This is a genomic window from Methylobacterium sp. 174MFSha1.1 (assembly GCF_900116815.1).
Classification (GTDB): Bacteria; Pseudomonadota; Alphaproteobacteria; order Rhizobiales; family Beijerinckiaceae; genus Methylobacterium.
The window spans coordinates 1-57,066 of record NZ_FPCB01000040.1 but is presented as its reverse complement, the minus strand read 5'-3'; the positions used below and the strand labels follow the sequence as shown (position 1 = coordinate 57,066).

Below are 57,066 nucleotides of genomic sequence, written 5' to 3'. Positions count from 1 at the left end.
GTGGTCCGCACCCTGCTGTTCCAGCCGTTCAACATTCCGTCCGGCTCGCTGATCCCGACCCTGCTGATCGGCGACTACCTCTTCGTCTCGAAGTACTCGCTCGGCTATTCCAAGTACTCGCTGCCCTTGAGCGAGTATCTGCCGTTCGAGGCCAAAGGTCGGATCTGGGGCGCTTCGCCGAAGCAGGGCGACATCGTGGTGTTCAAGCTGCCGAAGGACAACGCCACCGACTACATCAAGCGGGTGATCGGCCTGCCGGGCGACAAGATCCAGGTGATCGAGGGCGTGCTCAACATCAACGGCCGGCCGGTGAAGCGCGAGCGCATCGCCGATTACTCGACCACCGACGCCTTCGGCCAGCCGACCCTGGTGCCGCAATACCGCGAGACCCTGCCCAGCGGCGTCACCCACGAGATCATCGAGCGCGACGGCGACCGCGGCCTGTGGGACAACACCCAGGTCTACACCGTGCCGCCGAACCACTTCTTCATGATGGGCGACAACCGCGACAACTCCACCGATTCGCGCGACCTCGGCAATGTCGGCTACGTGCCGTACGAGAACCTGATCGGCCGCGCCGAGGTGATCTTCTTCTCGATCGACGAGGGCGCTGCCGCCTGGCAGATCTGGAACTGGCCGTGGACGGTGCGCTGGAACCGCCTGTTCAAGCCGATCCACTGACGGGAGACCGGGAGTTGAGCGAGCTCGACGCCGCCACGCCGCAGGCCGACCCGCCCGCCCCGGGCGAGGCCCCCCCGCGGCGCAAGCGCGGGATGCGGCGCCGGCCCGACCTGTCGGTGCTGGAGGAGCGCATCGGCCACCGCTTCGCCGACCGCGACCTCCTGGTGCGGGCGCTCACCCATGTCAGCGCCACCAACGGCCGCGGCAGCTACCAGCGCCTGGAATTCTTGGGGGACCGGGTGCTCGGCCTGGCGGTCGCCGACGGGCTCTACAACGCGCTGCCCGGCGCCGACGAGGGCGACCTGTCGCGGCGCCTGTCGAGCCTGGTGCGGCGCGAGAGCTGCGCCATGGTGGCCAATGCCTGGGAGGTCGGGCCCCATCTCAACCTCGGCGGCGGCGAGGTCCATGGCGGCGGGCGCCGCAACTCGGCGATCCTCGCCGATGTCTGCGAGGCGATCCTCGGGGCGGTCTTCCTCGATGCCGGCTACGGCGCCGCCAAGGCGGTGATCGACCGCGCCTTCGAGGCCGACCGCCAGACCGAGGGGACGCGCAGCCGCGACCCGAAATCCGCGTTGCAGGAATGGGCGCAGGCACAAGGGTGGCCGACGCCGGTCTACGTGGTGGTGGAGCGGGCCGGGCCCGACCACGCCCCGCAATTTCGTATCGAGGCCCGGGTCTCCGGCGTCGCGCCCGGCATCGGCATCGGCGGCTCGAAGCGCCTGGCCGAACAGACCGCCGCGCGCGCGCTGCTGGAGCGCGAGGGGCTGTGGACCGGGGACGAGCCCGGGGAGCAGGCAGAATGACGGACGACACCACTCCAGACACCGAAGGCACGAGCCCGCCGCAGGAGACCCGCGCCGGCTTCGTCGCCCTGATCGGCGTGCCGAATGCCGGCAAGTCGACCCTGCTCAACAGTCTCGTCGGCACCAAGGTGTCGATCGTCTCGCGCAAGGTGCAGACCACCCGGGCGCTGATCCGCGGCATCGCCATGGAGGGCGCGGCGCAGATCGTGCTCGTCGACACCCCCGGCATCTTCGCGCCCAAGCGCCGCCTCGACCGCGCGATGGTGACCTCCGCCTGGAGCGGCGCGGCCGATGCCGACGCGGTCTGCCTCCTGATCGATGCGCGCAAGGGCGTGGACGAGGAGGTCGACGCCATCCTCACCCGGATGCCGGACTTGAAGCGCCCGAAATACCTGGTGCTCAACAAGATCGACCTGATCGCCCGCGAGAAGCTGCTGGCGCTCGCCGCCTCGCTCGACGAGCGGGTCAAGTTCGAGCGCATCTTCATGATCTCGGCGCTCACCGGCGACGGGGTCGACGACCTGCGCCGCGAGCTCGCGACCCGGATGCCGCCGAGCCCCTGGCTCTATCCCGAGGACCAGGTCTCCGACGCGCCGCTGCGGATGCTCGCCGCCGAGATCACGCGGGAAAAAATCTACGACCGGCTGCACGAGGAGCTGCCCTATTCCTCGACCGTCGAGACCGACCAGTGGCAGGTCCGGCCCGACGGCTCGGTGCGGATCGAGCAGACCATCTTCGTCGAGCGCGAGAGCCAGCGGAAGATCGTGCTGGGGAAGGGCGGCCAGACCATCAAGGCCATCGGCCAGGCCGCGCGGATCGACATCGCCGAGGCGGCGGAGGCGAAGGTCCACCTGTTCCTGTTCGTGAAGGTGCGGGAGAACTGGGCCGACGATCCGGAGCGCTACCGCGAGATGGGCCTGGAATTCCCGCGCGGCTGACCCTCGTGACCGATTCGATCTCCCCCCGTCCGGGCGTCTACGGACACCCGCCCGCCGACCTCGTCGAGGTGGCGGAGAACGCGCTGCAGCTCTCGCCGCTGGTACCCGGCGGCACCGCCCTGGACGAACTGGCCCCGGGCTCGCTCCCCGGCCTGACCATGCTGGCCCCGCCCGGTACCCTGGAGCGCCGCCACGTGCTGGCCCTGGGGCTCCGGGCGCTCGCGCCCGGGGCACCGCTGACCGTGCTCGCTCCGAAGGACCGGGGCGGCTCGCGGCTCGGCCGCGAACTCTCGGGCTTCGGCTGCCGCCTCGACGAGAGCGCCAAGAGCCACCACCGCATCGTCCGCACCTTGCGGCCCGACGCGCCGACCGGGCTCGACGAGGCGATCGGCGAGGGCGCCCCGCGGCGTCTCGACGAGATCGGCCTGTGGACGCAGCCGGGCATCTTCTCGTGGAACCGGATCGATCCCGGCACCGCCCTGCTGATCGAGACCCTGCCCGCCCTGTCCGGACGCGGCGCCGATCTCGGCTGCGGCCTCGGCATCCTCGCCCACGCCGTCCTCGCCTCGCCCAAGGTGACCGCCCTCGCCCTGGTCGACAACGATCGCCGGGCCGTCGAGGCGGCGCGGCGCAACGTCGACGATCCGCGCGTGACGGTGACCTGGACTGACGCCCGCGCCGCCGACGCCGTGCCCGAGCGGCTCGACTTCGTGGTGATGAACCCGCCCTTCCACGACGGCGGCGCCGAGGACCGGGCGCTCGGCCAGGCCTTCATCCGCCGGGCCGCGGCGGCGTTGCGGCCGGGCGGGACTTTGTGGCTCACCGCCAACACCCATCTGCCGTACGAGGCGACCCTGGGAGAGGTGTTTCGCGAGGTGACGCAGCGCGCCGCCGCGCAGGGCTACAAGATCCACGAGGCGCGCAAATGAGTTGCGCGCAAATGAGCAGCCTGCGATGACCGGCAAGGCGAAGGTGGTGTCGGTCCGGCTCGACCGGCTGCTCGCCAATCTCGGCTACGGCTCGCGGCGCGAGATCCAGATGCTCGCCCGCGCCGGCAAGGTGGTGCTCGACGGCGCTCCCTTGCACGACGCCGACCGGCGCATAGCCCTCGATCCGGATCTGCCGGCCCGCCTCACGGTCACCGGTAAGCCTCTCGACCCGTTGCCCGGGGTCGCGCTGATGCTGCACAAGCCGCTGGGCGTCACCTGCTCGCACAAGGAGGCCGGCCCGCTGGTCTACGGGCTGCTGCCGCCGCGCTGGCGCCAGCGCGAGCCGGCCCTCTCCACGATCGGCCGCCTCGACAAGGAGACCTCCGGCCTCCTGCTCCTCACCGACGACGGGGCGCTGCTGCACCGGGTCATCTCGCCGAAGGCCAGCGTCTCGAAGCGCTACCAGGTGACGCTGGACCGCCCCTTGCGCGGCGACGAGGGCGCGATCTTCGCCTCCGGCACGCTGATGCTGGACGGCGAGGAGAAGCCGCTGCTGCCGGTGACCCTGGAGGTGCACGAGCCGACGCGCGCCGCCGTGACCCTGACGGAGGGGCGCTACCACCAGGTCCGGCGGATGTTCGCGGCAATCGGCAACCACGTCACAGCGTTGCACCGGGACCGGATCGGCGCGCTGGACCTGCCGGCGGACCTGGAGCCCGGGCAGTACCGGGTGATGGGGGAGGGGGATCTGGCGCGGGTGTTCGGGTCTGGCTCTTCAGATCCCTAGGCTCAAGTCCCTGCGGCCATCGAGAACAGTAACGATTTCGATAATGTCGATGGGTCCGTCATCGGTATCCGGTACGATCTCGTAGAGAATAATGTAGGGCGGTTCAACAAGGACCCGCGCTGCTGATCGTATGTCAGAGCGTCTTGGGCCCATCCGTGGATGGTCTCGCAGCTTTTCGGCGTGCTGCTCGATGCGGTCGTAGATGCGCTCGGCTGCAGTCTGGTTGTGCACGCCGATTGTCAGATAGATATCGAGAAGGGCTTCGCGCGCCCTTCTCGACCATGAGAGTTTAGCTGCCACGATCGTTGCGCAAGGCAGCGAGGCGTTGGCGCGCTTCCTGTCTCAAGGCTTTGAAATCGACCTCGCCGGCTGATCCGCTGGCCTTGCCTTCATCCCACGCCTGCTGCAAACGCGCGATGTCCTGCGCGCGCATCTGCCGCCGATCCGACCACAGCCGCACGGCATCGCGCACAGCCTCACTCGTTGACGCATATTCTCCCGCCGCTACGGCGTCTCGGATCTGCGCCGCCATCGGCTCCGGAAAAACGACCGTCATGCGCTCGATCTGCGCCACGGCAGCACCCTCCACCGCACGATTCGACGGCGTATGAACATAGCATACTTATTCATACCGGGCGAGGCGTTTCCATGCTGCTATGGGCAGATCCTGCAACCAATGCTGCGCCTGACTCCACCGCTCAACCTTAGGCGACAGTGAGTTCAGGCCGGTCTCGCGGCCGCCTCTAGGCCCGCATCCGGGCATCCGCCGCGCTCTCGCGAACGACGATTCATGACCGCATCTCGGTGCAACCATGCATGATGGCGGTTTGTGCGCTGCCGCACGACATCCGAGCGGTCAAGCTCGCGACATCTGCGGTGATCGTTGTGTCGCCGCTTGTGTTCGTCCATCGATACGTCATCGCTCCCGAGCCGAGGAAGACGATGTCGACCGGCACCGCGGCCTTCTGGATCATCATCGCGGCCGTCAGCGCCTCGTTCGGGGCCCTGCACGGCCTGCTGTTCAGCGACGGGCCGAATGTCCCGGGCATGCTGTACGGGACGTGCATCGGCCTGTTCACCATCGCGTACGAGCGCGGCGTCTTCCTCGGCGGCTACAGCGAGCGCCTGCGGCGGCTGCCCACCCTGGCCTATTTCGCCGCTGCCGAGATCAGCCTGGTGCTGGTCATCGTCGTCGGCATGGTGCTGACGGGACTGGCGCTCTGGACGCTCGGCATCGTGGACAAGCCCCTGATGGGGGCGATCACCCCGAAGCTCTCGACCATTCCGTTCGCGCTGGTGATGGCGGCGATCATCGTCTCGGTCCTGCGCGTGCGCGACCTGATCGGGGCTGCGACCTTCGTGAACCTCATCCTCGGGCGCTACCACCGCCCGGTCCGGGAGGAGCGCATCTTCCTGTTCCTCGATCTCGCCGGCTCGACGGCCTACGCGGAGCGGCACGGCGACATCGCCGCGCAGGAATTGCTGACGGCGGTGTTCTCCGCCATCGCCGAACCGGTGCGCCGCTACCGCGGCCAGGTCGACGACTATATCGGCGATCAGGTCATCGTCTCCTGGCCGCTCGCGCGCGGCGTCGCGCAGGCGCGGTGCGTCGCCTGCGTCTTCGCGATCCGCCGCGCCCTCGATGCCGACCGGGACGGCTGGCTCGCCCGCTTCGGCCTGGTGCCCGAATTGCGCGCGGCCCTGCACGGCGGCAGCGTGGTGACGGCGGAGGTCGGCGTCGACCGGCACAAGATCGCGTATTTCGGCGACGTCATGAACGCGACCGCGCGCCTGGAAGGCCTGTGCCGGGAGACCCGGAGGGACGTGCTGATCTCGGAGGCGGTCCTCGACCAGCTGCCGCTCCTGCCCGAGGGCATCACCGTCGAGGCCCTCGGATCATATCAATTGCGGGGGCGGAGCGAGACGATGGCGGTGCACGCGCTCGCCGACCGGCGCAGGCCGCGGATCGTCGGCGCGCCTGCGGAGGTCGAGGCCGATCGCGGGGCAGGGCGGCTTTACGCGGCCCTGCGCGGCTGAGACCCGGCGGCCGGACGGCGAAACGCTCACCCCAGGGTCGTCAGATCCTGGAACCAGTGCTGCGCCTGGGTGTACCCCTTCACCTTGGCCGAGAGCGCGTGCGGGTTGGTGTCGTGCACGACCCAGACCTGCACCGCGTCGTCGACCACGATCTCGTGGATGCGCGCCAGCATCCGGTCCTGCTCGGCCGGATCGAAGCTCGCCCGCACCGCGTCGCAGAGCTTGTCCACCTCCGGGTTGCGGTAGTGGCTCCAGTTCACGCCGGTGGGCGCGACCTGCTTCGAATCGTAGAAGCGCAGGATGGCGTAGAGCGGGTCCGAGGTGACGTAGGCGATGTTGCCCCCGGTGATGCCCTTCATCGACGGGTCGGCGGCGCCCTGGCGCCAGGCGGTGTAGGCCACCTCCAGCTCGACGGCCTGGAACTCGAGCGCGATGCCGATCTCGGCCCACGATTGCTGCACGAACTCGTTGATCGGCAGCGACAGCATCTGGCCCGAGCCGCCGGTCGGGATGATGAACTTCGTGCGCAGCGGGTTCCGGACCGAGTAGCCCGCCTCCGTCACGAGCTTGCGCGCCGCGTCGACGTCGTACTTGATCTGGAAGGAAGGCTTGCCGAACCACGGGCTCGACGGCTGTACCTGACCCACGGCCGGGGTCGCGAGGCCGCCCATCAGCGCGGCCACGCCCTCGCGATCGATGGCGAGGTTGGCGGCCTTGCGCAGGCGCAGGTCGCGCCACGGGCTGCCCTCCAGCATCGACAGGTGGTAGTTCCAGACATGCGGCGTGTCGTTGCCGGTCACCCGCATGCCGGCGCCCTTCAGCCGCGGCACCGCGTCGGGGGCGGGCAGCTCGATCAGGTCGGCATTGCCCGACAGGAGAGCGTTCGCCCGCGACAGGTCCTCCGGCATGCAGGCGAGCGTGAGCTTCGCCAGCCGCGGCATGCGCTTGGGGTTCCAGTAGGTCGCGTTCGGGATGAGCTCCAGGCGGACCCGCGGGACCAGGACGGCGAGGCGGTAGGGCCCGGTGCCCGAGGGCTGGAAGGCGAACTTGGTCCAGTCGCGCCCGACCGCCTCGTACTGCGCCGGCGACGAGATCAGGAACCACAGCATCTGGTAGGGAAACAGCGCGTCGACCGCCTTGGTGGTGACCTGCACCGTCATGGCGTCGAGCTTCCTGTAGGACGCCACCGAAGGCAGGCGCGGGCGCACCTGCGAGGCCTGGCGCTGGTCGTAATGCGGGGCCTTGGCGTCGAGCACCTTGTCGAAGTTCCAGATCACCGCGTCGGCGTCGAGGCCTGAGCCGTCGTGGAACTTGACCCCCTCGCGCAGGCGGAAGACCCAGTTGCGGCGGTCCGCGGCGTCGCTCTCCCACGAGGTGGCGAGGCCCGGCACCAGCTTGCCCGGCCGGTCGGCGACGTCGAGCTCCCAGGCGACCAGCGGATCGTAGAGGGTGAGCCCGGTGAACTGGTAGCCGCCCGCACCCCGGTCGGGCTGGCCGGTGGTGAGCGGCAGGTCGAACAGCGAGATGCCGTAGGTCAGGCTGCCGGACGCCGTCCCTCCCGCCGAAGTCCCCTGGGCCAGGACGGCGCCGGTGGGTCCCAGCGCCGCGAGGGCCGAGGCGCCGGCGATCAGCTGGCGGCGCGAGAGGGAGGCGTGACGCATCGAAGAGAACCCCGGCTGGCGCGCGGCCGGTCCGGCCGCGTTACGCGCCTGACGTCTGCAAGGAGCGTGCAAGCGGAGCAGGGGAGCTGCCGGCCTCCTTCGAACCGCTCGCATAAAGACATCTTTATATCTTGATTGCCTCCCGGCAGGACGGCTGGTATAGGCGCAGCCGAAGCGGCCGACACGGGAGACCGACCATGCCGAGCAACACCGATTACATCGTCAAGGACATCGCGCTGGCCGATTTCGGCCGCAAGGAAATCGCGATCGCCGAGACCGAGATGCCCGGCCTGATGGCCGTGCGCGAGGAATACGCCGCGAGCCAGCCGCTGAAGGGCGCCAAGATCGCCGGCTCGCTGCACATGACGATCCAGACCGCGGTGCTGATCGAGACCCTGAAGGCTCTCGGCGCCGATCTCCGCTGGGTCTCGTGCAACATCTACTCGACCCAGGACCACGCCGCCGCCGCGATCGCCGCCGCCGGCATCCCGGTCTTCGCCATCAAGGGCGAGACCCTGAAGGATTACTGGGACTACACCGCCAAGCTGTTCGAGTGGCATGACGGCGGCATGCCGAACATGATCCTCGACGACGGCGGCGACGCCACGATGTTCGTGCATCTCGGCCTGCGCGCCGAGCAGGGCGACACCGCCTTCCTCGACAAGCCGGGCTCGGAGGAGGAAGAGATCTTCTTCGCGCTCCTGAAGCGCATGCTGGCCGAGAAGCCGAAGGGCTGGTTCGCGGGCCTCGCCGAGTCGATCAAGGGCGTCTCGGAGGAGACGACCACCGGCGTGCACCGCCTGTACCTGCTCGCCAAGGAGGGCAAGCTCCTCTTCCCGGCGATCAACGTCAACGACGCGGTGACGAAGTCGAAGTTCGACAACCTCTACGGCTGCCGCGAGTCGCTGGTCGACGGCATCCGCCGCGGCACCGACGTGATGATGGCCGGCAAGGTCGCGATGGTCGCGGGCTTCGGCGACGTCGGCAAGGGCTCGGCCGCCTCGCTCCGCAACGCAGGCTGCCGCGTGCTGGTCTCGGAGGTCGACCCGATCTGCGCGCTCCAGGCCGCGATGGAAGGCTACGAGGTCACCACCATGGAGGATGCCGCGCCGCGCGCCGACATCTTCGTGACCGCGACCGGCAACAAGGACGTCATCACCCTCGACCACATGCGGGCGATGAAGGACCGGGCGATCGTCTGCAACATCGGCCACTTCGACAACGAGATCCAGGTCGCGGGTCTCAAGAACCTCAAGTGGCAGAACATCAAGCCGCAGGTCGACGAGATCGAGTTCGCCGACGGCCACCGCATCATCCTCCTGTCGGAGGGCCGCCTGGTGAACCTCGGCAACGCCATGGGCCACCCGTCCTTCGTGATGTCGGCCTCGTTCACCAACCAGACGCTGGCCCAGATCGAGCTCTGGACCAACCCGGGCAAGTACGAGAAGAACGTGTTCACCCTGCCCAAGGCCCTCGACGAGAAGGTCGCGGCGCTGCATCTCGAGAAGATCGGCGTCAAGCTGACCAAGCTGCGCGAGGACCAGGCCGCCTATATCGGCGTCAAGCAGAGCGGCCCGTTCAAGCCCGACCACTACCGTTACTGATATCGCGACCGTCGCGAAGTGATGAATTGGGGAGCCCGGCCGTCAGGCCGGGCTCTTCTTTTTGCGTGTACGATGTGCCGCAGCGGTTGCGCGATCGAAGAGGGAACCCGGGTTCCGCCTTTGTTCTGCCCAAGGTGTGGCATTTCTGTGCTCTTGACGCTGCTCCGTGCAGCACGGCCTGGCTTCCCCCCAATTCACCCCTTCCGGGCCGATTCCGCGCCGCGCTAAACTCCGGGCGAATCTCTGGGGAGGGGAGCCGGTCCGCATGACGGGCACGGCTTCCGGCGTTCATCGTGGCGTAGCGTTCAGGTCGTGTGGCGTACCGGTCCGGTCGAGGGCCGGTGCGCCGGTTCGCGTGGAGACGGACGGATCATGGGGGTTGGACGTACGCCGCGACGGCTCGGCGGCCGCGCGGGCGCCGGCGTATTGGGCGGCGCACTCGGTCTCGCGGCCGCCGCCCAGGCGGCGGAGACCGCCCCGGGGCTGCACGCGCACAACGCCGTCGGCTTCGCGGTGCTGATCGGCCTGACGATCTTCGCCACGATCCTGTCGCTGCTCTACCTGCGCGAGCGCGCCCGCTGGGCCCGGCGCGAGCACACCCTGAACGCGGAACTCGCCGAGTTGCGCGGCGCCCACGACCGGGCCGACCTCCTTCTCGGCTCCGAGCCGCAGATCGTCGTGACCTGGGACGCCCGCGGCGAGCCGCTGGTCGAGGGTGATGTCGGCATCACGGCGGACGGGTCGCGGCCGGGCTCGGTCCGCCGGGTGCTCGCCTTCGGGGCCTGGCTCGTGCCCGCCGACGCCGCGGCTTTGGACGCCGCGGTCGAGAGCCTGCGCGGCCGCGGCGAGCGCTTCCGCCGCACCGTGCGCACGCTCCAGGGCCGCACCGTCGAGGCGCAGGGCCAGGCGGTGGGCGGCCAGGCGCTCCTGCGCCTGCGCGAGCTCACCGGCGAGCGCCAGGAGCTGGTCGAGCTGCGCGCCACCCTCGACGAGACCCGCCACGGCCTCTCGGCCCTGTCCGGCCTCCTCGACGCGATCCCGCAGCCGGTCTGGCACCGCGGCCCCGACGGGCGGCTGGCCTGGGCGAACGCCGCCTACGCCGCCGCGGCGGAGGCCGGCGACGCCGCCCGCGCGGTGCGCGAGGGCGCCGAACTCCTCGAGCGCACCGCCCGCGAGGAGGCCGAGCGCCGCCGCTCCCGGGGGGGCGCGGGCCCCTTGCGGGTCTCCGCCGTGGTGGCGGGCGCGCGCCGCACCCTCGACGTCACCGAGGTCGCGACCGAGGCCGGGACCGTGGGCATCGCGGTCGACGTCTCGGAGCTCGAGAGCGTGCGCGCCGACCTGCAGCGCCAGATGGACGCCAACGTCCGCACCCTCGATCAATTGCCCACCGCCGTCGCGATGTTCGACGCGCGCCAGCAGCTGATCTTCCACAACGCCGCCTACCGTCAGCTCTGGGACCTCGATCCCGCCTTCCTGGAGGGCCGCCCCCTCGACGGCGAGATCCTCGACGCCCTGCGCAACGCCCGCAAGCTGCCCGAGCAGGCGGATTTCCGCAGCTGGAAGGCCGGGGTGCTCGCCGCCTACCGGGCGGCCGAGGCGCAGGAGACCTGGTGGCACCTGCCCGACGGGCGGACCCTGCGCGTTCTCGCGGACCCGAACCCGCAGGGCGGGCTGACCTACCTGTTCGAGGACGTGTCCGAGCGGGTCCACCTCGAATCGCGCTACAACGTGCTGATGCAGGTGCAGAGCGAGACGCTCGACACCCTGCGCGAGCCGGTGGCGGTGTTCGGCACCGACGGGCGGCTGAAATTCGCCAACCGCGCCTTCGCGCAGGTCTGGCGCATCGGCCCCGAGATGCTGGAGGTCCAGCCCCACATCGACCAGGTGATCGCGGTCTGCCGCACCCTGAGCCCGGCCGAGGAGCCGTGGACCCAGATCCGCGAGGCGGTGACCGGCGTGGTCGATGCCCGCCGCGGCCTCGCCTGCCGGCTGGCGCTGGCCGACGGCACGATGCTCGACTGCGCCGCCGAGCCGCTGCCGGACGGCGCGACGCTGCTCACCCACATTGACGTGACGGCGAGCGTCAACGTCGAGCGGGCGCTGACCGACAAGAACGAGGCGCTGGAGCGCACCACCCGCCTGCGCGACGAGTTCGTGCACCACGTCTCCTACGAGCTGCGCTCGCCGCTCACCAACATCATTGGCTTCACCGAGCTCCTCGGCGACGAGACCGTCGGCGCCCTCAACCCACGCCAGCGCGAATATGCCGACCACATCATGCGCTCCTCGGCGGCGCTCCTCGTCATCATCAACGACATCCTCGACCTCGCCTCGATCGATGCCGGCTCGATGGAACTGACGCGCGAGCGGGTCGACGTGCAGACCACGATCGCGGCGGCGGTGCGCGGCATCGGCGACCGGCTGGCCGAGGCCGACATCGCCCTCGTCCTCGACGTGCCGCCGGACATCGGCAGCTTCGTCGCCGACGGCAAGCGCATCCGCCAGATCCTGTTCAACCTGCTCTCGAACGCGGTCGGCTTCTCCGCCCCGGGCCAGCAGGTCCGGGTCTGCGCCCGCAAGAACGGCGAGAGCCTGGTGCTGGAGGTCGTCGACCACGGCCGCGGCATGCCGCCCGAGGTAATGGAGCGGGTGTTCGAGCGCTTCGAGAGCCATACGCTCGGCACCCGTCACCGCGGCGTGGGCCTCGGCTTGTCGATCGTGCGCTCCTTCGTCGAGCTGCATGGCGGGCGCATCGACATCGCGTCGTCCCCCGGCGCGGGCACCCGGGTCGCCTGCACCTTCCCGGTCGGCGACGACGAGGCCCATCTGGCGGCGGCCGAGTAGCCGGCAGGGCGGCCGCCGCGGGGACAGCGATTCGTGCCGGCGGGTGACGGGGTCGGGAAATTCCGGCACCGTGGCCGCGTTGTCGTCCGTGGGTCCTTGCGGGCCGGTCATCCCGGTCCGGGGGTCGCACGGCCCCGGGACCGCGGGAAACGCGACGATTCGAACGGTTAAGGTTCATGGGCTATGACCGGGACTCGACGCCCGTGACGGGCCCGTGAGCGAGGATGGCGGAGTGGACCAGGAGGGCATGGCCGAGCGCACACCCTGGGAGATCGTGCTGCCGGACGAGAGCGCGACCGAGGATCTCGGCCGCTTCCTCGCCGAGATCCTGCGGCCCGGCGACCTGGTGGCGCTCTCCGGCGGGCTCGGCGGCGGCAAGTCGACGCTGGCGCGCTCCATCATCCGCGAGATCGTCGGCGATCCCGAGCTCGAAGTGCCGAGCCCGACCTTCACGCTCCTCCAGCCCTACGAGGGGCGGGGCGGGCAGGCGGTCGTCCACGCCGACCTCTACCGCCTGCGCGGGCCCGACGAACTGGTCGAGCTCGGCTTCGACGAGATGACCGAGCGGGCGATCGCGCTGGTCGAGTGGCCCGACCGGCTGCCGCCGCGCCACGGCCCGACTCTCGCCATCGACCTCTCCCTCAAGCCCGAATTCGGCGACGACGCCCGCCTCGCCCGCCTGATCGGCGGCGGCGGCCTCGGCGGCCGGCTGATGCGGGCCCGGGCGCTGCGCGTGCTGCTCGACCGCTCCGGCTGGGGCGAGGCCGAGCGGGCCCACATGCAGGGCGACGCGTCGAGCCGCTCCTACGAGCGCCTGACCAACCCGGATGGCGCAAAAGCGGTGCTGATGATCTCGCCGGCCAAGGCCGACGGGCCGCCGGTGCGGGACGGCAAGCCCTACAGCGCCATCGTCCACCTCGCCGAGAGCGTGCACGCCTTCGTGGCGATGGATCGCGGCCTGCGGGCCTTGGGGCTCAGCGCCCCGAAGATCCTCGGCGAGGACCTGGAGGCGGGGCTCCTGATCCTCGAGGACCTCGGCACCGAGCCGGTCGTCGACCAGAACGGGCCTCGGCCCGAGCGCTACGCCGAGGCGGTGAAGGTGCTGGCGCGCCTGCACGGCACGACCCTGCCTGGCGTTCTGCCGGTGGCGGAAGGGCGCGACCACGTGCTGCCGCCCTACGACCGCGAGGCGCTGCTGTTCGAGGCCGAGCTCCTGCCCGAATGGTACGCGCCCTTCGTCGCCAACACCCCGCTGGCGCCCGACGCCAAGGCCGCCTTCGTCGCGGCCTGGAGCGAGGCGCTGGAAGGCCTGGAGGGCGAAGCCCGGACCTGGACCCTGCGCGACTACCACTCGCCCAACCTGATCTGGCTGCCCGAGCGCGACGGGATCGAGCGGATCGGCCTGATCGACTTCCAGGACGCGGTCCTCGGCCATCCGGCCTATGACGTCGCCTCGCTCCTGCAGGACGCGCGGGTCGATGCCAGCGCCGAGTTCGAGCTGCGCCTGCTCGGCCTCTACGCCCGCGAGCGCCGATTGCGCGATTCCGAGTTCGACATGCAGGGCTTCGCCCGCGCCTACGCGGTGCTGGGCGCCCAGCGGGCGACCAAGATCCTCGGCATCTTCGCCCGCCTCGACCGGCGCGACGGCAAGCCGGGCTACCTCGCCCACCTGCCGCGCATCGAGGGCTACCTCGCCCGCAACCTCGCCCATCCGGCGCTCGCCGGGGTGCGGGCCTGGTACGCCGCGCACCTGCCGCGCCTCTGCCCCGAACCGTGACGAACCACCGCCCGCGATGACCGACACACCTGCTCCCGCCGTGACGCGCGCCTTCGTGCTGGCCGCGGGCCTCGGCAAGCGCATGCGCCCGATCACCGTCACCACCCCGAAGCCCCTGGTCGAGGTCGCCGGCAAGTCGCTGGTCGACTACGCCCTCGACCGGATCGCCGAGGCCGGCATCCCGGAGGCGGTGGTCAACGTGCACTACCTCGCCGACCTGATGGAGGCGCATCTGGTGCGCCGCCGCGCGGGGCCGGCCATCACCATCTCGGACGAGCGCGACAAGCTGCTCGAGACCGGCGGCGGGGTGAAGAAGGCGCTCCCGCTTCTCGGCCCGGCGCCGTTCATGGTGCTGAACTCCGATTCGTTCTGGCTCGAAGGGCCGCAGCCGAACCTGCGCCGCCTCGTCGCCGCCTGGGACCCAGAGCGGATGGACATGCTCCTCCTCCTGGCGTCGGCCGCGACCAGCCTCGGCTATGACGGCCCGGGCGACTTCCACATGGACAAGGAGGGCCGCCTGACCCGCCGGGCCGAGCGCGAGGTCTCGCCCTTCGTCTATGCGGGCGTCGCGATCGTGAAGCCCGCGCTGTTCGCCGACACGCCGGAGGGCTCGTTCTCCCTCAACCTCCTGTTCGACCGCACCATCGCGGCCGAGCGCCTGTTCGGGCTGCGGCTCGACGGGCAGTGGCTCCATGTCGGCACGCCGGAGGCCCTGCGCGAGGCCGAGGAGCGGGTCCGGGCGAGCGCGACGCAGCCGTAGGCGGTGTTCGCCGGACGGGGTCCGGTCCTCATGGGGCGCGGGCCTCTCCTATTCCTGCCCGCGCAGGGCTGTCCGGGAAAATGAGTGGCGCATGCCTTTTCCCTCCCCCCTCTGCGGGGGAGGGTGCCCGGCGGAGCCGGGCGGGAGAGGGGCAGCGCGACGCTGCTCCAGGTGGCGCGCGTCATGAAGCGCGCGACTTCTCCGGAAGCGTCGCCCCCTCTCCCGGCCCCCATCCGGGGGCCACCCTCCCCCGCAGAGGGGGGAGGTGAAAAACCTGCGCACTTTCGTTTCCCCGGGAGGACATGACGCCCGCGGTGAGAGGAGAAGGAAGCCCGCGCCTCGCTAGGCGACGTGGACAGCAACGGGAGACACTTGATCCCGCCACCGCTCCATCGAAAAGAATCCACGGACCTCGCATGACCCCCGACTTCCCGATCCGTCCGATCCAAGATCTTCCCGCCGTTCTGACCCTCAACACCGCCCACGCCGCCGAAACCTCCCACCTCGACGAGGCGGCCCTCCGCGCCCTCCTCGACCAGGCCTTCCTCGCCACCGCCGTCACCGGCCCCGAGGGCCTCGCCGCCTTCCTGATCGCCCTCGACCAGAACGCTCACTACGCCAGCCCCAATTTCCGCTGGTTCCGGGCCCGCTACCCGCGCTTCGTCTACGTCGACCGGATCGTCACCGCGCCGGCTCAGCGCGGCCGCGGGCTGGCGCGTGCCCTCTACGAGGACCTGTTCGCCCGCGCCGGGGCCGCCGGCCACGGGCGGATCGCCTGCGAGGTCAACCGCGTGCCACCCAACCCCGGCTCCGACGCCTTCCACGCCGCCCTCGGTTTCACGGAGGTCGGCTCGGCCGCGATCCACGATGGGGCGAAGACCGTGCGCTACCTCCTGCGCGAGACCGCCCGGTGAGCGAGGGTCACGTCTTCACCATCGCGCCGGGCTCGCGCTTCCTCGACACCCTGGCCGAGGGGCTGCTCTCCGGCCGGCTCGTCGGCGACCTCGCAGCCGGGCCGTTCGGGCTCGCCGCCGTCACCCTCTACCTCCCGACCCGCCGCGCCGCCCGGGCGCTCGCCGCGATCCTGGCCAGGGAATGCGGCCCGGCGGCGCTCCTGCCGCGCATGGTGCCCCTCGGCGAGGCCGACGAGGCCGAGCTCGACCTCCTCGCCGCGCCTCCGGGGGAGCGCCGCGACGAGATCCTGCGCCCGCCGATCCCGTCGCTGGAGCGCCGGCTGATCCTGGCGCGCCTCGTCCAGGCCTGGGCCGGCACCGTCGACCGCCAGCTCCTGCCGCTCGGCGACGAGGTGCCGTTCCGGGTGCCGTCCTCGCCCGCCGACGCGGTCGGCCTCGCCGCCGACCTCGAAGGGCTGATGGACTCCCTCACCGTCGAGGGCCTGCCCTGGAACGACATCGCCGGCGCCGTCGCGGCCGAGCATTCGCGGTACTTCTCCCTCACCCTCGATTTCGTGCGCATCGCCGCCGAGCACTGGCCGAACATCCTGGCCGATCGCGGCGTCAGCGACCCGACCCAGCGCGGCCGCGCCCTGGTGCTGGCGGAGGCCGCGCGGCTCACCCGCGAGCGCCCGGCCGATCCGGTGATCGTCGCCGGCTCGACCGGCTCGGTCCCGGCCACCGCCCGGCTCATCGCCGCCATCGCCGGGCTGCCCCGCGGCGCCGTGGTGCTGCCGGGCCTCGACCGCGACCTCGACGAGGCCGGCTGGACCGCCATCGACCCGGCCGGCGACGGCGAGGCGGCGGCGCATGCCCATCCGCAGGCGGTGCTCCACCGCCTCCTGGGCAGGGACGGCCTCGCCCTCGACCGGGCGGCGGTGATCCCGCTCGGTACCCCGGATCCGGCCGCCGCCGCTCGCGCTGGGCTGCTGTCCCAGGCCCTGCGACCGGCCGAGACCACCGATGCCTGGGCCGACCTCGATCCGGCCCATCGTGAACGGCTCGCCCGCGAGGGCGCCGCCGGGATCCGGGTGGTCGAGGCCGCCGACGAGCGCGAGGAGGCCCTCGCCATCGCGGTCGCCTTGCGCGAGGCGCTGGACGAGCCCGACCGCACCGCCGCCCTCATCACCCCGGACCGCGCCCTGGCGCTCCGGGTCGCCGCCGAGCTCAAGCGCTGGGGCATCGTCGCCGACGATTCGGCCGGCGAGCCGCTGGCGCGCAGCCCCGCCGGGCGCCTCGCGCGGCTCGCCGCCGACGTCGCGGCGCTCGACGCCAAGCCCGAGCGGGTGCTGGCGCTCCTCGCCCACCCGCTGGTGCGCCTCGGCCTGACCCGCGCTGAGGTCGAGCGGGCGGCGAGCGCGCTCGAGATCGGCGTCTTGCGCGGCCCGGCCCCGGCCAAGGGCTTTTCGGGCATCGAGGAGGCGCTCCGCCTCGCCCGGACCGAGGAGCGGCCGCACGATCCCCGCCCGCGCCGGCGCCTGAGCGCCGAGGAGTGGGAGGCGGCCGACGCGCTGCTGCTGCGCCTCTCGGTCGCCTTCCGGGATTTCTTCGCCGACGAGGACGACGCCCCCGACGACCTGATCGCCATCGCGCAGCGCCACCGCGCCACCTGCGATCTGCTCATGGAAGGCCCCGAAGACGAGGAGGACGACGAGGCCGACGCCTCGGTCGCGGTGCTCGATGCCCTGTTCGACGACATGGAGCTGGCCGAGCCCGGTCTGCTGGCCGGCCGCTTCTCCGATTATCCCGCCTTCTTCACGGCGCTCGCCCGCGAGCGGGTGGTGTCGCGGCGCAACGCCAGCCCGCATCCGCGGCTGCGCATCCTCGGCCTCCTCGAGGCGCGGCTCCTCTCCGTCGACCGCGTGGTGCTCGGCGGCCTCGACGAGGGCGTGTGGCCGCCCAAGGCCGAGACCGACGCCTTCCTCAACCGGCCGATGCGCCACCGCGTCGGCCTGCCCTCGCCGGAGAAGCGCCTCGGCCAGACCGCGCACGACTTCGTCCAGGCCCTCGGCTGCCCCGACGCGGTCGTCACCCGGGCGCACAAGCGCGAGGGCGCGCCGACCGTGCCGTCGCGCTTCCTCCAGCGCCTGCGCGCCTTCGCGGGCGAGGCGGCCTGGGCCGGCCTCGTGCGGGGAGGGCAGCGCTTCCGGGCGCTCGCCGCCGCACTCGATGCCGGCACGGAGCCGCTGCCGCCGCGCCTGCGCCGGCCTGCGCCCCGGCCCGATCCGGCCCTGTTTCCGCGCACGCTCAGCGTAACCGAGATCGAGACCCTGGTGCGCGATCCCTACGGGATCTTCGCCCGCCACGTGCTCGGCCTCGACGCGCTCGAACCGGTGGCGGTCCAGCCGAGCGCCAGCGACCGCGGCACCATCGTGCACAGCGTGCTCGGCGGCTTCGCCGAGAAATACCCGGAGGCGCTGCCCACCCCCGACCAGGCCGAACAGGTCCTCTACGCGCTCGCCGCCAACGCCTTCGCGCCGATCTCGGACGCCTATCCGGAGCTCTACGCCGAGTGGTGGCCGCGCTTCGTGCGCCTCGCCGACGCGTTCCTCGCCTGGGAGGCCGAGCGCCGTCCCGGCCTCCGGCGCGTGGACGCGGAATCCGGCGGGCGCTGGACGCTCGAGATCCCGGGCGGCCACGTCCTCACCCTGCGCGCCCGGGCCGACCGGATCGAGACCCGTCGCGACGGCGGCCACACCATCATCGACTTCAAGACCGGCCAGCCGCCGAGCGCCCGCGAGGTCTTCGCCGGCTTCTCGCCCCAGCTGACCCTGGAGGCCGCGATGCTGCGGGCCGGCGCCTTCCGGGGCCTCGATCCGGCGCGCGACACGCCCGACCTGCTCTACATCCGCGCCGGCGGCGGCAAGACGCCCCTCGATCCCGTGCCGCTCAAGGCCCCGCGGGGCGACGGGCGCACCCTTCCCGAGCTGGTCGACGCCCATGTCGCGGGCCTGCGCCGGCTCGTCGGCGCCTTCATGGCCGGCGAGGCCGCCTACCTGTCGCGGCCCTACCCGAAATACGCCAAGGCCTATTCCGACTACGACCACCTGGCGCGGGTCCGGGAATGGTCGCTGGTCGAGGGGGAGGAGTGAGGGAGACCCGGTCCGCTCGTCGGAGGGTCGCGGTCTTGGCGCGTCGCGCGACCGGCGCTCCGGCCTTTCCCTAGGGTCACGGCATGGTCCGTAACCGGACGTTAAGGTTACCAAGGCATGATCCTGCCAGCGGCGCGGCAAATTTTGCCGATCGACAAGCCGAGGGGCGGCCCAGATGCGTTTCGCGAGCTTTGGTTTTCTCGTCGGCAGTGTTCTGGTCAGCCTGAGCGTTGCGGCGACGACGACCGTCCGGGCCGCGGATCTCGATTTCGGAGCCTTGCGCGGCGGCGAATTCGAACCGGCCGCCGCGCCGGTCGTGGATGTCTGGGACGGCATCTATGTCGGCGGCCACGGCGGCTGGTCGAGCGCGAGCTTCGGTTTCGGCAACGTCTTCCAGTCGACGGTCGCCCAGGCCCTGCGCGCCACCGCGATCGAATCCACCCTCAGCGCCTCGACCTTGCTGCACGCGCGGGACGTGCGGCGGGACGGGACGACCTTCGGCGCCTATGCGGGCGTGAACTACCAGTTCGACGAGACCGTGGTCGGCGTCGAGGTCGACTACACCCATTCCGGCCTGCGGGGTCGCAGCAGCGACGCCATCGGCCGCGAGATCGTCGACAGCAAAGGCTATCTCAGAGGAGCGGACCTTTCCGGCGACGCGACGACGCAGATCAAGGACTACGCCACGATCCGGGCTCGCGTCGGCTACACCGTCGCCGGCTTCATGCCGTTCGTCACCGGCGGCTTCGCCATCGGACGGGCCCAGATTGCCGAGACGGTGGCGGTGCGCGGCTACGAGTACGACCAGTCGGCCTATCGCAGCAACCAGGCGCTCACTCCCCCCGCCAAATCGGTCTATGTCGGCAATTCGGGCTACGCGAACTTCCGTCAGGACGATCCCGGCGGCAGCGTGCTCGCCCCGCCTGACATCTTCACGCCGTCGAAGGAGAAGATCGTCGGCGGCATCGCGGCCGGCGCGGGCCTGGAATACGCCATCACTCCGAACCTGCTGTTGCGGGCGGAGTACCAGTACATCCTGTTCAACGACTTCGACGGCCACAAGCTGAACGTCAACACCGTGCGGGGCGGCGCGGCGGTGAAGTTCTGACCGGTCGGGCTTGCGGGCGGCACCGACGCGCATCACCTTCAGTTGCCGCCCGGAAAGAGGCGGAGCAGGTGGGAGGTTCCGGATGCAGCGTCTGGCCGGCAAGGTCGCCCTGGTCACGGGCGGCGCGCGGGGCATCGGCCTCGCGATCGCGCGGCGCTTCGCCCGCGAGGGTGCGGCGGCGGTGATCCTCGCCGATCGCGACGAGGCGGAGGCCGCGCGCGTCGCGCCGGAGAACCCGGCCTTCCATCCCTGCTCCCTCGACGTGACCAGCGACGAGGAATGGGCCAGGGCCGTCGACCGCACGGTCGGCCGCCACGGCGGCCTCGACGTGCTGGTCAACAATGCGGGGATCGCAGTCGTCGGCACGATCGAGTCGCTCACCCTGGAGGACTGGCACCGCGTCCAGGCGGTCAATGTCGACGGCACCTTCCTCGGCTGCCGCCACGCCGTGCGGGCGATGAAGCCGCCGGCCGGCCGCGGCGGGGCGATCATCAACCTCTCGTCGGTCTCGGGCATCGTCGGCGGGCACAACCTCGCGGCCTACAACGCCTCGAAGGGGGCGGTGCGCCTCCTCACCAAGTCGGTCGCGCTGCACTGTGCCCGGCAGGGCTATGGTGTGCGCTGCAACTCGATCCATCCGGGCTTCACCGAGACCGACATGCTGCGCGATCTCGCCGCCGGCAGCCGCTACAGCCCGGAGGAATTGCGCCAGCGCCTGCAGGCCTCGGTGCCGCTCGGCCGCAACGCCGCCGCCGAGGAGATCGCGGGCCTTGCCACCTATCTCGCTTCGGACGAGGCCGGCTTCGTCACCGGGGCCGAGATGGTGATCGACGGCGGCGTCACGGCGCAATAACGGCCGTTTCCCAAAAAGTCCGATCCCAGCGGCAGGCCGGCCCCTCTACAGATCGGCGATTCGCCGCTATTTGTATGCGCCGCAGCAAAATCGACCGGAGACCTGACCGATGTCCGCCCAGGCCGCCCCCGCCCCGACCGATCTCGTCACCCTGGCGCAGGACGCCGGCCTCGCCGCCAAGGCGCTCGCGGCGGATGCGGCGCGCCGCGTGCGCGCCGGCCTGCTCGGGCCCGACGGCCGCCTCTCGGCCGAGCGCCTGGAGGCCGAGCAGCACGCCGCCCACGGCCTCGCCTGGCTCTCGACCTACGCCGAGGCGATCACCCAGCTCGGCAACTACGCCGCCCACCTCGCCGGCCAGGGCCGCCTCGGCGAGACCGAGACGCTCCTCGTGCGCATCGGCCTCGGCGAGTACCTGGAGCAGCTCTTCGGCGGCATCCCGATGAGCCAGGGCGAGATGGTGCGCCCGACCTCGTCGCTCGGCCTCAAGGCCCAGGAAGTCGCGCGTCACCGCTCGGAGTCGGTCGAGACCCTGATCGCGGAGGGCAACACCGCCCAGAACCGTGCCGCCCTGGTGCGGCTGATCCGCGAGGGCCAGGGCTCCGCCACGGTGGGCGAGACCGGCCTCGACGAGGACATGGAGGCGATCCGCACCGAGATGCGCCGCTTCGGCCAGGCCGAGGTCGCGCCCCATGCCCATGAGTGGCACCAGCAGAATGCCTACATCCCGCTCGAGATCATCGGCCAGATGGCCGAGCTCGGCGTGTTCGGTCTGACCATCCCGGAAGAGTATGGCGGCATGGGCCTGCCGAAGATCTCGATGTGCGTGGTCTCGGAGGAATTGTCGCGGGCCTATATCGGCGTCGGGTCCCTCGGCACCCGCTCGGAGATCGCCGCCGAGCTGATTCTGGGCGGCGGCACCGAGGAGCAGAAGCAGCGCTTCCTGCCGAAGATCGCCTCCGGCGACATCCTGCCGACCGCGGTCTTCACCGAGCCGAATACCGGCTCCGACCTCGCCTCCCTGCGCACCAAGGCGGTGAAGGAGGGCGACACCTGGCGCATCACCGGCAACAAGACCTGGATCACCCATCCGGTCCGCGCCGACCTGATGACCGTGCTGGTGCGCACCAAGCCCGAGGAGCCGGGCCACAAGGGCCTGTCGCTGCTGCTGGGCGAAAAGCCCCGCGGCACCGACGCGGATCCGTTCCCGGTCGAGGGTCTGTCGGGCGGCGAGATCGAGGTGCTCGGCTATCGCGGCATGAAGGAGTACGAGCTCGCCTTCGACGGGTTCGCGGTGCCGGAGGGCAACCTGCTCGGCGGGGTCGAGGGCAAGGGCTTCGCCCAGCTGATGCAGACCTTCGAATCGGCCCGCATCCAGACCGCAGCCCGCGCCGTCGGCGTCGCCCAGTCGGCCCTCGATGTCGGCCTGCGCTACGCCGAGGAGCGGGTGCAGTTCGGCAAGCCCCTGGTCTCGTTCCCGCGGGTCGCCGACAAGCTCGCCATGATGGCGGTCGAGATCGCCATCGCCCGCCAGCTCACCTACTTCGCCGCGCACCAGAAGGACGAGGGCAAGCGCTGCGACCTCGAGGCAGGCATGGCCAAGCTGCTGGCCGCCCGCGTCGCCTGGGCGGCGGCCGACAACGCCTTGCAGATCCACGGCGGCAACGGCTTCGCGCTGGAATACCCGGTGAGCCGCCTGCTCTGCGACGCCCGCATCCTGTCGATCTTCGAGGGTGCGGCCGAGATCCAGGCCCAGGTCATCGCCCGGCGCCTGCTCGAAGTGCAGTGAGCGGCGGGCTCTCGCTGAGAGAGATCCTGGAAAAGATGGGGCGCAGGATCCCCTCTCCCGTTTGAGAGAGGGGTAGGGGTGAGGGTGGCGCGCTTCAGGATAATTCGCTGAGCGTTGAGCTGCGCAGCTCAACGGGCGGTCACCTATTCTGAATCCTAGCCACCCTCACCCCCGACCCCTCTCCCACACGGGAGAGGGGAGACGCGCTTTATCCTTTCTGGACAGATAAAGCAGACCCTGTTCTACTTCGTAATCTTCACCGAGACAGGGTCGCTCGTCGGAAACGTTTCCTCCAGCGCCTCATCGAGGCGCTCGCTGAGCTTGCTCTGCTGATTCTCCGGCCGCGCCTTGTCCTCCGGCGAGGCGCTGTCGCGGCGGAAACCGGCCTGGTCCTGGTTCGGGGTCTTGGTCTCGTTGCCCATGGGGCCTTCCTCCAGCATGGCGTCCCGGCCAAGGGACGGACTGCCCGGCTAACGCGCAGGCCCCCGGCGTGTTGCGTCCGCCCGGTCGTTTAACCGGGCGGTGGCGCTACGCTGCTTAAGATCGCGGCACGAGAGGGTCCCTCCCATGCACGCCGCCATCCTGACGAATTTTGCCACGCCGAAGGGCGGTGCCGAGAAGGTCGCGATCGAATCCGCCCGCGGCCTCGCCGAGGCCGGCGTCGCCGTGACGCTGATCCACGGGGCCGACGGGCCGGCCGACCCGATGCTCGATCATCCGGGCATCCGGCGGGTGGGCCTGGGCCTCACCGACGTGTGGGAGCGGCCGGCCTGGCGCGGCGCGGTCGAGGGGATCTGGAACCGCGAGGCGGCCCGGCGCCTCGGCGCGGCGTTGGCGGCCCTGCCGGCGCGGCCCGACGTGCTGCACCTGCACCAATGGACCCGCGCGCTCTCGCCGGCGATCTTTCCGGTGCTCGCCCGCACCGGGATCCCGGTGGCGGTCACGCTGCACGATTACTTCCTGGTCTGCCCGAACGGCGTCTACTACCGCTTCGACAAGGCGGAGCCCTGCGGCCTGCGCCCGTTCTCGCCCGCCTGCCTCGCGGCGCCGTGCGATCCGCAATCGCGCGTCCACAAGGCGGTGCGGGTGGCCCGCGCCCTGGCGCAGGTGGCGGCGATCGCGCGGTGCTTCCCGGCCCTCGACCTCGTCCACGTCTCCGACGGCAGCCGGGCGCGGCTCGAACCGATGATGCGGGGCGCCCCGTTCCGCCACCACCGGATCGACAACCCGGTCCGGGTGGCGCGCGCCGCCCCGGCCGATCCGGCGGCCGGCGACGCGATCGCCTTCATCGGCCGCTTCACCCGCGAGAAGGGCGCCGACCTTGTCGCCCACGCGGCGCACCAGGCGGGCCTGCCGTCGCTGTTCATCGGCGACGGGCCGCTCGCCGACGAGCTGCGCGCGGTGCCGGGGGCCGAGGTGATCGGCTGGCGCGCGCCCGCCGAGGTCGAGGCGCTGCTGCGCGCCCGGGCTCGCGCCGTGGCGGCGCCGGCGCGCTGGCTCGAGACCGGGCCGCTGACGATCTACGAGGCGCTCGCCGCCGGCATCCCGGCGGTCGCCTCCGACCGGGCCGGCGCCGGCGAGAAGATCCGGGACGGCGAGACCGGCTTCGTCGTCGCACCCGAGGTCGCGGCGCTCGCCGAGGTGTTCGGCCGGCTGCGGGACGATGCGCTGGTGCGCCGCCTCGGCGAAGCGGCCCATGCGCGCTATTGGGACGCGCCGATGACGCTCGCCGCCCATGCGGGCGCACTGCGCAACCTCTATGAGGGGATGAAAGGTGCGGCCGAGGCGCCCTCTTTTCAGCGCAAAGCTGTCATGTGAGAGAGCAGCCAGACACGTAAGGAGCCGAATGCCGATGCGCCGCCCGACGACCTCCCTGCTGCTCGCCGCGCTCTGTCTCGGGGTCGCCCGACCGGCGGCCGCGCAGGCCGAGTCGGTGCCGCCGTTCCGCGCCCTGCAGGAGAACCGACAAGACAATCGAGCCGTCCCCGACTCGAAGGCGCAGGTGCAGCTCTCCTTCGCGCCGCTCGTCAAGCGCGCGGCGCCCTCGGTGGTCAACGTCTACGGCACCCATGTCGAGAAGCGCGCCGCCAATCGCGGCGCCATGGACGAGTTCCTGCGCCGCTTCTTCGGCGATGCCGGGCCGAACCTGCCGCAGGAGCGGGCGCAGCGCTCGCTCGGCTCGGGCGTGATCGTCGATGCCTCGGGGCTGATCGTCACCAACAACCACGTCATCGAGAACATGAACGAGGTGAAGGTGGCGCTGAACGACCGGCGCGAGTTCGAGGCGCAGATCCTGCTGCGCGACCCCCGCACCGACCTCGCCATCCTGAAGATCAAGAGCCCGGGCGGCGGCCTCGTGCCGATGGAGATCGGCGATTCCGAGCACCTGCAGGTCGGCGACTTCGTGATCGCGATCGGCAACCCGTTCGGCGTCGGCCAGACGGTGACGCAGGGCATCGTCTCGGCGCTCGCCCGCACCCAGGTCGGCTCGGCCGACTACCAGTTCTTCATCCAGACCGACGCGGCGATCAACCCGGGCAATTCCGGCGGCGCGCTCGTCGACCTCAACGGCGGCCTCGTCGGCATCAACACGGCGATCTACTCGCAATCCGGCGGCAGCCACGGCATCGGCTTCGCCATCCCCGCCAGCATGGTCAAGGCGGTGGTGGAGACCGCCAAGGGCGGCGCCAAGACGGTGCGCCGGCCCTGGCTCGGCGCCCGGCTCCAGCACGTGACGCCGGACATCGCCGACAGCGTCGGCCTCGACCACCCGACCGGGGTGCTGGTGGCCTCGATGCAGGCGAAGAGCCCGGCCGAGGAGGCCGGCCTCAAGCGCGGCGACGTGATCCTGGCGGTGGACGGCCAGTCGGTCGACGATCCGGAGGCCTTCGGCTACCGCTTCGCGCTCAAGGGCATCAAGGGCGAGACCAAGCTCACCGTCCTGCGCGGCGCCACCCGCACCACGGTGCCGGTGCGCCTCGGCCCCGCGCCGGAGACGCGGCCCCGCGACACCCTGAAGGTCAAGACCCGCTCGCCCTTCCTCGGCGCCACGGCGGTCAACCTGTCGCCCGCGGTGGCCGAGGATCTGCAGCTCGACCTGCCGGCGCAGTCGCAGGGCGACGGCGTCATCATCGCCGAGGTCGAGAGCGGGACCTTCGCCAACCAGGCCGGCCTGCAGAAGGGCGACCTCGTGGTGGCGGTGAACGGCGCCCCGGTCGCCACGACCAAGGACCTGGAGCGCATGACCCGCACCCCGGCCCCGATGTGGGAGGTGACGATCAGCCGGGGCGGGCAGCAGCTGACCTCGGTGTTCAGGGGGTAGGGGGCTGCCGGTGCTGCGGTGGCATCAAGCCGGGAGGTCGCAGCTTCATTGTTATGACATCCTCCACGTCATCCCGGGGCCGCGCAGCGGAACCCGGGATCCATAACCGCTGACGCTGCAGAATAGAGCGGAACGCCGTTCGCCATTTTCGTGAACCTCAGCGGTTATGGATCCCGGGTTCTCGCCTTCGGCGAGCTCCGGGATGACGTCGAGAGATGTAGATGGGAGGCGCGAACTCTGCTTTCGCTCCGGCGGTCCGCTTACGACCGCACTTCCCGCTTCGCGACGAAATTGATCTCGTCCACCAGCACATCCTTGACGACATCGCCCCCTAAGCGCTCGTTCACCTTCGCCCGCACCTCGGCCAGCCGCTTGGTGATGTCGTATTTCGCCAGTTTTCGAAAATCGAGGGCCGTGTCGCCGTAGATCTGGCGGAAGGCCTCGTCGACCACGAAGGCGTTGGGTGGCACCGGCAGGGTGTGCATCAGCTTGGCGTCCGCCGTGAAGACCAGCACGGCGATGACGTAGCCCTGCACCCGCCCGTCGGCGATCATCGGGATGTTGATCGGCGCGAGCTTCTGGTACTGCAGGCCCTCCAGGTACGGCTCGGTCTTCTTCGAGAAGATGCCGCCGCCGAAGGTCACCGCGCCGTAGCAGGAGGCGATGGTGACGGCGCAGATCCACAGGCCGGTGATCAGGATCTTCATGGCCGGGGGCTCGTCCGCGCCGAGTAGGTGCCGTCGGAGTCGGCGGCCAGCGCGACCTGCGTCAGGGTTTCGTCGATCTCCTCCAGTGCCCGCAGGTGCAGGGCGACGACCTGCTGGTTGCGGGCGAGCTTGTCGCGCAGGCGCGCCAGGTGGATCGCCACGGTGGCGTCGAGCGCCGCGACGTCGAGGCCGCGGGTGAGGCGGGTGAGTTCGAGGAGGCCCTGGCTCTTGCGGCGGTTGAGGTCGCCGAGGTCGGCGGGGGCATGCGCCTCCAGCGCCTCGGTCTCCTCCTCGACGACGGCTTCGAGGCGCTTGATGCAGGCGAGCAGCATGGCGGTCACACCTTGGCCGCGGGATTGGCGGCGTCGGCCGGCGCGGCGGCCTGGGTGCCCGGATGGGCGGCGTTGAGCATCTTGGCGATGCCGATGCCGCCGGCCTTGGCGATCTGGGTGCCGATCTGCTCGGCCAGCATCGATTTCCAGATGCCGCCGGCATTGCCCTTGCCGTACACGGTCTCGGACTTCTCCGGCATCATCGCCTCGACGAATTGCTGCAGGACCAGCCCCTCGAACTTCTTGTAGGGGTCGCTGCCGGCGCCGGTCAGCGCGGTCTGGTTCTGCATGGTCAGGAGTGTGCCGCGGGCATCGAGCGGCATGTGCGTCGAGAGCCCGACGTCGCGGGCCGCGTCGGCGAAGGCGGTGGCACCGGCGCTGCCCGGCTGCGACAGCTTGGCGGCGGCCTCCTGGTAGCGCGACGGATCGGCGGCCCGGGCCACGTCGAGCACGATGTCGGAGGGCGGTGAGATGCTCATCGGCAGCCGGGTCCGGATGGAAGGGTCAACGCGGTCTTAACGGGCCTGGCTTACGGGAGGCTTGCGTCGGGACGGGCGGGGCGCGCGGACGCTCGGGCCACTTGGCCGTCGAGGCGCTCCAGGTCGTCGCGCTTGTCCGCCTCGCGGCGGTGGTCGTCGGCCCGGCGCTCGGCGAGCGCCTCGGCCCGCTTCTGGGCGAGGCCGCGCTCGCGGACGGCGTCGGCCTGCGCGGCGGCCTGCGCCTCGGCCGCGGTGGCCTGCGCGGCGAGCCCGCGCAGCCGCCGGGCGGTCGCCTCCAGCAGCATCGGGCCGTGATCGGAGGAGGCGAGGGCCGCGAGCAGCCGCGCCCGGTCGGCCTCGATCTCCGCCGCGCGCTCGCGGGTGGCGGCAAGCTCGATCTCCGCCGCGCGGCGCATCTGCTCCTGCACGGTGACGAGGCGCTGCGCGCGCTTCAGCCGGTCGCCGGTCGTCCTCATCCGCGCACCAGCCAGGCCGCGTAGCCGAGGAGGAACTGCGTCATGAACTCGCCCGCGAGATAGTAGAGCATGAGGAGACCGCCGAACATCACGAACGGCGTGGCGACGAAGTAGACCGGAATCGTCGGCGTGAGCTTGTTGACGAAGCCCGCCGCCAGGTTGACCAGAATCGCGTAGATGATGAAGGGCGCGGTGATGCGAAGCCCCAGCATGAAGGCGCTGGCGACCTGGTCGACGATCCGGGTCAGCATCAGCTGGCTGCCCAGCCCCTCGCCGGGCGGGATGCGGGCATAGGATTCGACGAGGCCGCGAAACAGCTCCCAGTGCAGGTCGGCGGCGAAGAGGAACGCGGTCGCGGTGAGCAGGATCAGCCCCTCGACCGCCGGCACCGGGTCGGTGCCCTCGACCGGCGAGCCCGGCATGCCGCCGAAGCCGACCATGGTCGAGGTCGCGTTCATCACCGTCTCCAGCACCAGGATGAAGATGCGGCCGAGGAAGCCGATCATCAGCCCGGTCAGGGTCTCGCTGACGATCCAGGCGAGCGTCTGCATCGGGGCCTGGCCGGAGAGCCGCGGCTCGAATTGCGGCACGATCAGGGGGGCGATGGCCAACGAGACGGCGCCGGCGATGAGGAGCCGCACCTGCTGCGGCACCCGCGGGCTCGAGAAACCCGGCACGACGAGCAGGCAGCCGCCGACGCGGCAGAAGATCAGGAAGACGGCGAGGAAGCTGTCCGGCCCGATCTTCGTCACGAGACGGTGCCCAGGGACTTGATCTCGACGCCGCGGGCGATCTCGAGATGCGAGAGCACCGGCAGGGTCGGGAAGATCCGCTCGATGATCATCCGCACGTAGGGCCGGGCGTCCGGCGCGGTGACGAGGGCGAAGCCGTGCACCTCGCGCATCCGGGAGCGGATCGCCTCCGAGGCCTCGGTGCCGAACTGCTCGACGAGGCGCGGGTCGATATCGAACTCCACCACCTCGCCCTTGGCGTCGCGCTTCAGGCTCTGGTGGAACGACAGGTCCCAGCTGGCGCCGAGGCGCAGGACGCTGAGCACGCCGTTCTCGGCGAGGTCGCCGCAGATCTGCTGTGCCATGCGCATCCGCACATGCTCGGCGATCTGCTCGGACCGGCGCGCATGCGGGGTGATCTCGGCGATGGCCTCCAGGATCAGGTGCAGGTTGCGGATCGACACCCGCTCGGCGAGCAGCAGCTTCAGCACCGCCTGCAAGCCCGAGTAGGAGATCTGCGACGGGCAGATCTCGTCGAGCAGGCGCTTGTACTCGGGGTCGAGCCGGTCGAGCAGGCCGCGCATGTCCTTGTAGGAGAGAAATTGCGGCAGGTTGTTGCGGATCACCTCGGAGAGGTGGGTCAGCAGCACCGAGGCGCCGTCGATCGGCTCGAAGCCGCCGCGGCGGACCTCGCCGGCATAGGAATCCATCACCCACAGCGCCCTGAGGCCGAAGGCGGGCTCGCGCACCTCGTCGCTCGGCACGTCGGGCTTCGGCCCGTCGCCGACCACCACCAGCATCTCGCCGGGACGGATCTCCTGGGAGGCCGCCACGGTGCCGTGGATCAGGATCTGGTAGGTCTTCGGCGGCAGGGCGAGGTTGTCCGAGACCTTGATGTCCGGCACGACGAAGCCGTACTGGCGGGCGAACTTGCGCCGCATCTTGGCGACCCGGTGGCCGAGCTCGGCCTGCGAGCCCTGGATCTGCGAGGCGGCCTGGCGGCCGAGGCAGAGCTCGATCTCCGGGGTCTTGAGCGACTCCTTGACCGAATCCTTCTCCTTGGCTTCCGCCTGCTTCACCATTTCCTCGGCCTTGGCCTTGGCCTCGGCCGCCTTGGCCTGGGCCTGGAGCCGGCGCGGGATGGTGCGGGCGACGAAGAACAGGAGGCCGCTGAGCGCCGTGAAGGGCAGGAAGGGCAGGCCCGGCACAAGGGCGAACACCCCCATCATCGCCGCCGCGACGAGGAGCGCCCGCGGATAGGCGCCGAGCTGCCCGATCACCGCCTGCTCGGCGGTGCCCTGCGTGCCGCCCTTCGAGACCAACAGGCCGGCGGCCAGCGACACGATCAGCGCCGGGATCTGCGAGACGAGGCCGTCGCCGACCGAGAGCTTGGTGAAGATGTCGGCGGCGGTGCCGAGCGGCAGGCCGTGCCGCGTCGTCCCGATGATGATGCCGCCGAAGACGTTGACCGCGATGATGATGAGCGAGGCCACCGCCTCGCCGCGCACGAACTTGGAGGCACCGTCCATCGAGCCGAAGAAGGCGCTCTCTTCCTCCAGCTCGCGGCGCCGGCGCTGCGCCTCCTTGTCGTCGATCAGGCCGGCATTGAGATCGGCGTCGATCGCCATCTGCTTGCCGGGGATCGCGTCGAGGGTGAAGCGGGCGCCCACTTCCGCGATGCGGGTCGCGCCCTTGGTGATGACGAGGAAGTTGACCGTGATCAGGATCAGGAAGACCACGATCCCGATCACGAAGTCGCCGCTCATCACGAACTGCGAGAAGCCCTGGATGACGTGGCCGGCGGCGTCCACGCCCTTCTGGCCGTTGGCCAGGATCAATCGCGTCGTCGCGATGCCGAGCGCCAGCCGCAGGAGCGTGGCGATCAGCAGGACGGTCGGGAAGGACGAGAATTCGAGCGGCTTCTGGATCCAGAGCGCCACCATCAGGATCAGCACCGACAGGGCGATCGAGAAGGCGAGCCCGACATCGATGAGCACCGCCGGCACCGGCAGGAACAGCACCGCCAGGATCGCCACGATGCCGGCCGCGAAGCCGAAATCCCGCCGCGACTTGCGCTCGACCGCCACTGCCGCGCCCACCGCCATGATCCCACCACCCTCCGCGGATTGTCGCGGACGGGTGTGCCACGGCTAGCTTGCGCGGGGGTTGGGGGCCCTCAGAAGCCCGTCGCGATCCGCCCGTAGGCGGCCTCCGCGAAGGCGTGGATCTGCCCGCCGACGAAGGTGCCGGTGACGAGGAGGACGAGCAGGATCACCACGATCTTCGGCACGAAGGTCAGGGTGACCTCCTGGATCTGGGTGAGCGCCTGCAGCAGCGCCACCGCGATGCCGACCAGCATCGCGGCCCCGACCGCCGGACCCGCGGCGACGATCACCGTCCAGATCGCGGCGCGGACGAGCTCGAGGGCGTCGACCTCGCTCATGAGAACCTCCGGGGCTGCCGGCCTATTGTATCACGACGCCGGAGGTGAGCAGCACGTCCTGGCCGCTGGTCAGCCGCGCCAGCGCCCCGTCGGCCGTCACCCGCACGGACTGGACGGTCCCGGTCTGGGTGCCGTCGGCCGAGGTGAGGGTGCGGCCGATCACCGTGTCGGCCTGGTCGAGGAAGCTCGAGGCGAGGAGCGAATCGAGCTTCGTGTTGGTCTTCGTCGCCTGCTCGACCTGCGAGAAGGTCGCGAGCTGGCCGACATACTCGGTCGAATCCATCGGCTTCGTCGGATCCTGGTTCTTGAGCTGCGCCATCAGCAGCGTCAGGAAGGTGTCCGAGTTCATCTTGGCGGCGAACGAGCTGCCGGCCTTGGCGGCGGCCGCGGTCGTGGAGGTGCCCGAGCCCGAGGTGGCGCTGGTGGTGGTGTCGACGGTCATTCAGGCCTCCGGCTCTCGGGCGGGCAGGGCGGGGGACGCGGCGCGGCGGCTCACCGCCGGGGACCGCGCGGTGGCGCGCTCGCGGGGCCGCTCGGGCACGCGGGTGCGGCGGGCCAAAGCGGTCAGGCCCGGGCCGGGCACCGGGGCGGCGGGCGCCTCCCCGGCGCTCATCAGCGCGGCTTCGAGCGGGTAGAGCCCGCGGATCAGCTTCAGCGCCTCGAACAGGCGGCCGCCCTCGATCAGCGCGTGGGCGGCGGCGAGGCCGTCGCGCAGGGCCGCCTCGCCGGTCGCCGCCAGCAGGCCGTCGCGCAGGCCGTCGTAGAGCGCGCGCGCCGCCTCGGCCTGGCCGGGATCGATCAGCATGGTCTGGGCGGCGAAGTAGAGCTGGCGCAGGGGCGTCGTCGCGTCCTCGGCCTGCAGCACGTGGCTCTCGAGCAGGAAGGTCGCGTCGTTCAGGAGCTCGACCGCGACCTTCCGGTCGACCCGCAGCACGGCGCCGTTGATGTAGATCCGCTCTCCGGCGCGCAGCGACAGGCGCATGGCGCGGCTCACCGGAGCCCGTCGCGGATCGAGGTGTTCACCTCGATCAGCGCGGCGAGGCTGCGCTCGGGCGAGCTCAGCACGGCGCCCGCCTCCTGCATGGTCCAGGCGCCGATCGACACGAGGTCGTCGCGCAGGGCGGGGGGCAGGGCGTTGTCGGGCCCCAGCAGGTCGGCGATCAGGACGTTCCACAGATCCTGCACGTAGCCGATCGCGGCGGTCCGCTCCGGCCCGGCGAGGCCGCGGGCCTCGACGTCGCGCAGGAGGGTGAGGGCCCGATCGAAGGCGGCGCGCTCGCGCTCGCGGCCGATTTCGGGCGCGTCCTCCAGGATCTCGGAATAGGAAAAGCGATACATCGGGCCGATGCCTCGTCGGTCTGGTGTCTTGCGCGTCGGGGCGCGGCGCGGGAGCGGACGGCGGGTCGCCGGCCGCCTACGCGACGTATTTCAGGAGCGACAGCTCCTGGATCTGCGCGGTCAGCGAATAGGACATCTGGAGCTGGGTCTTGGCGGCGGTGAACCGTGTCTGGGCCTCGGCCGGGTCGACCTCTTCGAGGCCGGCGATCTCCGTCTTGATGCGGGCGGATTGCGCGTCGAGCCGGGCATTGGCGTCGGTGATCCGCGACTGGCTGCGGCCGAGATCGGCCTGGAGCGAGACCAGCCCGGCGCTGGCCTGGCTCAGGAGGCCCATCGCCCGGTCCGAGACGACGGCCTGGGCGTCGGCCGAGAGGCCGGTGAGGCCGAGCCCCGACACGATCGCGGCCTGCGCGAGCTGGCGGAACGCCGTCCCGTTGGCGCTGACCGAGGTGGTGACGGTCTCGCCCAGCGAAATCCGGCTGGTCACCGCCGTGTCCGAGGCCTGCGACCAGGTGGTGCCCCAGTTCGGGTCGGCGAACTGGGCCGCCAGCGTCCCCTCGAGGAAGCCCTTGATCTGCGGCGCGGTCAGGGTGGCGGCCCGGGCATCGTCCGGCGGGAAGCCGAAGGTAGCCTGGAACGCCGTCGTCGCGGCGGTCTTGGCATCCGCCACGGCCCCGTCGCGGATCGGGTTGGCGCCGGTGTTGATGCCGGAGAACAGGGCCTGCCCGCTCGCCGAGGAATTGAGGAGGCCCGTCAGCGACGCGAGGGTGTCGCCGGCCGAGGCCGCCATCGCGGCGACGCGCTTGTCCGCCGGCAGGCCGGTCAGGCTGGCGAATTGCGCGTCGGCGGATTTCTGCAGCTGCTGCAGGACGGTCTGGCTCGTGCCGAGGCGGAGCGCGGCGAGGCCGTTGCTGTCCTTGAGGGCGGTGACCTCCGCCGCGCTCTGGCGCAGGGACAGGCTGCGGCTGACCTGGCCGCCGAGGGCGAGGCCGACATCCGCGTAGCGTCCGCTGGCGACTTCCTGGTTCGCGTTGGCCATCTCGGTCTGGAGCCGGGCCGTGGCGCTCCGCGGCGCGTTCCACAGGCTCAGGCTGGAGATGTAGCTCGTGGTCATCATGGCGGGCAGGGCTCTGTCTTGCGGGGGCCGGGAGGACTCACCGGATCGCGGTCAGGAGGGTCTGGAGCAGCGTATCCACCATGGTCAGGATCTTGGCCGAGGCGGTGTAGGAGCGCTGCAGCTGCAGCATCTGGGCGGTCTCGTCGTCGCCGTTGACGCCGACGGCGTTCGACAGGGCGTCGGTCGCCCGGCTGAGCAGGGTCTTCTGGTAGTCGGCCTCGCCGGACGCGGCCTTGCGGGTCGCCTCGAGCCAGCCGGCGGAATCCGCCGCGAAGCCCGCGAGCGTCGCGGTCTCGTTCAGCGGCGGCCCCGGGGTGAAGCTGCGCGCCGTCGCGAGCCCGTCGGCCAGGGCGCGCAGGCGCCCGGCATAGGCCGCGTCGCTGCCCGGATTGGCCCGGTAGGCACTGCCGTTCATGCCGCCGTCGCGCAAGGCGGCGGCATCGCCGCCGGCCTGCGGATCGGCGGCGGCGTTGAGCGCGATCCGCCCGGCGAGCCCGAGGCTCGAGGTCGGCAGGGCGCCGCCGGAGCCCGCGGTGAAGAGGCCGGCCATCGGCCCGACATAGGCCGGGGCGCTGCGGGTATCGGCCTCCTGGAAGGTGTCGACCAGGGCGCCGGCGATGGCGTCGAGCTGGTTCTCGTAGGTGACGGCCACGTCGTCGCGCAACGAGACGAGACCGGCGAGCCGCCCGCTCGCGAGCTGCATCGGGGAATTGGCCCCGGTGACCGGCACCCCGTCGATCGTCACGGCCCCACCGACCGTGCCGGCCGAGAACGCCGCCGTCGAGGTGAAGCTCACGGTCCGGGCGCCCCGGTCGAACAGCGCCACGCCGCTGTCGGTGGTGATCGCCATGTCGCCACCCGGCCGGTCGGAGACCGAGATGCCGATCTCGGCGGAGAGCTGCGACAGGATGCGGTCGCGGTCGTCGAGGCTGTCGCTGACGTCCTGGCCGCTCGCCGTGCCGCGCATCACCGCCTTGCTGGCCAGGTCGAACTGGCCGAGCAGGTCGTTGATCCGCGCGACCGAGTCCGCCATGCCCTGGTCGGCCTGGAGGCGGGCGCCGTGCACCGCCTCCGCCGCGCCGGCGAGGCTGGTAGCGAGGTCGCGGGCGCTCTCGATCGCGTTCCGGGCGAGGACGGCGTCGTCCGGGCGGTTGCCGGCGGCCTGGAGCGCCGCGTTGAAGGCGCCGAGCCGTGCGGCCGGCGAGCCCGCCTCGCTCGTGTCGCCGACCGTCTTCGATAGGGCGGTGAGACCGTCGAGCAGGGCCTGGCCCTCGGCGGCAGCTGAGGCCGCCGAGAGCTTGCGGGTGAACAGGGCCGCATCGCTGGCGCGGGTCACGACGACGCTGGTCCCGCCGGCGCCGCTCACCAGGCTGACGACCTTGCGCGAATAGCCGGGGTCGTTCGCCCCCGCGGTGTTGCGGGCGGTGGTGGCGATCTGGCTCGACGTCGCGAGAAGCGCCGAGCGTGCCGAATTGAGCGCGAGCGAGAGGCCCATCTGTCAGCTCCGGTTGGCTTGTCTGCCGTTACCGCTTCAGGCTCATCAGGGTGTCGAGCATCTCGTTGCCGGTCGTGAACACCTTCGAGTTGGCGGTGTAGGTCGACTGCGCTTCGATCATCGCGGTGAGCTCGGTGCTGACGTCGACGTTCGACTGCTCGAGAACGCCGGACTTGATCGTGCCGCGGCCGCCCTGGTTGGCGAAGCCGACCTGGATGTTGCCGGACTCGACGGTCGGCCGGAAGACGTTGCCGGAGCGCGGCTCGAGGTTGTCGGCGCTCGGCACGGTCGCGACCGGGATCTTGAAGGCCGCGAGGCGCGTGCCGTCGTCGAAGGTGGCGTAGACGGTGCCGTCCGCGTCGAACGAGGTGCCGGTCACGGCGGCCGGCGCCTGGCCGTTGGCCGTGCCGGTCACGGCGTAGTCGCCGGCGAGCTGGGTCAGGCCGGAGAAATCGAAGGTCGTGCTCTGCCCGCCCGGGGTGGTCAGGGTGAGGGATTTCGCGCCCGTGTAGGTTCCCGAGCCGGCCGTGCCGGTCCCGGTGATCTGGCCCTGAGCATCGAAGCCGACCGTGGTGGTCGCCAGCGGCGCGATCGTGGCCCCGCTCGCGTCGACGGGCAGCCTCGGGGTGGTGCCGGACGGCGTCGGGGTGGCGGTGCCGTCGTAAAGCGAGACAGACCAGGAGTTGTCGTTGTTCTTCGCCAGGTAGACGTCGACGGTCCTGGCCTTGCCGACGTTATCGTAGGCCACGATCGAGTACTTCTTCGAGTACTGGCCGGTCGCGGCCGGCGTCGCATCGACCGGCAGCTTGCCCGTCAGGCTGCCGGCGGTGGTCGGCGTCGCCCGGCTGTTGACCGCCGCGAGGCTGATCGGAACCATGTCGGCGACGCCGTTGAGGGTCGTCGAGGGTTCGCCGTCGAGCAGGCTGTAGCCCATCAGGGTCATGCCGGCGGCGTTGGTGAAGGTGTTGGTGGTGGCGTCGATCTTGAAGTTGCCGGCCCGGGTCAGGAGCGGCGCGCCGGCCGGGTCCTTGACCACGAAGAAGCCGTTGCCGTCGATGGCGAGATCGGACTTCGAGGTCGTCGCGTTGAGGGTGCCGCCCTCGGTCACCGCGCGCCGCACCGTCGTCTCGACCGAGCCCGAATTGTAGTTGCCGGTCCCGGTATCGGCGATCAGCAGCGAGGAGAACTCCGTCGAGCTGCGCTTGTAGCCCGTCGTGCCGGAATTCTGGATGTTCTCCGCCACCGTCGAGATGCGGTTGGACTGGGCGTTCATGCCCGAGACACCGGAGCGGAGCACGCCGATGAGACTCATTGCGGGACCTCGTTCGTCAAAATGCTTCGGATGGGACGCTGGCGGGACGGGGCTCGCGAGGATGCGATTCGCGACGCCGGAACTCGGGCTGGAATAGACCCGCACAGGCTTGCGCGGGGCTTGAACGGCGGGGGCGGGCTCGCGGGCATCGCGCGGCTAGCCCCGCAGGCTCTGGGCGAGTTCCAGGAACGCGTCCCGGCTCGGGGGCTGGCCCGGATCCTGGCGCAGCGCCTCGTAGATCCGCGGCACCAGACCGATGGCCTGGTCGAGCTCGGCATCGGTCCCGGCCCGGTAGCCGCCCATCAGGCGCAGGTCCCGGGTTTCCTCGAAGCGCGCCATCATCGCCCGGAGCTTGCGGATCAGGTCGCGCTGCTCGGGCGTCCAGACCTCGGCGGCGAGCCGCGAGATCGAGCCGAGGAGGTCGACCGCGGGATAGCGCCCCTGCTCGGCGATGGCCCGGTCGAGGACGACGTGGCCGTCGAGGGTGCCGCGGATGCTGTCGGCGACCGGATCGTTGTGGTCGTCGCCGTCGACCAGGACCGAGAACACGCCCGTGATGGTGCCGCGCCCCTCCAGGCCCGGGCCGGCCCGCTCCAGCAGGCGCGGCAGGTCGGAGAAGACGCTCGGCGGGTAGCCGCGGGCCACCGCCGGCTCGCCGGCCGCCAGCGCCACGTCGCGGGCGGCATGGGCGTAGCGAGTCACCGAATCGACGATCAGCAGCACGGATTCGCCGCGATCGCGAAAAGCCTCGGCGACGGCCAGCGCCACCTTCGGCGCCTGGCGGCGCATCATCGGGCTCTCGTCGCCGGTCGAGACCACCACCACGGCGCGGTCGCGGCTCGGCGCCAGGGCGCCTTCGAGGAACTCGCGCACCTCGCGGCCGCGCTCGCCCACCAGGGCGACGACGACGCTGTCGAAGCCCTCCGCCCCCGCCAGCATGGCGAGCAGGGTCGACTTGCCGACGCCGGAGCCGGCGAAGATGCCGATGCGCTGGCCGGCGCAGAGCGGGGTGAACAGGTCGAGCGCCCGGACCCCGGTGCGCAAGGGCGCCCGCACCCGGGCCCGGCCGAGCGCCGCCGGCGGGTCGGCGTCGAGGGGGACGGCGAGGGCGCCGGCGCCGAGCGGTCCGGCGCCGTCCACCGGACGCCCGAGGGCGTCGATGACCCGGCCCTTCCAGCTCGGATCGGGCCGCAGTTCGGCCGGCCCGAGGCGGTGGGCGATCGTGCCGATCCCGGCCTCGATCCGGCTCTCGTAGCCCTTGAGCGTCGCGCCCTCGGCATCGACCCGGACGATCTCGCCGATTTGCGCGCGGCCGTTGGCGGAGAAGCTCATCCGGTCGCCGAGGCGCACGAAGGGCGCGACGCCGCCGATGCGGCAGGCGCTCGCGGTCACTTCGCGGATCGGCCCGCCGATCCGCACCAGGGCCCCGTCCTGCCGGGCCGCCGCCATCGCCTCGGCGAGGCGCGCGATCGGATCCGCCGCGCGAGACTCCGCGACCATGCTCTCAGCTTCCCTGCGGCGAGAGCGACTTCACGGCGCTCTGGAGCGAGGATTCGGCCTCCGCGGTCGCCGTGGCGGCGCTCTCGAAGGCGCGCTGGATGGTGATGAGCTTCGTCATCTCCATGATCGGGTTGACGTTCGAACCCTCGACGTAGCCTTGGACCACCCCGATGCCGGTGAAGTCCTGCACCGGCCGCGCCGGCAGGCTGGAGGTCACGGCGTTGCCGGGCGCGCGGGCGAGCGTGCCCTTCTTGTCGAGGGTGAACAGGCCGAGCGACCCGACCTGGTTGGTGCCCTGGTAGATGCTGCCGTCGCGCCCGATGGTCGGCGGCCCCTGCTGCGGATCGAGGAGGAGGGGCGAGCCGCCGGGATCGAGCACCGGCTGCCCGGTGAGGGTGCGCAGCTGCCCGGTGGCGTCCATCGTGAGGCGCCCGTCGCGGGTATAGGCCGGACCGGAGGTCCCGCCGATGCCGAACCACGCATCGCCCTGGATCGCGACGTCGAGGGGCGAGTCGGTCTTGGTGATCTGCCCGGAGGCCCGCGACAGGTAGGTGTCGTTCGAGCTCACGAAGGCCACCGCGCCCTTGGTCGCCTGGGCGAGCAGGGCCGAGAACTTCGTCTCCTCGGCGCGGAAGCCCACGGTCGCCATGTTGGCGACGTTGTTGGCGGTGGTGGTCAGGCGCTTGTCGAGGGCGACCTGGGTCGAGAGGTTGACGTAGAGGCTGTTCTGCATCGCCGCCTCACGCCTGATCGTTGCTGAACAGGGCCAGGATCGGATCCGCGGCGGTGTTGTTCTGCGCGTCCCAGATCGCCGCGAAGCGCCGGGCGAACGCCTCGACCTTGGCCGGGTCGTTGAAGCTCGCGAAGTCGACCTTAGAGGCGATGAGGCTGGCGCGCACCGCCAGGGCGTCGCTGGTGGTGGCGCTGCTCGTCGCCGGCAGGCCGATCACCGTGTTGACGACCTGGGTCAGGGCGGCATCGCCCAGGATGTCGTAGCCGCTCTTCAGCGTCGGCGCCTTGCGGGCGAAGTAGAGGGCGAGGCGCACCCCGGTATCCTCGGCGCCGGCATCGCCCTCGAGGCTCTGCTGCAGGTAGGCGTCGACCACGCCCTTGACGTTGGCGCTCGGCGCGGGGTCCGTGCCGTTGCCGATGTCGATCGCGGTCTGGCCGGGAGCCGAGAGGGCGGCGTTGCTCACCGTGACGGTGCGGTTCGTCCCGCCGGCGAAGTAGATCGTGTCGGCGTTCACGCCGGTCCCGCCCTGCTCGCCGTCGAGACCGAGAGCGGCGTAGTCGGTGGTCTCGAAGCCCAGGCTGCCATTCGCCGTGACGCCGGCCTGCACCTTCCCCGCGAGCCCGTCGGCGCCGGAGGCGTCGAGCTGGGCGTTGATCGCCGCGGCGATGTCGGCCTGGGTGACCTTGGTCAGGTCGGTGACCTTGCCGGCGAAGGTCGCCTTGTTGAGGACGATCGCGGCGCTCTTCGTCGTGGTCGCGTCGAGCTGCGAGGAGACGGTGAAGCTCGCCTCGTTGGTGCCGGAGAAGTCGTAGGACGCGGCGAGCGGGGTCGAGAGGGTGAGCTTCGCGCTGGCGGCCGGCAGCACGTAATCCGCCGTGACCATCGTCGGGTCGGTGCCCTGCGCGGTGGCGCCGGCCGCGAAGTCGAAGGCCTTCGCGAAGGCGACGTAGCGGTCGTCCGCCAGGCGGTTGGCGAAGGCCGTCGAATCGCTCGCGCCCTCGGTCAGGACCTTGCGCATGAACGCCTTGGCGTAGGTCATGTCCTCGAGGCCGAAGGCCTTCATCGCGTAGCTGTAGAGCCGCTGGTCGCCCATGAAGTCGTCGATCGACTTCACCTTGCCGATATTGGCCTGATAGTAGGCGGTCTCGCGGGCGACGATCGGCTCGTTGCCCTTGCGCTGCAGCGAGGTCGCGAGGTTCCGCGACAGGAGCATGTAGCTCGTCAGGGTGCTGGTCACGGATTCGTCTCCGGCCCGTCGGCACGGTGGGTGGGGAAAGCCTGCCGCGGCGGCAAGGCACCCGGCGGGAGCCTCCGCTCTAGGGGGCCACGCTTGCTCGTGGCTTGCAGCGGCTCGCTCGTGGCTTGCCGCAGCGCACTCACAGCGCGGTCGGCCCGATGATCGTCTCGGTGGTGATGACGATCCAGCCGGCGCTGGTGCTGCGGATCGACAGCACCCGCCCGGCCCCGGGCAGGGTGGAGCCGACGGCGATCTCGTGCAGCCCGTCGCGTCCCTCCACCACGGCCTGGCCCGCGGCGGCGCGGCGCAGGGCGAAGCCCGAGGAGGGCGGTGGTCCCGTCCGCTCCGGCAGGGCCGCGACCGGTCCGGCCGCGGGCGCCGTCGGCGTTTCCGCCAGCGAGCCGGTGACCAGGGGATCGAGGTCGGGCTCGGGCGCGCGGGCCTCCGCGACCGTGCGCTTCCAGGCGAACGGCCCGGCCAGCGCCGGCAGCACCTCCCGCACGTCGTAGGGCCGGGCCGGCTGGGACAGGGTGTAGCCGGCGAAACCCGAGGCGGTGAGCGCGAGCAGGATCGCGGCGCCGAACACGCCCCGCTCCGCCGCCGCCTCCCGGGCCCGGCGGCGGGCGATCAGGCCCGCGACCGGGCTCTCGGGCGGAGGGGAGCGGCGCTTCACTGTGGGCGGAGCTGCGGGCATGGCCGGGCGTGGTTCGACGGTTGATGGCTAACGAGAGATGAAGGAACAGGCTTGACGCTTGGTTAACGCGATCACCAATGTCTACGAGCTGACACACGGCGCGCCGGGTTTTCGCGGCGCCGAGAAAGCCGTAAGCGTTCCCACGCGGGCGCCGGGGCCCGGTTCAAGGGGTATCCATGACCGATCTGCGGGAGACCGACGGCGTCGCGGACGATGGCGGCCGGGATTCCGCACCGATTCCCCGGGCGGGCCGGCGGCGCCGCCTGGTCCAGCAGGGGCGGATCGTGCTCGGCCCCGATCACTCCGTCGCCTGCGCGATCGCCGACATCTCGAACGAGGGCGCCCGCCTGCGCGTCCCCGCCCGCGTCGCCCTGCCCGACACCTTCCCCCTCGTGATCGCCGCCCATGACCTGCGCAACCTCACGGTGCGCCTGCGCTGGCGCCGGGGGGATTATGCCGGGGTGACGTTCGAGGGTGGGGGGTTCTACGTCGAGTGAGGGCGGGGCGGGCTTCTCTTCAGCATTCGAGGGACGGTTTGATTTCGATCTCTCCGCCCCTTTCCCGGACGACTGGAACGAAGTGGAAGGAGATCCGGGATCCAGGAGAGAAGTGCCGCGAAGCGGCTCAGTCTGTTGCACCGTTGCAGACGATCGGACGCTTCGCGACTTTCTGCGCTGGATCCCGGATCTCCTTCCGCTGACGCTCCACTCGTCCGGGAAAGGGGAGGTTGAACCTGGTGATCCAGTGTGCACGGACCGGTGCGGTGTGCCGCTCCGTCAGGGGGTTCAAGTGGCTACTCGAACAGCTTCTTCAGCTCACCCTTCAGGATCTTGCCGTTCGGGTTGCGCGGCAGGATCTCGTCGTGGAGCAGGATGCGCACCGGCACCTTGAAGGCAGCGAGCCGCGCCGCCACGAAGGCGCGCAGGCTCTCCTCGTCGGCGTCCGCGCCGCGGGCGATCGCCACCACGGCGCCGGGCTCCTCGCCCAAGGTCGGGTGCGGGATGCCGACGAGTGCGGCGTCGACCACCGCCGGGTGCTCGTAGAGGACGCTCTCGACCTCGCCGCAATAGATGTTCTCGCCGCCGCGGATCAGCATGTCCTTGGCCCGGTCGACGATGGTAATGAAGCCTTCCTCGTCGATCCGCGCGAGGTCGCCGGTGCGCAGCCAGCCCTCGCGAAGCACCTCGGCATCGGCGTCGGGCCGGTTCCAGTAGCCCGCGACCACGATCGGGCCCTTGACCCACAATTCGCCGACCTCGCCCGCGCCTAAGGGCTTCTCCTCCGGGTCCATCACCTTCGCCTCGCAGACCGGCAGCGCCGGGCCGCAGCTGTCGGGGCGGTGGACGTAATCCTCGCCCTGGTGGTGGGTGAAGGTGGCGGTGGTCTCGGTCATGCCCCAGCCGGTCGCCGGTTGCGCCTTCGGGAAGGCGGCGCGCAGGCGGCGCACCAGGTCGGCCGGGGCCGGGGCGCCGCCGTAGCTGATCGTTTCGAGCGAGGAGAGGTCGTGCGTGCCGGCCGCCATGCCGTCGAGGAGCTGGAACGCGATCGTCGGCACGCCGCCGGCGCTGGTGCAGCGCTCGCGCTCGATCAGCACCATCGCGCGGGCGAGGTCCCAGCGCCGCATCATCACCAGCCGCCCGCCGCGGAAAAGGTTGGGCACCAGCGTCGCGAAGCAGCCGGTGACGTGGAACAGCGGGATCGACAGCAGGGCCGCCTTCTGGGGGGCGGCCGGGTCCGGCACCGGCACCGGCTCGCCCCGGCGCAGGAAGGCGCGGGCGGCGGAGAACGGGTGGGCCATCACCCCGCTGGCGCCGGCGCGCTGGGTGCCGATCGCCCCCTTCGAACGGCCGGTGGTGCCGGAGGTGTAGAACAGGGTGGCGATGTCCTCCGGACCGATCGCCAGATCGGGCAGCGCCCCCTCCGGCAGGGCGCCCCAGTCCGGTACCGCGCCGATGATGTCGGTCAGGCTCTCGGTGCCGGGGGCCGCCGGCGCGCGGGCGATCAGCACGCGCGTCAGGGCCGGATAGCCGGCACGCCGCTCGCTGATGCGCGCCCAGCGCTCCTCGTCGACGATGGCGACGGAGGCGCCGGAATCGGTGAAGCCGTGATCGAGCTCCGGGCCGGTCCACCAGGCGTTGAGGGGCGTGGCGATCGCGCCGGCCAGGATCGCGGCGAAGAACGCCACCGGCCATTCCGGCAGGTTGCGCATCGCGATCGCCACCCGGTCCCCGGGCTGCACGCCGCCGCGGATCAGGTTCGCGGCGAGCGCCAGGGTGGCGCGGCCGAACGCGTCGAAGCTCGCCCGTTCGTCCTCGTAGACCAGGAAGGCTTTGTCCCCGTGCGCCCGCCCGGCGACGAAGATGTCGCGCAGGGTGAGCGGGGCGTTGGCCCAGATCCGGGTCGGCACGCCGCGGATCGCGATCTCGCCGACCGCGAAGGGGGAGCCGGGCGCGGTCAGCCGCGCGGTCGCCTCGGCGAGGGAGATCGCGGGCCAGGCTTTCGGGGTCGTCGCGGCGGACGGCTCGGTCATCGGCGGGCTCGTGACTGGTGTGGCTTTCTTCGCGGAGGGGCGGGGGAGACGATCAGGTGATGGTCTGCCCGCCGTCGATCACGATGCTCTGGCCGGTCATGAAGGCGCCGGCGGGGCTCGCCAGGAACACCGCGGCGCCGGCGATCTCGTCGGGCTGGCCGATGCGGGCGAGCGGCGTGCGCGCCGTGTAGGCGGCGCGGGATTTCGGGTCTTCCCAGAGGGCGCGGGCGAAGTCGGTCTGGATCAGGCCCGGGGCGATGCAGTTGACCCGCACGTTGTGCGGCCCGAGCTCGACCGCGAGGTTGCGGGCGAGCTGGAAGTCGGCCGCCTTCGAGACGTTGTAGGCGCCGATCACCCCCGACCCCTTCAGCCCGCCGACCGACGAGACCAGGATGATCGACCCGTCCCGGCGCTCGATCATGCCCGGCGCGCAGAAGCCGATCAGCCAGTGGCTGGCGATCACGTTGTTGTCGAGGATCTTGCGGAACTGGTCGTCCGAGATCCCGCTCATCGGGCCGTAATACGGGTTCGAGGCGGCGTTGCAGACGACCGTGTCGATGCGCCCGAACCGCTCCAGCGTGCCGTTCGCCAGCCGCTCCAGGCCGGGCTTCGACGAGATGCTGGCCGGGATCACGACCGCCCGCTCCTCGCCGTGGCGGGCGTTGATCGCCTCGGCGACGGGGGCGCAGGCCTCCGCCTTGCGCGAGGAGATGACGACCTTCGCCCCGTGCTCGGCCAGGCGCTCGGCGATGGCTCGCCCGATGCCGCGGGACGAGCCGGTGACGATGGCGACGCGGCCGGCGAGGTCGAAGAGCGGCGTCTGCATGGGCGTCCTCCCGCGGGGCCTTTGGCAAAACAGGCCTTGCTTTTGGGGCGACCTTAGCCCCGTATGGCGATTAAGCAAGCCGTGTTTTCGAAAACGCGGCCGTGGGGAGGGTGGAACGAGGGGATACCCCCTGTTCGAACCGTGGTTTCCGGGGCCCTTGCGGCTCCATACCCAATCCCCGATAATAGGTCGAAAGCCCGCCCCGCCGGCAAGAGCGGCGGCCGGGATCGTGGGAGGATTCCTGAGATGCGCGAAGCCGTCATCGTCGCCACCGCGCGCACCCCCATCGGCAAGGCCTACCGGGGCGCGTTCAACGATACGCAGGCGCAGGCGCTCGGCGCCCACGCCATCGCGCACGCCGTCCAGCGCGCCGGCATCGACCCGGCCGAGATCGGCGACGTGGTGATGGGGGCGGCGCTCCAGCAGGGTTCGACCGGCGGCAACGTCGCGCGCCAGGCGGCGCTCCGCGCCGGGCTGCCCGAGACGGTGGCCGGCATGAGCCTCGACCGGCAATGCGCCTCCGGCCTGATGGCGATCGCGACCGCCGCGAAGGAGATCATCACCGACGGACTCGACGTCGCGGTCGGCGGCGGCCTCGAATCGATCTCGCTCGTCCAGAACGACAAGGCCAACCGCTACCGCGGCCAGGATCCGTGGCTCGTCGAGCACGTGCCGGCGATCTACATGACGATGATCGAGACCGCCGAGAACGTCGCCGCGCGATACGGCATCAGCCGCGAGGCGCAGGATTCTTATGCCCTGCGCTCGCAGCAGAAGACCGCGCAAGCGCAGGCCGAGAACCGCTTCGCCGACGAGATCGTGCCGATGACCGCCCGCATGGCGGTGGTCGACAAGGCGACCGGCGCGGTCTCGCACAAGGAGATCACGCTCGCGCAGGACGAGGGCAACCGGCCCCAGACCAGGCTGGAAGATCTTCAGAGCCTGAAGCCCGTGTTCAAGGACGGCCAGCGCCTCAAGGAAGGGCAGTTCATCACCGCCGGCAACGCGAGCCAGCTCTCGGACGGGGCGGCGGCGGTCGTGCTGATGGAGGCCGGTGAGGCCGCGCGCCGGGGCTTGACGCCGCTCGGCGCCTATCGCGGCATGGCGGTGGCCGGCTGCAACCCGGACGAGATGGGCATCGGCCCGGTCTTCGCTGTGCCGAAGCTCCTGAATCAGCACGGGTTGAAGGTCGAGGACATCGACCTGTGGGAGCTGAACGAGGCCTTCGCCAGCCAGGTGCTCTACTGCCGCGACACGCTCGGCATCCCGGACGAGCGTCTGAACGTCAATGGCGGCGCGATCTCGATCGGGCACCCCTACGGCATGTCGGGCGCGCGGATGACCGGCCACATCCTGCTGGAAGGCCGCCGCCGCGGCGCCAAGTACGGCGTCGTGACGATGTGCGTCGGCGGCGGCATGGGCGCCGCGGGCCTGTTCGAGATCTACTGAATCGCCTGCACCTGCCACATATTCCGGCTCACGCGACGGCGCCCGGCAAGAGGCGCCCGGAGGACGCCGGCAGAGGGATTTTTCGGGATATGGCGCAAGATTCCAACGCCCAAGGTACGCCCACTCAAGGCACCCCTAACAACGACAACGTCGTCTCGACCGCCCGCGAGGGCGCGGTCGCGGTGCTGACGCTGCAATCGGGCCCGGTGAACGCGCTCGGCACCGCCCTGCGCCAGGGAATCCTGGCGGGTGTCGAGGCCGCGGAGGCCGATCCCGCCGTCAAGGCGATCGTGCTGATCGGCGGCGGCCGGATGTTCTCGGCCGGAGCCGACATCACCGAGTTCGGCAAGCCGCAGACCGGAATCAGCCTGCCGGACCTCCTCAACCGGATCGAGGCCTCCTCGAAACCCGTCGTCGCGGCGATCCACGGCAACGCGCTCGGCGGCGGGCTCGAAACCGCGCTCGCCTGTCACTACCGGGTGGCGGTGCCCTCCGCCAAGGTCGGCCTGCCGGAGGTCAAGCTCGGCATCCTGCCAGGGGCCGGCGGCACCCAGCGGCTGCCGCGGGTGGTGGGACCCCGCAAGGCGCTGGAGGTGATCGTCGGCGGCTCGCCGATCGGCGCCAAGGCGGCGGCCGGCATGGGTCTGGTCGACGAACTGGCGCCGGAGGACTCGCTTCGCGCCCACGTGGTCGCCTTCGCCGAGCGGGTGGTGGCGGAAGGCCGGCCCCTCACCAAGATCCGCGACCGGGACGACAAGATCGCGGAGGGCCGCGAGAACCCGGGCCTGTTCTCGGCCTTTCGCGAGGAGAATGCCCGCAAGACCCGCGGCTTCGAGGCGCCCGAGGCCTGCATCGCCTGCATCGAGGCGGCCTGCCGGCTGCCCTTCGACGAGGGGCTGGCCTTCGAGCGGGCGGAGTTCCAGAAGCTCGTCTCCGGCACCCAGTCCGCGGCGCAGCGCTACGTGTTCTTCGCCGAGCGCCAGGCGGCCAAGATCCCCGACGTGCCGGACGACACGCCCGCCCGCCCCATCGCCCGCGTCGGCGTCATCGGCGCCGGCACGATGGGCGGCGGCATCTCGATGAACTTCCTGAACGCCGGCATCCCGGTGACGATCGTCGAGACCAAGCGCGAGGCTCTGGACCGTGGCCTCAAGACCATCCGCACCAACTACGAGAACACCGCCAAGAAGGGCCGGCTGAAGCCCGAGGACGTCGAGACCCGGATGGGCCTCCTCTCCGATACCCTGGACCTCGAACAACTCGCCGAGTGCGACCTCATCATCGAGGCCGTGTTCGAGGACATGGGCATCAAGAAGGAGATCTTCTCCAAGCTGGACAAGATCGCCAAGCCCGGCGCGATCCTGGCCTCGAACACCTCCTACCTCGACGTCGACGCCATCGCGGCGATGACCAACCGGCCGGCCGACGTGATCGGCATGCACTTCTTCTCGCCGGCCAACGTCATGCGCCTGCTGGAGGTGGTGCGCGGCGAGAAGACCGCGAAGGACGTCATCGCCACCGCGATGCAGATCGGCCGCAAGATCGGCAAGATCCCGGTCCTGGTCGGCGTCTGCCACGGCTTCGTCGGCAACCGGATGCTGGCCCAGCGCCAGCGCGAGGCCAACCGCCTGATCCTGGAGGGCGTCACCCCCTGGGACGTCGACCGGGTGATCTACGAGTTCGGCCTGCCGATGGGCCCGTTCACGATGAGCGACCTCGCCGGCCTCGATATCGGCTGGAGCCGGGAGACCAACAAGTCGGAAACCGTGCGCGACCTGCTCTGCGAGCAGGACCGCCGCGGCCAGAAGACCGGCGCCGGCTTCTACGACTACGACGCCAAGCGCAAGGCGACGCCCTCCAAGGTCACCGAGGAGATCATCGCGAAGGTCGCCGAGCGCCAGGGCGTCAAGCACCGGGATGCGAGCGACCAGGAGATCCTGGAGCGCACCCTCTACCCGATGGTCAACGAGGGCGCGAAGATCCTCGAAGAGGGCAAGGCGATCCGGGCCTCGGACATCGATATCGTGTGGATCAACGGCTACGGCTGGCCGGTCTATCGCGGCGGACCGATGTTCTGGGCCGACACGATCGGGCTCCCGAAGGTGCTGGAGCGCCTGCGGGTCTACGAGGCGGAGTACGGCGAGGCGTTCAAGCCGTCGGCTTTGCTGGAGAAGCTGGCCGCCGAGGGCAAGGGCTTCAAGGACCTGTGAGGCGCATCTTAACCCTCCCCCCTCCGCGGGGGAGGGTGACCTGCGGAGCAGGCCGGGAGAGGGGACCGCGACGATGCCGGGTCTGGCACCCGTCATGACGGTCGCGACTTCTCCGGAAACGGCGTCCCCTCTCCCGCCCCACTCCGTGGGGCACCCTCCCCCGCAGAGGGGGGAGGGGTCGGGCGTCGAGCCAGTATTTGAAACAATAACCAGATCAGGAGGCACCCCATGGACCTTCGCTTCACCCCCGAGGAGCGCGCCTTCCGCCAGGAAGTCCGCACCTTCTTCCAGGAGAACCTGCCCCAGGAGATCCGCCAGAAGCTGATCGACGGGCGTCACCCGTCGAAGGACGATATCGTCACCTGGCAGAAGATCCTCAACAAGAAGGGCTGGGCGGTGCCGAACTGGCCCGTCGAGTGGGGCGGTACCGGCTGGGATCCGGTGCGCCAGTACATCTTCCTCGACGAGCTCCAGAGCTTCCCGGCCCCGTCACCGCTGCAATTCGGCGTCTACATGGTCGGGCCGGTGATCGCCCAGTTCGGCAACGAGGCGCAGAAGAAGCACTTCCTGCCCCGCATCGCCAACATCGACGATTGGTGGTGCCAGGGCTTCTCCGAGCCGGGCTCCGGCTCCGACCTCGCCTCGCTCAAGACCAAGGCCGTGCGCGAGGGCGACCACTATGTCGTCAACGGCCAGAAGACCTGGACCACGCTCGGCCAGCACGCCGACTGGATCTTCTGCCTCGTGCGCACCGACGCGACCGTGAAGAAGCAGGAGGGCATCAGCTTCCTCCTCATCGACATGAAGACGCCGGGCATCACCGTGCGGCCGATCCAGACCATCGACGGCGGGCACGAGGTCAACGAGGTCTTCTTCGACGACGTCAAGGTGCCGGTCGAGAACCTGGTCGGCCAGGAGAACAAGGGCTGGGACTACGCCAAGTTCCTGCTCGGCAACGAGCGCACCAACATCGCCCGTGTCGGCGTCTCCAAGCAGCGCATCCGGCGGCTCAAGGAGCTGGCGGCGCTGGAGCGGGTCGGCGACACGCCGATCCTGGAGAACCCGCGCTTCCGCGAGAAGCTGGCGGCGCTCGAGATCGAGCTGAAGGCGCTCGAGATGACGCAGCTGCGCGTGGTCGCCGCCGAGCGCACCCGCGAGAAGGGCAAGCCGGACCCGGCCTCCTCGATCCTCAAGATCAAGGGCTCGGAGATCCAGCAGGCGACGACCGAATTGCTGCTCGAGGTCGTCGGGCCCTACGCGCTGCCCTTCGTGCCGGAGGACGAGGGCGACGAGCACTTGAGCAACGAGCCGCCGGTCGGTCCCGACTGGGCGGGTCCCGCCGCGCCGACCTACTTCAACTGGCGCAAGATCTCGATCTACGGCGGCTCCAACGAGATCCAGAAGAACATCATCGCGAAGGCGATCCTGGGGCTGTAGTCCCCGGTTCGCCTCTCCCTCTCCACCCTTTCCCGGACGACTGAAGCGTCGGCGGAAGGAGATCCGGGAACCAGCGAAAGGACTCGCGAAGCGACCAGTCTCTGCAACGGTGCACCCTGCAGAGCCGCTTCGCGGCACTTTCTCTGCTGGATCCCAGATCTCCTTCCGCTTCGCTTCAGTCGTCCGGGAAAGGGGTGGGTCATTGTCCTCGGCCGCATGGCCGACCCCGGACCGACCAGGAACACACGTCGATGGATTTCGATCTGAGCGAGGAGCAGCGCCTCCTCAAGGACAGCGTCGAGCGGCTCCTCGCCGACCGCTACGATTTCGAATCCCGCAAGCGCTACGGGAAGGAGCCCGAGGGCTTCGCGAAGGCGATGTGGGCGGCTTACGCCGAGCAGGGCCTGCTCGCGGTGCCGTTCTCCGAGGAGGATGGCGGCATCGGCGGCGGGCCGGTCGAGACGATGATCGTCATGGAGGCGTTCGGCGGCGCGCTGGCGCTCGAACCCTACCTCGCGACCGTCGTGCTCGCCGGCGGCGTGCTGCGCCACGCCGCCACCCCCGAGCAGCGCGCCGAGTGGCTGCCCGGCCTCATCGCCGGCGAGACCCGCTATGCGCTGGCCCATACCGAGCGCCAGGCCCGCTACGACCTCAACGACGTCGGCGTCACCGCGCGCCGCGACGGCGATGCTTGGGTGCTCGAAGGCGAGAAGTCGCTCATCCTGCACGGCGACAGCGCCGACCGGCTGATCGTCTCGGCCCGCACCGCCGGTTCGCGGCGCGACCGCGACGGGATCGGCCTGTTCCTGGTCGAGGCCAATGCCGAGGGCGTGTCGCGCCGCGGCTACCCGACCCAGGACGGGATGCGGGCGGCGGAAATCTCGCTGTCCTCGGTCCGGGTCGGGGCCGACGCGGTGATCGGCGATCCCGCCGGCGCCCTGCCGGTGATCGAGCGGGTCACCGACGAGGCCATCGCGGCGCTCTGCGCCGAGGCGGTCGGCGCCATGGACCGGATGCACAGGCTGACGGTCGAGTACCTGAAGACCCGCAAGCAGTTCGGCGTGACGATCGGCTCGTTCCAGGTGCTCCAGCACCGGGCCGCCGAGATGTTCATCGCCCTGGAACAGGCCCGCTCGATGGCCTTCCTCGCCACCATGATGGCCGGCGAGGACGACGCCGACGAGCGCGCCCGCGCGATCGCCGGCGCCAAGGTGCAGATCGGCCGCTCCGGCCGCATCGTCGGCCAGGGCGCGGTGCAGCTCCATGGCGGCGTCGGCGTGACGATGGAGTACAGCGTCGGCCACTACTTCAAGCGGGTGACGATGATCGACCAGCTCTTCGGCGACGCCGACCACCATCTCGGCCGGGTCGCCCGGATGGGCGGGCTGATCGCCGCCTGAAGGCAGGAGGTGAATCGCGCTCATCTCTGCGCGAGAAAACCTCGTTTGAGTTCCGATCCCGGGGGCGGTTGGGTGATCCCGCCTCAAGAGCACCCAAAACTCCCCGGGAGGGACCCCCGATGACCGGCACCGAGCCGCGCGCGCTCGCGGACGCGATCCGCTTCCTGTCCATCGACGCGATCGAGCGGGTGGGCGAGGGGCATCCGGGCACGCCCCTCGGTGCCGCCGACACGGTGACGGCGCTCTTCACCCGCCACCTCAAGTTCCTGGCCCGCGAGCCGCTCTGGTTCGACCGCGACCGCTTCGTCCTGTCGAACGGCCACGGCTCGATGCTGCTGTATTCTTTGCTGCATCTCTCGGGCTACGAGGGGATCGGGCTCGACGACGTCAAGCGCTTCCGCGAGCTCGGCTCGCCCTGCGAGGGGCACCCGGAATACGCCCCCGCCCACGGCATCGAGACGACCACCGGTCCCCTCGGCCAGGGCATCGCCAACGCCGCCGGCATGGCGCTGGCCGAGGCCTATCTCAACCGCTGGCTCGGGCCCGACCTCGTCGACCACCGCACCTACGCCCTCGTCGGCGACGGCTGCCTGCAGGAGGGCGTCGGCCAGGAGGTGATCTCGCTCGCCGGCCACCTGGGCTTGGGCAAGCTCACCTTCCTCTGGGACGACAACCGGATGACCGACGACGGCGCGATCGACCTCGCGCTGAGCGACGACATGGCGGCGCGGTTCCGCCTCAGCCACTGGCACGTGCAGGAGGTCGACGGGCACGACATCGAGGCGGTCTCGGCGGCCCTGCTGCTCGCCAAGGCCGATCCACGCCCCTCGATGATCCGCTGCACCACCGTGATCGGCCGCGGGCTGCCCGGCGTGGAGGGCACGCGGGCAGCCCACTCCGCCCGGATCCCGTCCTCCCTCAGCGCCGCCGCCCGCAAGGCCCTGAACTGGCCGCATCCCGCCTTCGAGATCCCGGACGAGATCCGCACCGCCTGGCGCGCGGCCGGCGAGCGCAACGCGCCGGATTTCGACGCCTGGACGCGCCGCGTTGCCGCCTTGCCGCCGGAACGCCGCCGCCTCCTCGACCGCCTGCGCGACGGGACGCTGCCGGAGGGCTGGGACGCCCCGTTGCGCACGTTCCGCGACGAGGCCGCCCGATCGGGGCAGGCGCAATCCGGCATCGCGCTCTCGGGCGAGCTGGTCGACCGGCTGGCGGAGGCGATCCCCGAACTCCTCTCCGGCGCGCCGGACCTCGAAGGCGCGACCCAGCACAAGCGTCGCCTGAAGTCCTTCACCGCCGAGGACCAGGGCGGGCGCTACGTCCATTACGGCATCCGCGAGCACGCCATGGGGGCGATGATGAACGGCATGGCCGCCCATGGCGGCGTGGTGCCGGTCGGCGTCACCTACCTGGTCTTCTCGGATTATCTGCGCCCGGTCCTGCGCCTCGCCGCCATGATGGGTCTGCCGGTGCCCTTCGTGTTCAGCCACGATTCCGTCGGCATCGGCCGCAACGGGCCGACCCACCAACCGGTCGAGTACCTGGCGTCCCTGAGGGCCATCCCCAACATGCTGGTCCTGCGCCCGGCCGACGCCGTCGAGGCGGCGGAATGCTGGGAGATCGCGCTCCGGACCCGCACCGGCCCGTCCTCGCTGATCTTCGCCCGCCAGGCCCTGCCGGCCCTGCGCCGCGACGCAGGGGCCGAGAACCGGTCCGCCCGCGGCGCCTACGTGCTGGAGGAGGCCTCGGGCCCCCGCCGCGTCACCCTGCTCGCCACCGGATCCGAGGTCGCCCTCGCCGCCGAGGCCCGCCGCCGACTGGAGGCGGAGGGTGTGCCGACAGCCGTCGTCTCGATGCCGTCCTGGGAGCTGTTCGAGCGCCAGGACGCCGCCTATCGCCGCGAGACGCTGGGGCCTGGCACGGTCCGGGTCGGGATCGAGGCGGCGGTGCGCCTCGGCTGGGACCGCTATCTCGGCGAGGAGGGCGGCTTCGTCGGCATGACCGGCTACGGAGCTTCCGGTGCGGAGGCCGACCTCGCCCGGCATTTCGGCTTCACGCCGGAGCGGGTGGTGGAGGAGGTGCGGGCGCGGCTGTAGGGGCGGGCGTCCCTTTCTTCTCCACGACGGCACCAGGCCCATGCGCTTTCGGATCTCCGACACGCCCCTTTCCCGTACGACTGTAACGAAGTGGAAGGAGATCCGGGATCCAGCGTAAAAAGTCGCGAAGCGTCTTTGTAGCTGCGACAGTGCAGCATACGGAGCCGCTTCGCGGCACTTCTCGTGCCGGATCCCGGATCTCCTTCCGCTGACGCTGCTATCGTCCGGGAAAGGGCGTGGCGTGTGATGAGCGGATCAGCGCTCGCCGCCCGATGGCAGATCGCTGAAAGACAGCATCCGCTCTCCGCCACCACGGAGTGGCGGGCGACCGAGCCTCACCCCTCGACCTGATCGAGATACTCGCCGTACCCCTCGGCCGCCATCCGGTCGCGGGGGACGAAGCGCAGCGAGGCGGAGTTGATGCAGTAGCGCAGGCCGCCCCGGTCCCGCGGCCCGTCCGGGAAGACGTGGCCGAGATGGCTGTCGCCGTGCTTGGAGCGGACCTCGGTGCGGACCATGCCGTGCGTGGTGTCGCGCAGCTCCGCGACGTGGGCCGGCTCGATCGGCTTGGTGAAGCTCGGCCAGCCGCAGCCCGACTCGTACTTGTCGGACGAGGCGAAGAGCGGCTCGCCGGACACGATGTCGACGTAGATCCCCGGTGCCTTGTTGTCGAGGTACTCGCCGGTGCCGGGCCGCTCGGTGCCGCTCTGCTGGGTGACGCGGTACTGCTCGGGGGTGAGCCGGGCGATGGCGGCTTCGTCCTTCTGGTAGGTCGGCATGCGGGCGGTCTCCGAATCGTCCTTGGTCGCGAGAGCCCCATATGGGTCCGCCGGGGGCGCGGGCGAAGGGGGAGGCCGGCCGTCGTCGATTGGCGGGGATCCCGGAGTTCACATGTGAACTGTGGGCTCCGGACCAACCGCCCTTCCGCCGGCTCCACCATCGGCGGTAGGGTCTCGACGGTGGTCGCGCGAGCCTTACCTGCACGGGCCTCAGCGGACGAACCTCATCCTGGCCGGCCCGATGATCCTGCGACCGAACCTGTCTCGACGGCATGCCTGAGCGCGCCGCCCCCGGGCATCCCCCCTTCCTCGCCGGCGGTGGCCGCATGGGCGCGATGATGCGCGCCCACGACTGGTCGGATTCGCCGCTGGGACCGCCGGAGACCTGGCCGCCCTGCCTCGGCGCGACGCTCAGCCTGATGCTCGGCTCGCGCTTCCCGATGTTCGTGGCGTTCGGGCCCGAACTCGGCTTCCTCTACAACGACGCCTATGCGGAGATCCTCGGCGACAAGCATCCGGCGGCGCTCGGCCGGCGCTTCCATGACATCTGGTCGGAGATCTGGACCGACATCGCGCCGCTGATCGACCGGGCCCTGTCCGGGGAGCCGACCTTCTCCGAGGACCTGCCGCTGGTGATGAACCGGCACGGCTACGACGAGCGGACCTGGTTCACCTTCTCCTACTCGCCGCTGCGGGACGAGGCGGCCCGGATCGTCGGCATGTTCTGCGCCTGCACCGAGACGACCGGGCGCGTCGTCGCCGAGACCGGCCTGCGCGAGGCCGAGGCGCGGCTGCGGGCCCTGACCGATCACCTCCCGGGCGGCTACGTCTACCAGATGGCCACGCCCCGCGACGGGACCGGCCGGCGCTTCGTCACGGTCTCGCAGGGCTTCGAGCGGATGACCGGGGTGCCGGCCGAGGCCGTGCTGGCCGACCCCGCGGCGGCCTACGACCTGATCCTGCCCGAGCACCGGGCGCGGATCGCCGAGGCCGAGGCGGAGGCGATCCGCGACCTGACCCATTTCGACGTCGAGGCGCCGATGCGCCGCGCCGACGGCCGCCTGGTCCATACCCGGATCATCTCGGCGCCGCGCCTCGTCGACGACCAGGTGGTCTGGGACGGGATCCACCTCGACGACACCGCGCGACGACGGGCCGAGGACCGGTTGCGCGAGAGCGAGGCCCGGCTGCGGCTCGCGACCGAGGCCGCCGAGATCGGGCTGTGGGACGTCGACGTCGTCGCCGACACCCTGTACTGGCCGGCCCGGGTGAAGGCGATGTTCGGCATCTCGCCCGAGGTGCCGGTCACGATGGCCGACTACGAAGCGGGCCTCCACCCGGACGACCGCGAGGCGACCCTCGCGGCCTACGCCGCCGCCGCGGATCCCGCCCGGCGCGCCGTCTACGACGTCGAGTACCGCACGATCGGCCAGGAGGACGGGCTCGTCCGCTGGGTCGCCGCTAAGGGCCGCGGCCTGTTCGCCGACGGAGTCTGCATCCGTGTCGTCGGAACGGCCATCGACATCACCGCCCGCAAGCAGGCCGAGGCGGCGCTCCGCGACAGCGAGGAGCAGTTCCGCGTCCTCTCGCAGGTGCTGCCGAACTTCGTCTGGGCCACCGACGCGCAAGGCCGCGCCACCTGGTTCAACGAGCGGGTCTACGCCTATGCGGGCGTTGCACCGGGGGGCCTCGACACCGCGGGCTGGCAGGCGATCGTCCACCCGGACGACCGCACCCGCGTCGCGGCGGACTGGCGGGCCTCGGTCGAGGGCGGCGGCGACTACCAGTGCGAGTACCGCCTGCGCCGCGCCGACGGGACCTACCGCTGGTTCCTGGCCCGGGCGCAGCCGGTCCTGGCGGGCGACGGCACGGTCGCCCGCTGGGTCGGCACCAGCACCGACATCGACGACCAGAAGCGGATGATGGCGGAACTGGTGCGGTTCAACGAGACCCTGGAGCAGCGGGTCGCGGAGCGCACGGCCGAGCACGACCGGGTCTGGCGCAACTCCCGCGACCTGCTGGTGGTGATCGGGGCCGACGGCATCTTCCGCTCGGTCAACCCGGCCTGGCGCGCGATCCTCGGCCACCAGCCCGCCGAGGTCGTAGGGCGAAGCTTCCTCGACTTCCTCATGCCCGAGGATGCCGCCGTGACGAGCGCCGCGCTCGAATCGGCGGTCGCGGCCCGCCACCTCACCAATTTCGAGAACCGCTTCCGGCACCGGGACGGCACCCCGCGCTGGCTGTCCTGGCACACCTCGGTCGAGGGCGGCCTCGTCTTCGCCAGCGGCCGCGACGTCACCGCCGAGAAGGTCCAGGCCGCGGCCCTCGCCCAGGCCGAGGAGGCCCTGCGCCAGTCGCAGAAGCTGGAGGCGGTCGGCCAGCTCACCGGCGGCGTCGCCCACGACTTCAACAACCTGCTCACCATCATCCGCTCCTCGGTCGATTTCCTGCGCCGGCCGGACCTGCCCGAGGCGCGGCGCAGCCGCTACCTCACGGCGGTCTCGGAGACCGTGGACCGCGCCGCCAAGCTGACCTCGCAGCTCCTCGCCTTCGCCCGCCGCCAGGCCCTGAAGCCCGAGACCCTCGATGTCGGCGCCCGGCTGCGCCTCGTGGCGGATCTCGTCGACACCGTGACGGGCGCCCGGATCGAGGTGGTCACGCAGGTGCCGGAGCATCCCTGCTTCGTGCGGGTGGATGCGAGCCAGTTCGAGACGGCGCTCGTCAACATGGCGGTCAATGCCCGCGACGCGATGGAGGGCGCCGGCACCCTGACCCTGACGCTCGCCTGCGGCGTCGACCTGCCGCCGATCCGCGGTCATGCCGGGGCGCAGGGGCCCTTCGCCGCGGTCTCGCTGCGCGATACCGGCTCCGGCATCGCACCCGAGCTGCTGCCGCGGGTGTTCGAGCCGTTCTTCACCACCAAGGAGGTCGGGCGGGGCACGGGCTTAGGGCTCAGCCAGGTCTTCGGCTTCGCCAAGCAGTCCGGCGGCGACGTCTCGGTCGAGAGCGCGCCGGGCCGGGGCACCGTCTTCACGCTCTACCTGCCCGAGGTGGAGGCCGAGTTCGCGGCGGGAGAGGAGGCGGGCGAGACGGCCGCGGTCGATCCCGGCGGCATCGGCCAGCGCGTGCTGGTGGTCGAGGACAACCTCGAAGTGGGGCGCTTCGCGACCCAGATCCTGGAGGATCTCGGCTACGCCACGACCTGGGCGGTGAATGCCGAAGACGCCCTGGAGAAGCTCGGGCCCGACGGCGCCGGCTTCGACGTGGTGTTTTCCGACGTGGTCATGCCGGGCATGGGCGGCATCGAGTTCGCCCGCCTCCTCGCCCGGCGCCTGCCGCGCCTGCCGGTCGTGCTCGCCTCCGGCTACAGTCACGTCCTGGCGCAGGAGGGCGCCCACGGCTTCGAGCTGCTGCACAAGCCCTACTCGGCCGAGCAGGTCTCCCGCATCCTGCGCAAGGTCACGCGGCGCGGGGCGCCGCGGCGGGAGGTGGTGGGCTGATCGTGGGGCGGGGCGGGGGCCGTCCTGCGAAAGGAAGGGCGTGGGGTCCTCGTCTCCCCGCGGGCGGCAGGGCTGTCCGGGGAAAAATCTGGTGTGGGTGCATGCCCTGCCACGCCGGAGGTGATCCGGGAGTTGTCCGGTTGTCGAGACACGAACATCCGGGCAGGACATGCACCCGAGCGATACCCGCTTTGCCCAGCTGCTGGAAGGGCTCGATCGTCAGCAGATCGCCCGGAGCGTCGCCCGCCACGGGGCCGACGCCTACGACAAGTGCTTCTCGTCGTGGGATCACCTGCTCGCCCTGATCTTC

Annotated in this window: 48 protein-coding genes (1 of these 48 only partly in view); 24 read left to right on the top strand and 24 right to left on the bottom strand. The window is 71.0% G+C overall.

The window, feature by feature from the left end:
• The 5 genes from lepB to BM430_RS27910 form a co-directional block, all read left to right on the top strand.
• Positions 1-681, top strand: the 3' portion of a protein-coding gene (gene lepB, locus BM430_RS27930; RefSeq protein WP_093570496.1) for a signal peptidase I. 111 nt of this gene lie to the left of the window's left edge; only the last 681 of its 792 coding nucleotides appear in the window; the start codon falls outside the window, past its left edge; it ends in the stop codon at positions 679-681.
• Between the two features lie 92 nt (positions 682-773).
• The gene (rnc, locus tag BM430_RS27925; RefSeq protein ID WP_093570509.1) at positions 774-1,484 is read left to right on the top strand and encodes a ribonuclease III; all 711 of its coding nucleotides are present in this window, start codon (positions 774-776) and stop codon (positions 1,482-1,484) included.
• Positions 1,481-2,422: a GTPase Era gene (gene era / locus BM430_RS27920; protein WP_093570495.1), complete on the top strand. Its 942-nt coding sequence runs from the start codon at positions 1,481-1,483 to the stop codon at positions 2,420-2,422. Before rnc ends, era begins: the two co-directional genes overlap by 4 nt.
• Before the next feature lie 5 nt (positions 2,423-2,427).
• Complete coding sequence (locus BM430_RS27915; RefSeq protein ID WP_210188463.1) at positions 2,428-3,351, top strand: class I SAM-dependent methyltransferase; 924 nt, start codon at positions 2,428-2,430, stop codon at positions 3,349-3,351.
• Positions 3,352-3,376: 25 nt separating this feature from the next.
• On the top strand, positions 3,377-4,138 hold the full coding sequence (locus BM430_RS27910; protein ID WP_177303191.1) for a pseudouridine synthase: 762 nt from the start codon (positions 3,377-3,379) through the stop codon (positions 4,136-4,138).
• Here BM430_RS27910 and BM430_RS27905 read toward each other — a convergent pair.
• The gene (locus BM430_RS27905; protein WP_093570494.1) at positions 4,127-4,438 is read right to left on the bottom strand and encodes a type II toxin-antitoxin system RelE/ParE family toxin; all 312 of its coding nucleotides are present in this window, start codon (positions 4,436-4,438) and stop codon (positions 4,127-4,129) included. The genes BM430_RS27910 and BM430_RS27905 overlap by 12 nt on opposite strands.
• Entirely contained in the window at positions 4,428-4,712 is a 285-nt protein-coding gene (locus tag BM430_RS27900) for a ribbon-helix-helix domain-containing protein (RefSeq protein WP_093570493.1), read from the bottom strand. Before BM430_RS27900 ends, BM430_RS27905 begins: the two co-directional genes overlap by 11 nt.
• A 368-nt stretch (positions 4,713-5,080) precedes the next feature.
• Between BM430_RS27900 and BM430_RS27890 the strand changes: the two genes are divergently transcribed.
• On the top strand, positions 5,081-6,175 hold the full coding sequence (locus BM430_RS27890; RefSeq protein WP_093570491.1) for an adenylate/guanylate cyclase domain-containing protein: 1,095 nt from the start codon (positions 5,081-5,083) through the stop codon (positions 6,173-6,175).
• Positions 6,176-6,201: 26 nt separating this feature from the next.
• Here the strand turns inward: BM430_RS27890 and BM430_RS27885 are convergent, their stop codons facing one another.
• On the bottom strand, positions 6,202-7,836 hold the full coding sequence (locus tag BM430_RS27885) for an ABC transporter substrate-binding protein (protein WP_093570490.1): 1,635 nt from the start codon (positions 7,834-7,836) through the stop codon (positions 6,202-6,204).
• A gap of 197 nt (positions 7,837-8,033) precedes the next feature.
• Between BM430_RS27885 and ahcY the strand changes: the two genes are divergently transcribed.
• From ahcY to BM430_RS27840, 9 genes are all read left to right on the top strand, one after another.
• Complete coding sequence (ahcY, locus tag BM430_RS27880) at positions 8,034-9,440, top strand: adenosylhomocysteinase (protein WP_093570489.1); 1,407 nt, start codon at positions 8,034-8,036, stop codon at positions 9,438-9,440.
• Positions 9,441-9,812: 372 nt separating this feature from the next.
• Complete coding sequence (locus BM430_RS27875; RefSeq protein ID WP_093570488.1) at positions 9,813-12,284, top strand: sensor histidine kinase; 2,472 nt, start codon at positions 9,813-9,815, stop codon at positions 12,282-12,284.
• A 247-nt stretch (positions 12,285-12,531) separates the two neighbouring features.
• The gene (gene tsaE / locus BM430_RS27870; protein ID WP_177303190.1) at positions 12,532-14,061 is read left to right on the top strand and encodes a tRNA (adenosine(37)-N6)-threonylcarbamoyltransferase complex ATPase subunit type 1 TsaE; all 1,530 of its coding nucleotides are present in this window, start codon (positions 12,532-12,534) and stop codon (positions 14,059-14,061) included.
• Positions 14,062-14,077: 16 nt separating this feature from the next.
• Entirely contained in the window at positions 14,078-14,821 is a 744-nt protein-coding gene (locus BM430_RS27865) for a nucleotidyltransferase family protein (RefSeq protein ID WP_093570486.1), read from the top strand.
• A 416-nt stretch (positions 14,822-15,237) separates the two neighbouring features.
• Complete coding sequence (locus BM430_RS27860; RefSeq protein WP_093570485.1) at positions 15,238-15,735, top strand: GNAT family N-acetyltransferase; 498 nt, start codon at positions 15,238-15,240, stop codon at positions 15,733-15,735.
• Complete coding sequence (gene addB / locus BM430_RS27855; RefSeq protein WP_093570484.1) at positions 15,732-18,866, top strand: double-strand break repair protein AddB; 3,135 nt, start codon at positions 15,732-15,734, stop codon at positions 18,864-18,866. The genes BM430_RS27860 and addB overlap by 4 nt, the downstream gene beginning before the upstream one ends.
• A 175-nt stretch (positions 18,867-19,041) precedes the next feature.
• Positions 19,042-19,974, top strand: a complete 933-nt coding sequence (locus BM430_RS27850) for an outer membrane protein (RefSeq protein ID WP_093570483.1) — start codon at positions 19,042-19,044, stop codon at positions 19,972-19,974.
• 82 nt (positions 19,975-20,056) lie between these two features.
• The gene (locus BM430_RS27845; RefSeq protein WP_093570482.1) at positions 20,057-20,827 is read left to right on the top strand and encodes an SDR family NAD(P)-dependent oxidoreductase; all 771 of its coding nucleotides are present in this window, start codon (positions 20,057-20,059) and stop codon (positions 20,825-20,827) included.
• A gap of 109 nt (positions 20,828-20,936) precedes the next feature.
• Positions 20,937-22,613, top strand: coding sequence for an acyl-CoA dehydrogenase family protein (locus BM430_RS27840; RefSeq protein WP_093570481.1), 1,677 nt, complete (start codon positions 20,937-20,939; stop codon positions 22,611-22,613).
• 242 nt (positions 22,614-22,855) lie between these two features.
• Here the strand turns inward: BM430_RS27840 and BM430_RS27835 are convergent, their stop codons facing one another.
• Positions 22,856-23,035, bottom strand: a complete 180-nt coding sequence (locus BM430_RS27835; protein WP_093570480.1) for a hypothetical protein — start codon at positions 23,033-23,035, stop codon at positions 22,856-22,858.
• A 145-nt stretch (positions 23,036-23,180) separates the two neighbouring features.
• On the opposite strand from BM430_RS27835, the gene BM430_RS27830 reads away from it, so the two are divergent.
• Together BM430_RS27830 and BM430_RS27825 are read left to right on the top strand one after the other, a co-directional pair.
• Positions 23,181-24,431, top strand: a complete 1,251-nt coding sequence (locus BM430_RS27830; RefSeq protein ID WP_093570479.1) for a glycosyltransferase family 4 protein — start codon at positions 23,181-23,183, stop codon at positions 24,429-24,431.
• A 34-nt stretch (positions 24,432-24,465) separates the two neighbouring features.
• Positions 24,466-25,935, top strand: coding sequence for a DegQ family serine endoprotease (locus BM430_RS27825; RefSeq protein ID WP_093570506.1), 1,470 nt, complete (start codon positions 24,466-24,468; stop codon positions 25,933-25,935).
• Between the two features lie 260 nt (positions 25,936-26,195).
• Here BM430_RS27825 and BM430_RS27820 read toward each other — a convergent pair whose 3' ends face one another.
• The 17 genes from BM430_RS27820 to BM430_RS27740 all read right to left on the bottom strand — a co-directional run bounded on the left by BM430_RS27820 (position 26,196) and on the right by BM430_RS27740 (position 40,529).
• A complete protein-coding gene (locus tag BM430_RS27820) occupies positions 26,196-26,642 on the bottom strand; it encodes a hypothetical protein (RefSeq protein WP_093570478.1) in 447 nt (148 codons plus the stop codon).
• The gene (locus BM430_RS27815; protein ID WP_093570477.1) at positions 26,639-26,974 is read right to left on the bottom strand and encodes a flagellar protein FlgN; all 336 of its coding nucleotides are present in this window, start codon (positions 26,972-26,974) and stop codon (positions 26,639-26,641) included. The genes BM430_RS27820 and BM430_RS27815 overlap by 4 nt, the downstream gene beginning before the upstream one ends.
• 5 nt (positions 26,975-26,979) lie before the next feature.
• A complete protein-coding gene (locus BM430_RS27810; protein WP_093570476.1) occupies positions 26,980-27,453 on the bottom strand; it encodes a rod-binding protein in 474 nt (157 codons plus the stop codon).
• Between the two features lie 50 nt (positions 27,454-27,503).
• Complete coding sequence (locus BM430_RS27805) at positions 27,504-27,929, bottom strand: hypothetical protein (protein ID WP_093570475.1); 426 nt, start codon at positions 27,927-27,929, stop codon at positions 27,504-27,506.
• Entirely contained in the window at positions 27,926-28,681 is a 756-nt protein-coding gene (fliR, locus tag BM430_RS27800; RefSeq protein ID WP_244539689.1) for a flagellar biosynthesis protein FliR, read from the bottom strand. The genes BM430_RS27805 and fliR overlap by 4 nt, the downstream gene beginning before the upstream one ends.
• A complete protein-coding gene (flhA, locus tag BM430_RS27795; RefSeq protein WP_093570474.1) occupies positions 28,678-30,765 on the bottom strand; it encodes a flagellar biosynthesis protein FlhA in 2,088 nt (695 codons plus the stop codon). Before flhA ends, fliR begins: the two co-directional genes overlap by 4 nt.
• 71 nt (positions 30,766-30,836) lie before the next feature.
• Positions 30,837-31,103 carry a flagellar biosynthetic protein FliQ gene (locus BM430_RS27790; protein WP_093570473.1) on the bottom strand — a complete coding sequence of 89 codons (267 nt, stop codon included), beginning with the start codon at positions 31,101-31,103 and terminating at the stop codon, positions 30,837-30,839.
• A gap of 22 nt (positions 31,104-31,125) precedes the next feature.
• Positions 31,126-31,545, bottom strand: coding sequence for a flagellar hook assembly protein FlgD (flgD, locus tag BM430_RS27785; protein ID WP_093570472.1), 420 nt, complete (start codon positions 31,543-31,545; stop codon positions 31,126-31,128).
• On the bottom strand, positions 31,546-32,085 hold the full coding sequence (flbT, locus tag BM430_RS27780) for a flagellar biosynthesis repressor FlbT (protein ID WP_093570471.1): 540 nt from the start codon (positions 32,083-32,085) through the stop codon (positions 31,546-31,548).
• A gap of 8 nt (positions 32,086-32,093) precedes the next feature.
• Positions 32,094-32,441: a flagellar biosynthesis regulator FlaF gene (gene flaF / locus BM430_RS27775; protein WP_093570470.1), complete on the bottom strand. Its 348-nt coding sequence runs from the start codon at positions 32,439-32,441 to the stop codon at positions 32,094-32,096.
• 76 nt (positions 32,442-32,517) lie between these two features.
• Positions 32,518-33,558 (bottom strand): flagellar hook-associated family protein, encoded by a 1,041-nt coding sequence (locus tag BM430_RS27770; protein WP_244539688.1) that lies wholly within the window; start codon positions 33,556-33,558, stop codon positions 32,518-32,520.
• Between the two features lie 37 nt (positions 33,559-33,595).
• Positions 33,596-35,053, bottom strand: a complete 1,458-nt coding sequence (flgK, locus tag BM430_RS27765) for a flagellar hook-associated protein FlgK (RefSeq protein ID WP_093570469.1) — start codon at positions 35,051-35,053, stop codon at positions 33,596-33,598.
• A gap of 28 nt (positions 35,054-35,081) precedes the next feature.
• Positions 35,082-36,365, bottom strand: a complete 1,284-nt coding sequence (locus BM430_RS27760) for a flagellar hook protein FlgE (protein ID WP_093570468.1) — start codon at positions 36,363-36,365, stop codon at positions 35,082-35,084.
• 156 nt (positions 36,366-36,521) lie between these two features.
• A complete protein-coding gene (fliI, locus tag BM430_RS27755) occupies positions 36,522-37,865 on the bottom strand; it encodes a flagellar protein export ATPase FliI (protein ID WP_093570467.1) in 1,344 nt (447 codons plus the stop codon).
• Positions 37,866-37,869: 4 nt separating this feature from the next.
• Complete coding sequence (gene flgF, locus BM430_RS27750) at positions 37,870-38,598, bottom strand: flagellar basal-body rod protein FlgF (protein ID WP_093570466.1); 729 nt, start codon at positions 38,596-38,598, stop codon at positions 37,870-37,872.
• Positions 38,599-38,605: 7 nt separating this feature from the next.
• Positions 38,606-39,835 (bottom strand): DUF1217 domain-containing protein, encoded by a 1,230-nt coding sequence (locus BM430_RS27745; protein WP_093570465.1) that lies wholly within the window; start codon positions 39,833-39,835, stop codon positions 38,606-38,608.
• A gap of 139 nt (positions 39,836-39,974) precedes the next feature.
• Positions 39,975-40,529, bottom strand: a complete 555-nt coding sequence (locus BM430_RS27740) for a hypothetical protein (RefSeq protein ID WP_244539687.1) — start codon at positions 40,527-40,529, stop codon at positions 39,975-39,977.
• 176 nt (positions 40,530-40,705) lie between these two features.
• Here BM430_RS27740 and BM430_RS27735 point away from each other — a divergent pair, with 176 nt between their 5' ends.
• A complete protein-coding gene (locus tag BM430_RS27735) occupies positions 40,706-41,026 on the top strand; it encodes a PilZ domain-containing protein (protein ID WP_093570464.1) in 321 nt (106 codons plus the stop codon).
• A gap of 296 nt (positions 41,027-41,322) precedes the next feature.
• Here BM430_RS27735 and BM430_RS27730 read toward each other — a convergent pair whose 3' ends face one another.
• The gene (locus BM430_RS27730; RefSeq protein ID WP_093570463.1) at positions 41,323-43,059 is read right to left on the bottom strand and encodes a class I adenylate-forming enzyme family protein; all 1,737 of its coding nucleotides are present in this window, start codon (positions 43,057-43,059) and stop codon (positions 41,323-41,325) included.
• A gap of 52 nt (positions 43,060-43,111) precedes the next feature.
• Positions 43,112-43,885 (bottom strand): SDR family oxidoreductase, encoded by a 774-nt coding sequence (locus BM430_RS27725; protein ID WP_093570462.1) that lies wholly within the window; start codon positions 43,883-43,885, stop codon positions 43,112-43,114.
• A gap of 246 nt (positions 43,886-44,131) precedes the next feature.
• Here BM430_RS27725 and BM430_RS27720 point away from each other — a divergent pair, with 246 nt between their 5' ends.
• The 5 genes from BM430_RS27720 (at position 44,132) to BM430_RS27700 (ending at position 52,477) form a co-directional block, all read left to right on the top strand.
• Positions 44,132-45,334, top strand: coding sequence for an acetyl-CoA C-acyltransferase (locus BM430_RS27720; protein WP_093570461.1), 1,203 nt, complete (start codon positions 44,132-44,134; stop codon positions 45,332-45,334).
• A gap of 89 nt (positions 45,335-45,423) precedes the next feature.
• Positions 45,424-47,544, top strand: coding sequence for a 3-hydroxyacyl-CoA dehydrogenase NAD-binding domain-containing protein (locus BM430_RS27715; RefSeq protein WP_093570460.1), 2,121 nt, complete (start codon positions 45,424-45,426; stop codon positions 47,542-47,544).
• Between the two features lie 228 nt (positions 47,545-47,772).
• Positions 47,773-48,981, top strand: coding sequence for a pimeloyl-CoA dehydrogenase large subunit (gene pimC / locus BM430_RS27710; RefSeq protein ID WP_093570459.1), 1,209 nt, complete (start codon positions 47,773-47,775; stop codon positions 48,979-48,981).
• Between the two features lie 251 nt (positions 48,982-49,232).
• Entirely contained in the window at positions 49,233-50,381 is a 1,149-nt protein-coding gene (locus tag BM430_RS27705) for an acyl-CoA dehydrogenase family protein (protein WP_093570458.1), read from the top strand.
• Between the two features lie 119 nt (positions 50,382-50,500).
• Positions 50,501-52,477: a transketolase family protein gene (locus BM430_RS27700; RefSeq protein ID WP_093570457.1), complete on the top strand. Its 1,977-nt coding sequence runs from the start codon at positions 50,501-50,503 to the stop codon at positions 52,475-52,477.
• A 335-nt stretch (positions 52,478-52,812) separates the two neighbouring features.
• On the opposite strand, the gene msrB is transcribed toward BM430_RS27700, so the two are convergent.
• Positions 52,813-53,256 (bottom strand): peptide-methionine (R)-S-oxide reductase MsrB, encoded by a 444-nt coding sequence (gene msrB / locus BM430_RS27695; RefSeq protein WP_093570456.1) that lies wholly within the window; start codon positions 53,254-53,256, stop codon positions 52,813-52,815.
• A gap of 272 nt (positions 53,257-53,528) precedes the next feature.
• Between msrB and BM430_RS27690 the strand changes: the two genes are divergently transcribed.
• Entirely contained in the window at positions 53,529-56,756 is a 3,228-nt protein-coding gene (locus tag BM430_RS27690; protein ID WP_244539686.1) for a PAS domain-containing protein, read from the top strand.
• Positions 56,757-57,066: the final 310 nt, after the last annotated feature.

What these genes read in the sequence shown, in the direction of transcription:
- rnc (WP_093570509.1), top strand. Translation starts at nt 774, where the DNA reads ATGCGGCGCCGGCCCGACCTGTCGGTGCTGGAGGAGCGCATCGGCCAC.
- era (WP_093570495.1), top strand. Translation starts at nt 1,481, where the DNA reads ATGACGGACGACACCACTCCAGACACCGAAGGCACGAGCCCGCCGCAG.
- BM430_RS27910 (WP_177303191.1), top strand. Translation starts at nt 3,377, where the DNA reads ATGACCGGCAAGGCGAAGGTGGTGTCGGTCCGGCTCGACCGGCTGCTC.
- BM430_RS27890 (WP_093570491.1), top strand. Translation starts at nt 5,081, where the DNA reads ATGTCGACCGGCACCGCGGCCTTCTGGATCATCATCGCGGCCGTCAGC.
- BM430_RS27885 (WP_093570490.1), bottom strand. Translation starts at nt 7,836, where the DNA reads ATGCGTCACGCCTCCCTCTCGCGCCGCCAGCTGATCGCCGGCGCCTCG.
- ahcY (WP_093570489.1), top strand. Translation starts at nt 8,034, where the DNA reads ATGCCGAGCAACACCGATTACATCGTCAAGGACATCGCGCTGGCCGAT.
- BM430_RS27875 (WP_093570488.1), top strand. Translation starts at nt 9,813, where the DNA reads ATGGGGGTTGGACGTACGCCGCGACGGCTCGGCGGCCGCGCGGGCGCC.
- tsaE (WP_177303190.1), top strand. Translation starts at nt 12,532, where the DNA reads ATGGCCGAGCGCACACCCTGGGAGATCGTGCTGCCGGACGAGAGCGCG.
- BM430_RS27865 (WP_093570486.1), top strand. Translation starts at nt 14,078, where the DNA reads ATGACCGACACACCTGCTCCCGCCGTGACGCGCGCCTTCGTGCTGGCC.
- BM430_RS27860 (WP_093570485.1), top strand. Translation starts at nt 15,238, where the DNA reads ATGACCCCCGACTTCCCGATCCGTCCGATCCAAGATCTTCCCGCCGTT.
- BM430_RS27850 (WP_093570483.1), top strand. Translation starts at nt 19,042, where the DNA reads ATGCGTTTCGCGAGCTTTGGTTTTCTCGTCGGCAGTGTTCTGGTCAGC.
- BM430_RS27845 (WP_093570482.1), top strand. Translation starts at nt 20,057, where the DNA reads ATGCAGCGTCTGGCCGGCAAGGTCGCCCTGGTCACGGGCGGCGCGCGG.
- BM430_RS27840 (WP_093570481.1), top strand. Translation starts at nt 20,937, where the DNA reads ATGTCCGCCCAGGCCGCCCCCGCCCCGACCGATCTCGTCACCCTGGCG.
- BM430_RS27835 (WP_093570480.1), bottom strand. Translation starts at nt 23,035, where the DNA reads ATGGGCAACGAGACCAAGACCCCGAACCAGGACCAGGCCGGTTTCCGC.
- BM430_RS27830 (WP_093570479.1), top strand. Translation starts at nt 23,181, where the DNA reads ATGCACGCCGCCATCCTGACGAATTTTGCCACGCCGAAGGGCGGTGCC.
- BM430_RS27825 (WP_093570506.1), top strand. Translation starts at nt 24,466, where the DNA reads ATGCGCCGCCCGACGACCTCCCTGCTGCTCGCCGCGCTCTGTCTCGGG.
- BM430_RS27820 (WP_093570478.1), bottom strand. Translation starts at nt 26,642, where the DNA reads ATGAAGATCCTGATCACCGGCCTGTGGATCTGCGCCGTCACCATCGCC.
- BM430_RS27815 (WP_093570477.1), bottom strand. Translation starts at nt 26,974, where the DNA reads ATGCTGCTCGCCTGCATCAAGCGCCTCGAAGCCGTCGTCGAGGAGGAG.
- BM430_RS27810 (WP_093570476.1), bottom strand. Translation starts at nt 27,453, where the DNA reads ATGAGCATCTCACCGCCCTCCGACATCGTGCTCGACGTGGCCCGGGCC.
- BM430_RS27805 (WP_093570475.1), bottom strand. Translation starts at nt 27,929, where the DNA reads ATGAGGACGACCGGCGACCGGCTGAAGCGCGCGCAGCGCCTCGTCACC.
- flhA (WP_093570474.1), bottom strand. Translation starts at nt 30,765, where the DNA reads ATGGCGGTGGGCGCGGCAGTGGCGGTCGAGCGCAAGTCGCGGCGGGAT.
- BM430_RS27790 (WP_093570473.1), bottom strand. Translation starts at nt 31,103, where the DNA reads ATGAGCGAGGTCGACGCCCTCGAGCTCGTCCGCGCCGCGATCTGGACG.
- flgD (WP_093570472.1), bottom strand. Translation starts at nt 31,545, where the DNA reads ATGACCGTCGACACCACCACCAGCGCCACCTCGGGCTCGGGCACCTCC.
- flbT (WP_093570471.1), bottom strand. Translation starts at nt 32,085, where the DNA reads ATGCGCCTGTCGCTGCGCGCCGGAGAGCGGATCTACATCAACGGCGCC.
- flaF (WP_093570470.1), bottom strand. Translation starts at nt 32,441, where the DNA reads ATGTATCGCTTTTCCTATTCCGAGATCCTGGAGGACGCGCCCGAAATC.
- BM430_RS27770 (WP_244539688.1), bottom strand. Translation starts at nt 33,558, where the DNA reads ATGATGACCACGAGCTACATCTCCAGCCTGAGCCTGTGGAACGCGCCG.
- flgK (WP_093570469.1), bottom strand. Translation starts at nt 35,053, where the DNA reads ATGGGCCTCTCGCTCGCGCTCAATTCGGCACGCTCGGCGCTTCTCGCG.
- BM430_RS27760 (WP_093570468.1), bottom strand. Translation starts at nt 36,365, where the DNA reads ATGAGTCTCATCGGCGTGCTCCGCTCCGGTGTCTCGGGCATGAACGCC.
- fliI (WP_093570467.1), bottom strand. Translation starts at nt 37,865, where the DNA reads ATGGTCGCGGAGTCTCGCGCGGCGGATCCGATCGCGCGCCTCGCCGAG.
- flgF (WP_093570466.1), bottom strand. Translation starts at nt 38,598, where the DNA reads ATGCAGAACAGCCTCTACGTCAACCTCTCGACCCAGGTCGCCCTCGAC.
- BM430_RS27740 (WP_244539687.1), bottom strand. Translation starts at nt 40,529, where the DNA reads ATGCCCGCAGCTCCGCCCACAGTGAAGCGCCGCTCCCCTCCGCCCGAG.
- BM430_RS27735 (WP_093570464.1), top strand. Translation starts at nt 40,706, where the DNA reads ATGACCGATCTGCGGGAGACCGACGGCGTCGCGGACGATGGCGGCCGG.
- BM430_RS27730 (WP_093570463.1), bottom strand. Translation starts at nt 43,059, where the DNA reads ATGACCGAGCCGTCCGCCGCGACGACCCCGAAAGCCTGGCCCGCGATC.
- BM430_RS27725 (WP_093570462.1), bottom strand. Translation starts at nt 43,885, where the DNA reads ATGCAGACGCCGCTCTTCGACCTCGCCGGCCGCGTCGCCATCGTCACC.
- BM430_RS27720 (WP_093570461.1), top strand. Translation starts at nt 44,132, where the DNA reads ATGCGCGAAGCCGTCATCGTCGCCACCGCGCGCACCCCCATCGGCAAG.
- BM430_RS27715 (WP_093570460.1), top strand. Translation starts at nt 45,424, where the DNA reads ATGGCGCAAGATTCCAACGCCCAAGGTACGCCCACTCAAGGCACCCCT.
- pimC (WP_093570459.1), top strand. Translation starts at nt 47,773, where the DNA reads ATGGACCTTCGCTTCACCCCCGAGGAGCGCGCCTTCCGCCAGGAAGTC.
- BM430_RS27705 (WP_093570458.1), top strand. Translation starts at nt 49,233, where the DNA reads ATGGATTTCGATCTGAGCGAGGAGCAGCGCCTCCTCAAGGACAGCGTC.
- BM430_RS27700 (WP_093570457.1), top strand. Translation starts at nt 50,501, where the DNA reads ATGACCGGCACCGAGCCGCGCGCGCTCGCGGACGCGATCCGCTTCCTG.
- msrB (WP_093570456.1), bottom strand. Translation starts at nt 53,256, where the DNA reads ATGCCGACCTACCAGAAGGACGAAGCCGCCATCGCCCGGCTCACCCCC.
- BM430_RS27690 (WP_244539686.1), top strand. Translation starts at nt 53,529, where the DNA reads ATGCCTGAGCGCGCCGCCCCCGGGCATCCCCCCTTCCTCGCCGGCGGT.